The following is a 50164-nucleotide window of genomic DNA, read 5'->3' on the forward strand; positions in this document are numbered from 1 at the left end:
TATTCACTGCAAAATCTACCGATGCTGCGAACGGCAACGCCACGCAACATAGCCCAAAGCATTTTTCGCAGTTTGCTTTTAAATGATCGTTATGATTAGTCAAAATGTATACCCCCTGTTGTCTTTTGACTATTTCATAATATTCTAACTGCATGAAATAATCAATTTAAAAATAAATGAGCATCTTTCATTTCAAATCACAACTTTATCATTCGATTTCCTTTCAATTGAAAAAGACAGTTTCTACCCAATGAATTATAATTAAATTATAAAAATTCAAACTAAAAGGAGAATTACTATGGCACTACAAATGAAAACAAACTGTCAAATTTGCAATCAATCTCTCGAGCAAGATTCTGAAGCATACATTTGCGTGTATGAATGTACATTTTGCGCACCTTGTACAGAAGAAAGACATAACGTTTGTCCAAACTGCGGCGGCGAGTTAGTACGCAGACCGAAAAAGAAACAGTAAAAAGCAAAGCGATATCGCTTTGCTTTTTTAGACAGCTGAAATTATATCAACGATTTTTCAAATATATCGACGTTTCGACAAAGGATATCGACTTACTGACAAATAACGACATCTCTATACCCATTCAGCTTCAACATAACTTAAACATTTAAAAATTTAACACAAACAGGCTCTGGCACAACAACATCAGATTGTAAAAGAGTTAACTTACCTGTAGATTCATTTCTTGAAAATAACACAAGATTATGTGACTTTTCATTTGTAGCAACAAGGAACTTTTCAGTAGGATCTAATACAAAGTCTCTTGGCCAATTTCCTTCTGTAGATGTATGTTCAACAAGTGTAAGCTGGCCTGAGTTTTGATCCACGCTGAAAACAGCGATACTATTATGACCGCGATTGCCTGCATATACAAAACTGCCATCAGAAGAAATATGAATCGCACTTCCTTGATTATTTTCATCAAATGCTTCAGGAATGGTAGAAATATACTGTAATTCTGTAAAGGATCCTTCTGCCGGATTATATGTTAACACAATAACCTCTGAACTAATCTCCGTCATCACATACGCATATTTTCCATTCGGATGAAAAGTAATATGTCTCGGACCACTTCCTGGATTTACAGATAAGCTATTCACTTCTGTTAATGCACTATCTTTTATTTCATATGTAATTAATTTATCAATTCCTAAATCAACACCTATCACATATTTTTCATCAGGAGTATATCCCGCGTAATGTGCATGTGGTTTTTCTTGTCTTTCTTTATTCGGACCTGAACCTTCATGTGCCATAATAGATGTGGCAGGATTTACAGTTCCATCTTCTTCATTTACTTCAAAAGACTCAATCGTTCCTTTATGGTAATTTGCTGTAACTACTGTATGATTTCCACTATCAACGCTCACATGACAAGGAGAAGCCCCTTCTACTACTTGTCTGTTTTCTGCCTTTAGCTCTCCAGTTTTACTATCGAGCGAGTAAGCAGCTACACCACCAGATTCGCCTTCCTTAACAACAGAATAGAGATATTCATTATTTCGATTAATCGTTACATATGTAGGGTTATCAAGCTTGGCCGCAAGTGTTACATTACTAATTTTCTTTGCTTCCGTATTTAAAGTAAACGTATATATTCCTTCGCTATTTTCTTTCGTGTACGTTCCAACATATCCAATAAACTCTTTGTTATCTTTCATTTTCATAACCCTCTCTCCCTATATTGTTCATCATACTTCTTAAAATATTTTATGTTGAAAGAGTATCCTAAAAAATTGGAGTACCTCTTTATACGTTACCATATTTCCCTGCTAAATAGCCTTTAAACCCACTTTTTTTGATACGCTGCTATACTTTCATATTCTTCTTCCAATTGACGGGACAGACGAATATAGATTGGTGTTAAATCTTTATATTTTTCCACACTTTCCATGTTTGGCTCATGATAAAAATTTGCACCTACCATTTCAGAAACTACATGTAACGTATCAACTTCACCTAAACTATATAAACCGAGGATCGCAGCTCCTAAGCAAGAACTTTCAAAACTTTCGGGAACATATACGTCTTGATGAAAAATATCCGCCATCATCTGTCTCCAAAGTTCCGACCTTGCAAAACCGCCTGTCGCTTGAATTTTTTTCGGTTCGCCAATTAGTTCTTTTAAAGCGAGAAGAACCGTATATAAGTTATAAATTACCCCTTCTAAAACAGCACGAATAAGATGTTCTTTCTTATGATGTAATCCGAGTCCAAAGAAAGATCCTCGCGCATTAGCATTCCATAAAGGAGCTCTTTCCCCCGCTAAATACGGATGAAATAATAAACCGTCAGATCCAGGATTCACTTTTGCTGCTATTTCAGTAAGAACTTCATATGGATCTTTCCCTAAACGCTTCGCAAGTTCAATCTCTGAAGTGCCTAATTGATCACGAGCCCACCTAAAAATCATACCACCGTTATTAACTGGTCCACCGATTACCCAATGGTCTTCAGTTAAGGCATAACAAAAAATTCTACCTTTTGGATCTGTTACAGGACGATTTGTTACAGCACGTATCGCACCACTTGTACCAATTGTAACAGCCACAACCCCAGGATCTATTGCATTTACACCTAAATTTGATAGTACTCCATCACTCGCTCCTACTACAAAAGGTGTAGAAACAAGTACATTCATCTCTTTTGCAAGTTCTTCATCTAATCCTATTAAGCTGTGCGTCGTTGGAACAAGTTTAGAAAGCTTTTCATCAGAAATCCCTGCAACACGAAGAGCTTCCACATCCCATTTTAAAGATTTCAAATTAAACATTCCTGTTGCTGATGCTATTGAATAATCAATTACATATTCCTTATATAACTTATAAAAAACATACTCTTTGATCGAAATAAATTTATAACTTTTTGCGAATAATTCTGCCTGCTCATTCTGTAGCCAAACTAATTTCGAAAGTGGTGACATCGGATGGATTGGTGTGCCAGTACGAAGATAAATTTCATGACCATTCATATCATTCTTTATTTTTTCTGCCCAGCTTGCGCTTCTATTATCTGCCCAAGTAATACATCTCGTTAATGGATTTCCCTTTTCATCTACAGCAATGACACTATGCATTGCCGAACTAAAAGAGACGCAAAGAATATCATTCGGCTGTACACTACTTGATTGTACAGTTTCTTTAATCGTATTTATTACCGCATGCAAAATTTCTTCTGGGTCTTGTTCTGCTGTTTCCGGCGTGGGAGAATATAAAGGATATTCAATTCCATGACTTGCAATAACAGATCCATCAATCGAAAACAGAACTGATTTTGTACTAGTTGTCCCAATATCTACACCAATCATATATTTTGAACTCACCATTTCTTCCTCCTAACAAAAAATCGCTACAGCTATCTTTGTAAATCCAAATAAAAACATCCTTATTTTAAACAAACATATCGAGTAGTAAAACTCCTCCAAAAGCAATAAATGAAAGTAATGTTTCTAATACTGTCCATGTTTTAAATGTTTCTTTCACTGTTAACCCTAGGTATTCCTTTACCATCCAAAAACCAGCATCGTTTACGTGTGAAAACATGAGTGCTCCTGCACCCGTTGCAATGACGAGTAATTCTAAATTCACACCTGTCGTATTTTCAACGATTGGCGAAACGATACCCGCTGCTGTTGTTAAAGCAACTGTCGCTGATCCTGTCGCAATTCGAATTAATCCAGCTACCATAAATGCTAGTACAATTGGAGATAGAGCTAAATGCTCAGACATTTGAGCAATAGCATTACCTACGCCACTATCGATAAGAATTTGCTTAAATCCACCACCAGCACCAATAATCGCAACAATAGAACCGATTGGTAATAAGCTATCTTCTGTTATCTTCTTAATAGCTTTTTTATCGATACCTTGACGAGATCCAAGAAAATAGAACGCTACAAAACATGCAATCAAAAGCGCGATTATAGGACTACCGATTAATGTGACAATCTTCATCAAAGTAGTAGAAAGGGGCACATAAGGAGCTGCTGCTGCTAAAACCATTAACATAACAGGTAACAATATAACTAAAAATGAAACTCCTGTTCCTGGTAATTTTGTTGATTTTGTCTTTACACGAATTAATTCCGGCTCATTTTCAGGGACTACACGTTTGTGAATCCATTTAGCAAATATAGGGCCTGCAATAATAGCTGCAAAAAATGTAATAATGAGTGAATAAAGAAGTACCTTCCCAAGATTCGCTTTATAAATACCAATTGCAACGATTGCCCCTGGATGCGGAGGAACAAGGCCGTGTACGACAGATAACCCAGCAATCGCTGGTAACGCAATCAATAGAATATTTTGTTTTGTTGTTTTATGAATAGAAATTACTAACGGCAATAATATTAAAATACCTACTTCAAAAAACACTGGAATTCCAATAATAAAACCTGCAATTAACATCGCCCATGGTAAGTTTTTTATTCCAAAGGATTTAATAAAGAACTCTGCCACCTGCATTCCAGCACCTGACTCTGCCATCATTTCCCCTAGAATTGTACCTAATACTAAAATACCTACTAAATGCCCGAGAACACTTCCGACTCCCGTTTCATATGCACTCACTATTTTATCCATTGGCATTCCAGACATAATTGCTAAAAACAAACTTGCAATCGTTAAACTAATAAACGCATGCCATCTCCACCACGATACCCCTAAAATAACAATTACAATTGATAATAATGTAATCATTAAAAGGTACATATTCATATTCAATTCCACCCCTTTATGTAAACCCTTTCAAAATTACTATGCAATTAAGAGAACTTATATAGTTCTTTCTGGAGTAAGAGATATTTTCACATCATAATGATTGATATAAAAAGAATCTCCCTTATCAGAGATACACATTAACTACTCTCTCTGATAAGGGGATTTCTCTTTCATAATTATAATGTTATTGTGATACATGCTTCATGCGAGCAAATTTTCCTTCTTCAAAAGTGAATGGCACTTTCTTCTCTTGCTGTTTTCACGTAGTAGGACTACAAACTCGGGATCCAGTTTAAACGATGAAGTTACTTAAGATCTGTCCTCTCATGAAAAGCAATTTTCGGAAAGCCTCCTTCACTTTCATATATTATAATTTAGGTGCTTTCGCCCAATCTGCAGCGAACTTTTCAATACCTTGATCTGTTAATGGATGCATAGCAAGTTGTTCAATCACTTTATAAGGAATTGTTGCAATGTGAGCACCTGCCAACGCTACACGAGTTACATGATCTGGGTGTCTGACAGAAGCCGCAATAATTTGTGTATCTAATTGATGAACATCGAACAATTCAGCAATTTTAGCCACTAATAATACGCCATCTTCAGAAATATCATCTAAGCGTCCTAAAAATGGAGAAACGTACGTTGCACCTGCTCGAGCAGCTAAAAGAGCTTGGTTAACTGTGAAGATAAGTGTAACGTTCGTTTTCACACCTTTTTCAGTAAGGTAGCGACAAGCTTCTAATCCTGCTAGCGTCATCGGAAGTTTTATTGTAACTTTTTCATCGCCGCCGTTAATTTTAATCAGTTCTTCTGCTTGAGCGATCATCTCTTCTGCTGTAACAGCATCTGGCGTTACTTCTGCCGAAACAGATTCAACTTTAGGTACTGCCTGACAAATTTCTGCAATACGGTCTTCAAACTTAATGCCCTCTTTTGCTACTAAAGACGGGTTCGTTGTAACACCAGCTAAAACTCCCAGTTTATATGCTTTTTTTATGTCCTCAAGATTTGCAGTATCAATAAAAAACTTCATGATTTATTCCCTCCATTTTTTAAACGTCAATGAGTTAAGTTTTTAAGATGTTTATTTCTTTTCTACAGCATGTCCGCCAAATTCATTGCGCAGAGCTGCTACAACTTTCCCTGTAAATGTATCATTGTCTAATGAGCGGTAGCGCATTAATAACGACATTGCGATAACAGGAGTTGCTGTTTGAAGGTCTAATGCTGTTTCTACTGTCCATTTTCCTTCACCAGAAGAATGCATAACACCCTTAATTTCATCCAGTTTTGCATCTTTAGAAAATGCATTTTCAGTTAATTCCATTAACCATGAACGGATTACTGAACCGTTGTTCCATACTTTTGATACTTTTTCATAATCGTAGTCAAATTCACTTTTCTCTAGGATCTCAAATCCTTCACCAATAGCAGCCATCATACCGTATTCAATTCCGTTATGAACCATTTTTAAGAAGTGACCACTACCAGCTTTTCCAGCATATAAGAATCCATTTTCTACAGCTGTATCACGGAAGATAGGTTCAACGATGTCCCAAGCTTCTTGATCTCCTCCGATCATGTAACAAGCACCATTACGAGCGCCTTCCATTCCGCCCGAAGTTCCTGCATCCATAAAGTGAATACCATCTTTCTTTAGTTGCTCATATCGGCGAATAGACTCTTTATAATGTGAATTACCCGCTTCAATTAAAATATCTCCTTTTGATAACAGCGGTGTAACCTCTTCAATAACAGAATCAACAACAGCATGTGGTACCATAACCCAAAGAATTCTTGGTGATTGTAATGACTGAACAAGTTCATTTAAACTAGATGTACCTGTAGCCCCGTACTCTTTCATTTCTTCCACTGCACTTGCATTTAAATCAAATGCTACTACTTCATGTTTATGATCCATTAAATTTTTCCCTAAATTTAATCCCATTTTACCTAAACCAATTAATCCTACTTGCATAATATAATTCCTCCTCAAATCATCTTTTATTAAAAATCCATATCACTACACTCTGGAATACCTTTCAGCACTGATAAGTTGATCTGTACAGAAAGGTATTCACAGTCATAGCTTAAGAATTCAATACATTTTTTGTAATTCGAACAACATTTTCTGTCGTAAACCCAAATAGATTCATGACTTCAGCCCCAGTTCCTGAAGCTCCAAATGTTTCAATCGATAATATTTTTCCTTCTTGTCCTACATAACGTTCCCAACCGAGAGATACACCCATCTCAAGAGATACTCGTTTCGTTACAGAAGACGGAAGAACGGATTCTTTATATTCTTTCAATTGGTGATCGAATAGCTCCCAGCTTGGCATTGCAACGATACGAACAGAGACATTGTCTTCTTCTAGTTTCGCTTTTGCACTAGCAGCTAAGGATACTTCAGAACCTGTTGCAATTAAAATTACATCCGGATTTTCATTTGTTTGCGTTAATACATAAGCTCCTTTAGAAAGATTCTCTATGTTCGCTTTCGTTTCATTAAACACCGGTAAATTTTGACGGCTAAGTACTAAAACGACTGGACCATCCGTTTGCTGTAAAGCATAAGCCCAAGCATTCGCTGTTTCATTTGCATCTGATGGACGGATAACTGTTAAACCAGGAATTGCCCGAAGAGCTGCCAATTGTTCAATTGGTTCATGCGTTGGACCATCTTCTCCTACAGCGATCGAATCATGTGTAAATACGTAAGTAACAGGTAACTTTTGCAATGCAGCAAGTCGAATGGATGGACGAAGATAATCGTTAAATACAAAGAATGTACTTACGAACGGTTTTACTCCTCCATGAAGAGCCAGTCCATTCGCTGCCGCGCCCATTGCATGTTCACGTACACCGAAGTATATATTTCGGCCAGCATACGAGTCTACCGCATACACTGCTTCACCTTTTATATCTGTCATCGTAGAATGCGAAAGATCTGCACTTCCACCGAAAATAGAAGGAATCGATTTCACATAATGATTAATAGCTTCTCCACTTGCAACGCGAGTTGAAATCGTTTTATCAGTATCGAAGGATAGAATGTCTTTCGCTTCGATTAAAACCTCACCTGTAATCGCTTTTTCTAATTCATCTGCTAGTGCAGGGTTCGACTCTCTGTATAAGTTGAATTGCTCATTCCATTCGTTCTCTTTTTCAGTACCTTTTTGTTTCAGTTCATTAAAATGAGCTGTTACTTCTTCCGGCACAAAGAAGTCTTCCTCATAATGCCAACCATACACTTGTTTTGTCGCTGTCGCTTCTTCTACTCCAAGCGGGTTACCATGTGCTTTGTTCGTTCCAGCAACTTTTGGACTTCCGTAACCTATAACGGTTCTAATTTCTATAAGAGTAGGTTGGTCCGTATTGTCTTTCGCTAATTGAATAGCTTTTGTAATAGCATCAACATCATTTCCATCCTCAACTCTTACATATTGCCAATGTGCAGATTCTACCCTTTTCTGAATATCTTCAGAGAAAGCAATATTTAATTCACCATCAAGTGAAATTTCATTTGAATCATACAGCACAATTAACTTGCCAAGTTTCATATGCCCCGCCATTGACATCGCTTCATAAGCGACACCCTCCATTAAATCACCGTCTCCAACTAAAGCGTACGTATTATGATCTATAATAGAGTGACCATCCTTATTAAACTTCGCTGCTAAATGTGCTTCTGCCATCGCCATCCCGACAGCATTGGCAATTCCTTGTCCTAACGGGCCTGTAGTCGCTTCAACTCCAGAAGTATGACCAAACTCAGGATGTCCTGGTGTTTTACTATTTAACTTTCTGAAGCTTTTCAAGTCATCAATTGAAACGTCATATCCAGTTAAATGAAGTAAGCTATATAGTAGGCTCGATCCATGTCCCGCCGATAAAACGAATCGATCACGGTTAAACCATTTCGGATGATTAGGATTGTGATTTAAATGATTCGCCCATAATGCATAAGCCATCGGTGCTGCTCCCATCGGAAGACCTGGATGACCTGAATTTGCCGCATTAATAGCATCAATCGATAACGTACGAAGTGTATTCACTGCTAATTGATTTATGTTTTGTGTCATAGTAATCGTCCCCCTACATGCTTTCATGAAAGAAAGTACTTATTTTTCCGTTTCTTGATCTAACCACCATTTAAATCCACTTTCTTGCAATAATTTATTAGATGCATCTGGACCATATGAACCCGACTCATATTCATGAAGTGGCAATAAGTTTTCCTCGAATGCTTCAAGAATTGGTTGTACCCATTCCCATGACAATTCAACTTCTCTCCAATGTGCAAAGAATGTAGCGTCTCCACTCACAGCATCATGAATGAGTCTTTCATACGCTTCAGGTACTCCCACATCCGCTTGCTCACAAGTAAAGTTAATACGCATCGGTTCAATTTCTCCATTTTTCAATGGATTTTTACTATTTAACTGTAATGAAACATTCTCACCTGGGCTAATTTCAATTATTAATAAGTTAGGTGCTGCATTTGGATTACTATCTTGATATTGCTGTTTTAACGTATTTTTAAATTCAATTACAATACGAGTGGACTTTTCTTTCATCCGTTTACCTGTTCGTATATAAAATGGAACGCCAGTCCAAAATGGATTATCGATCCATAAACGAGCAGCAACAAATGTGTCTATGTTAGAAGAAGGATTTACTCCTGGCTCCTCTTTATATGCTACAACTTGCCCGCCTTTTATCTCTCCTGAAGAGTACTGTCCGCGAATGATATCGTTTTGAACGTCTTCTTTTTTCACTTTACGAAGCGTCTCCATTACCTTTCGCTTTTCCTCTCGAATTTCACATGCATTAACCTTTTCCGGCAGATTCATAGCAGTCATCATTAATATTTGTAACATATGATTTTGAACCATATCTCGAATGGCTCCTGCCTGGTCATAATATCCTGCCCTTTCTTCAACCCCAACTGTTTCACTAGCTGTGATTTGTACATTCGCTATATGTTCTTTATTCCAAATCGATTGGAGAACAGGATTTGCAAATTCTAATGCTTCAAGATTTTGAATCATCGGTTTACCTAAATAATGATCAATACGGTATATCTCGTCTTCTTCAAACGTTCGACTAAGCTTATCGTTAAGCTCACGCGCAGATTTAAGATCGTGCCCGAACGGTTTCTCAATCATCAGACGTTTCCATCCATCCGTTTTATCAAGTCCACTTTCCTTAATATTTAAAGCAATTGTCTCGAAAAATTCAGGTGCAACGGAAAGATAGAACATTCTATTACCTTGTATATGTAGTTCTTCTTCCCTTTCACGAACAACTTGTAATAATCTCTCATAGTCTTCCGGCTTACTCACATCTAATGGGCAATAACGAAAATTATCTAAAAAACTTTCGAGTTCTGGAGTACCTTCTTCTCTATGACGGGAAAACGTCTCTATTGATTCTTTTATTCTTTTTTGAAAATCTTCATGAGATACTTGACGTCTCCCAAGCCCGATAACGGATATTTGCTTTGGAAGCTTTTGATCTCTATATAAGTTATATAGTGCGGGGTAAATTTTGCGTTTCGCCAAGTCCCCTGTCGCTCCAAATAAAACAAAGGTCATTGATTCCAATTTCAGTCCCCCTCTTGTTGTATAATCCTGGTCAATATATTAAAAATGAATTGTACAGAAGCTCATGTTTTTATAAAAAACAAAGAGTTATCAAATTCCAATTCTTTTTATACCTTTCGCTTTCTAATTGTCCCCAATATTAATAGTGCCAATTCAAAGCATTTCTACCACAACTTACTTATTTATAGAATTTAACAAAACTTTTTATATCTGATTACTTTTAGTAATTAAATAATCTTATGTCTAGTATATTAACCACATAAATTATTATCGTCAATAAAAATGTCTTGAATTACATACGATTTATTTCGTAATACTTTTCTAATTGTATTCCTAGTTATCATTTATTTTCAAAGATAATGATCGATATAATAAATATCAGTTTCATCAAAATCTTCAATTAATTTCTCATTAAACCCGCGAGCAGACGTTACATTATGACCAAAAGGGTTCTCTATAATAAGACAGTTCAATCCTTTTGTAGCCCATAGTCCACTTTCCTTAATATTTAAAGCAATGACATCGAATACTTCTGGTATAACAGATAGGTAAAACATGCGTTTTTCCGGAATTTTCAATTCTGTTTCACGCCTCTTTACAAGACTCAACAAATCTTGATAGTCCTCTATATGCGCTGTATTTAATTGACAATAACGAAATGTGCTAATAAATTCTTCTACTCCTGATTCGTCATCAGTAGATTTTCTAGAAAATGTAGCAAGGGATTGTTCTACCTTTGTTTGAAATTCCACATCTGACATTACCCTTCTGCCAATACCGATAATCGAAATAGATTTCGGTATATTTTCATTACTAAATAGTTTATATAAAGCAGGATAAATTTTGCGTTTCGCTAAATCTCCTGTCGCTCCGAATAAAAGAAATGTCATTGAATCCATTTGTTCTCTCCCTTTTAAAACAATTGCTAGAATAGAATATATAAGCTCATCCCTTAGCACAATACTGTCTCTTAAACCTCATACCTTACCAATGTTTCTTCAATACAATTTTGCCAAGAGCACGTTCTGACTCACTTATGTGGTGTGCTTTTTTTACGCCTTCTACATGTAAAGGCAACACATGCGTTACAACAGGTTTAATCTTCCCGCTCTCAATTAATTCTGTAATAAGAGAAAGTTCATATCCGTTAGGTTCAGTAAATATATGGTCACTCTCAATATTTTTCTCTCTTGCTATTTCAGTTTGCGGAATTTCCATACCTTTCGGACCATAAATAGACGCTAACTTTCCATTTTGTGCAAGCACCTTATAACTATCCTTTAGTACATCCTCTCCTAACACATCAAAAACAATATTGTAATTATGCAGAAGTAGAGAAAAGTCTTCTGTTTTGTAATCGATGACAGTATCAGCGCCTAAATCCTTTACGAATTGTATGTTTTTCGTACTAGTCGTAGTTGCAACATGTGCACCGAAGCTTTTGGCTAGTTGAATAGCAAACGTGCCAATTCCCCCGGATCCAGCATGAATTAAAACCTTATTTCCCTTTTGAACATTAGCGAATTTCACTAAACTTTGCCAACTTGTCAAACCTACAAGAGGGATTGATGCTGCTTCTTCAAAAGATAGATTTCTCGGTTTTTTCGCGACATATTTCTCATCTACAGCCACGTACTCTGCATAAGTGCCGTTTCGTTCAATATCTGGACGACTATATACTTCATCCCCCACTTTAAATGCTGTTACGTTTGGCCCTATAGTAGCAACTACACCTGCAACATCCCATCCTAAAACGAGCGGGAAGTCATAAGAAATTACATCTTGAAGTAAACCTTCACGTATTTTCCAATCCACGGGGTTTACACCAGCTGCATATACTTCAATCAGTACATCGTTTTCTCCCAATAAGGGTGTTTGCATTTCAATCTCTTGTAGTACACTTTTATCTCCATATTGCATAAGTCCTATCGCTTTCATTCTTTCCACTCCTTTACAATGCTGGGAAATGAGGTAGTACTTCTTCTCCTAGCTCATCCAATACCTCGTCAGCTGGGCGTTGACCATCAAATAGAGCGAGGAATAAATGATTCACACCAATACTTTTATATATATCAAGTAATTCAATTAGTGCCTTACGTCCTGTACGGTAACCTAAACGTATCGGTGTAGGACGTTCATTTGGATCTTCAGATAAGTCTAAATGCATCGGTTGTATAAATGGTTTGAATACATCTGGATGATAATCCTCTACTAGTTCTCTCCATTGTCCAATTGCTGCCGCCTGATGCACTGGACTACGTGGGTAGTACATCCATCCATCACCATGTTCAGCGAACCAGTCCATATTTTGCTGACTAAAACCTGTAATAAATGTTGGAATATGTTTAGACGGTTTTGGAACTAAATTCGCTCCATTCACTTCTCCTAGTGTCGACTGGATAGACGGGAAGTTTTTATACAAAATCTCTTCCAAGTAAGCAAACGCTTCTCTAAACTTTTCACCTCGTGTTTCATGACTAACACCTAACGCCTTGAAATCGGCACGTCGGTCACCTGATGAAACGCCAAGCATAATTCTTTCTGGAAACAGTTGATCCAATGTCGCAATTTCTTTCGCTACACGCAATGGATGGCGAAGTGACAATACAGTTGCCGACGTTCCGAATGCGATTTTCTCTGTTTTACTTGCTAAATACGTTAAATAAATCATCATATCGTAAATTTGACCTGTTGCAGGATCACCAAAGTCAGGGTCTTGCAGCAAAACATCTCGAAGCCATACGCCTGTAAAACCATATTGTTCCGCTTTTTGTACCAACTCTACTTGTTTTTCCATCGTTGGTGCATGAAACTGATAATTTTCAATCGGTATGTGAACTCCTAATGTAAGTTGATCTTTCGCAAACATACGATTATATCCAAAATGATTCGCAAACTTTTCCATGTGTTTCACTCACTTTCCTTCATTCATATAAATCTATACTTTTCATATTTCTTCTCAAAATTTATAGGCAATACTGTAACACCACATTGTTGCCGATTGTAATCGTTTTAACTTTCTTTGTACTACGAGTGTTATTATAAATCGGTCATAACATGAATAACAGTACGTACTTTAAAGTGATGTAGGCACTTAAAAGTACCTATATCAAATGCCTGATTATAGTTTTAATCAATAAATCATGCTGCATAAAAATAATGCCCTTCCTTCAACAACGTCTAAAGTTGCTTCTGCAGGTGCGTTACACTATTTCACTCAAATCTCCTCAAAAAAATGATTGACTTGTAGTGAAAGGAGCACAATTACAAATAAATGTTATATTCACAATATCAGATGTTATAAAGCAAACAGGATTAAGTACAGACACAATTGGGTACTGCGAAAAAATTAACCTTCTTCCCCCAGCTACACGAAATGAGAATAATAGGCAGTATGTTCAATTTATCGATCGAATACTTTCATTAATCATTTAAATAAAACACAAGAATATACGAAATTCTCACCAGCCAAATTCAAAATATTATACTTATTTTTTGTACTTTGCTATGCTATAACCACGAACAGGAGGTAAGGACCAATGAAAGCACAAGTTATCCATTCTTTTGGAGATTCATCCGTATTTCAATTAGAAGAAGTTGCAAAACCGAAACTTTTACCAGGTCATGTTCTAATTCATGTAAAAGCAACTAGTGTAAATCCAATCGATACGAAAATGCGTAGTGGCGCTGTTTCATCAGTTGCTCCTGAATTTCCAGCTATTTTGCATGGTGATGTAGCAGGTATTGTTATAGAAGTGGGAGAAGGCGTTTCGAAATTCAAAACTGGTGATGAAGTATATGGATGTGCCGGGGGTTTTAAAGAAACTGGTGGTGCACTTGCAGAGTTTATGCTTGCTGATGCGCGATTAATTGCTCACAAACCTAAAAATGTAACAATGGAAGAAGCAGCTGCTCTACCATTAGTTGCAATTACAGCTTGGGAATCTTTATTTGATCGTGCAAACATTAAATCAGGTCAAAATGTACTCATTCATGGAGCTACTGGTGGCGTAGGACACGTAGCCATTCAACTAGCTAAATGGGCAGGTGCTAAAGTTTTTACAACTGCTTCTAAGCAGAACAAAATTGAAATAGCTCATCGTCTAGGAGCCGACATAGCTATTAATTATAAAGAAGAATCTGTTCAAGAATATGTTCAAAAACATACGGATGGCAACGGATTTGAAGTTATATTTGATACGGTAGGTGGCAAGAATCTCGATAACTCTTTTGAAGCTGCTGCAGTCAATGGAACTGTCGTAACAATTGCAGCTCGTTCAACTCATGACCTCTCTTCTTTACACGCAAAAGGACTCTCTCTGCACGTTACTTTTATGGCGTTAAAAATATTACATACAGATAAACGTGACGCTTGTGGGGAAATTTTAAATAAACTAACGCAAATAGTAGAAGAAGGAAAACTTCGCCCATTGCTAGATTCGAAAACTTTTACGTTTGATGAAGTTGCACAAGCACATGAATATTTGGAGTTGAATAAAGCAATAGGAAAAATAGTGTTGAAAAACGTTTGGTAACTAAAATCCGATAAAAATAACGATTGCTCGTTGCTAGAAAGTAACAGAGTAAATAAAACTCCTTTATTGCTAACATCATTTATCAAATTTCATGCTGCGAGCGATCATAGGAAGAATAGTAAAGTTGCATACAGGTCCATTTTATGCAACTTTATTTATTATATTTTTTAATCCCCTCTACATGTATGTTACATACATGTCCAACGGAAAAGTTATTGATATATCTGAATTACGAAAACTTCAAATTGCTGCCCCTCTTCCATAAGAACCTATATATCTAAAATTTACTGTTGAACTATCTAATCCTTGAAAACCCCAGCTGAATCCAACTATATAATTTCTTACAGTTAAAATACGAAAACAACACATATTTTGAGGACCTCAATTGCCCTCCCTTTTCTGAATAAAAAATAATATTAAATTCATTAATTTAATGTGATAGTATATATTGAACTCTTCATGAGACTATCATTCATATTACTATTTAGGAGGATTTATGAGCAATCAAAATAATAATGAAGCACCAAATAAAATGGAAATCGTAGTCATGATTTTAGGACTATTTTTACCACTCTTCCTTCCTGCTCTTCTAATGCTAGCATTAGGGAAATGGATGCCAGATGAAATTGTATATTCTGGAGTCATGTCATTATTTATTCTGTCCATTGAGTTATTCATAGTAGCTGCTATTTTCACTAAGATTTTAAGTGTTTGTGGATTACCTGAAAAGAAACTAGATGAATTAGGATTTTTAGGATTTACGATTTCAGTGGTTACATCATTCTTAGCTACTTATGTAGGATATTTTGGCATAGCTAAAGTTGGATTAACTTCGGTTCAACTATCACCTCATGGCATTTTAATTATAGCAATCGTATCCACAATTATCTTAACTATTTTATTAAAGGTTTTAGATAAATTTGATAATCAAGACGAGCTAGATAAAAATAAATAAAATTGCAAACTAAAAAGGTATGCTTCAAATGGAGCATACCTTTTTCTTAATTACTAATTTAACATGAGAGATGCCACAACGCTAAAAGCTTTCCATCCTTTACAACAAGTAAAAAAATAACAGCCAAATTTTTCTTATAGTAGAAAATCCGGCTGTTTTCATGTCGCAATTTGCTGTTTGTATATTTCCGTTTATAGATAAAATACAATTCACTTGTCTTACCATCTTTACCTTCAACAGAATATTATGTTGTTTTTAATTTATTAAAATACACTACGTACTAATCCCCCGTCTATTCGCAACGCGGAACCATTAATTGCTGAAGAAAGTGGGCTACTTAAGAAAGTGACAAGATGAGCAATTTCTTCTGGTCGAATAAGTCTTTGAATGATAGAGGTTGGTCGATTCTCTTTCATAAATCGCTTCTCAGCTTCTTCTATTGTCAATTGCTCATTAGGATAAAGACTATTTAACATAGTCTCCACTCCTTCCGTTAAAGTCGAACCAGGCATTATAGTATTAACAGTCACATTCGTTCCTGTCGTCAGCTCAGCTAAACTGCGAGAAAGTGACAGTTGCATCGTTTTAGTCGCACTATAATGAGCCATTTCTTGAGATGGCATAATGGCTGCTTCGCTAGCAATAAAGATAACTCTTCCTTCTTTTCTTTCAATCATTTTTTTTAAATACGAGCGAGTGAGTCGAACACCACTCATAATATTGACTTCAAACAATTTAAACCAATCTTCATCAGGAATATCAAAATATTCTACAGGTTCAAAAATTCCTAAGTTGTTAATAAGAATGTCTACTTCAGGGTACTTTTCAATCACATTTTGGCACCCTTGTTCTGTTCCTAAATCAGCTACTACGGGTTGAAGAATAGCATCAGGATACTGCGCTCGAATTTCTTTTATCGTTTGATTAACATTTTCTTCACGGCGTCCATTAATAAGTACAGTAGCTCCTTCCGCTACTAATGAAGTGGCAATTGCTTTTCCAATCCCTGCCGTAGATCCAGTAACCAGTGCTGTTTTTCCTTTTAATTGCATATGCATATAGATCCCTCCCAGATTCATGTGCTAGATTATTGACTTTGTTGGAATAAATAATTACGTTTATATTGTGGTTCACTTCTCTCATCTTTAACAGAAAATAAGCAGATCGACCCTTTTCTCAAAAAAGTATAAACGAAAGTTATGTAGCTATTTCACTCTGTACTGAATTAGAAATCGAATTTATCAGCATTTTGATTTACTCGATAATTCTGATTCAAATCATTTTGCATTATTCTAATGTAAAAAATCACATCAACAGCAGCGTAAAGCTAAAACCAACTAGTAAATACCATTATGATCCATATTAACTAGAAAGAAAATTACGCACTTTAAAGTTCCATAGGAACAAAAAAGTGCCCTATATACCATAATTTCTAACTTTTTATATTTACTAACGCAGTATGCTTTTCTATCATAGAAAAGAGTGTAAAATTACATATTCTTACATACAGTTTTAGGATTATTTTTATCCTAATTAACTAAAAAACTATATAATACATCTTATTGTCCAATGTTATAAGAAGTTTTATGCACTTAAGAAAGAGTAATTTAAAAACACCTTATTACTTATCCAAATTACCAATTAATGCGAGATAATAACACTTGAAGTAAAATGACATTCTAAAAAACCTTGCAGAAAAATTCTACAAGGTTTTTGTCTATGCATACAAATTAATCATTACATTAAAATAAAGTGAAACTTTAATCAGTGGGGGTTTTCTTCATCCCTCACTGATTATTAGCTGAACCAATCGGACTTTTATGGGCAGTTGATCCCCCACCTAACTTCTTTGCTTTCGCTGAATTTTGAGGTGAGGGTCTTACTGCCCATTAAAGCGGGATAAAAGGGTTTATAATTCATCACAATAGTATTAAATATAAGCTGCTTTAAAGGCTTGTTGGACAGCTTGTACTTCTAATGAGTTTTTACCATTTTCAAGAATTACTCATTATATAAGCTATCTTTATATTTATTCATATACGTTATTTTTTGTGGTTCTGATAACATATTTATTGCCATCCACACATTCTTTTTCATTTCTAATTTTTGCATTGGTATCTCTTTTAAAACAGGATTACTTATAATCGCTTCCATTTCTCTATCAATTCTTTGCATAAGATTTTCTTCTGGATTATTTTGCAAAGAAGTATTTTTCAATCCCCATTTTGTCATTATAAATTCATTTGTTTTATTCATAGGATTAATAATAGTAGCTTTACTAGTTAATCGTTTTTTTATTTCATCATGATAGATTTTAATTCTATACCCTTCTTTTAGTGGAATGGTATCTTTTACAATCGTTACGTTTGTTCCTTCCATTGCCCTCGTATAAATTTTTTCCCCTTTATCATTAAACACCTCAATTGATGCATATTTTTCACCTGCATAATAGCTATGAGGCGTTTTAGTAGTAACTGTAAAAACAGCTCGCTTTTGCTCTAAGTCTGTATTTAATTCAGCAAACTGATCATCTCCTAATCCTAGGAATTGAATCGTTTGATTTACTAACTTGCTCATTTTCATTTCGTTAACATCAATCGTTAGACTATTATCTTTTTCTTTTACATAGGCATAATACGTACTGAAATGGTACATACTATCCGTTTTCCCACCTGAAATCTCAACCGTATAGATTCCATTTGGTACGTCTTGTAATTTGATATCTGCTGTTTCAATTGTTTTTTCTTGAATAACTGTATTCCCTTCTTTTAATTTAATTTTTCCTCCTTTCAATGTATCTATTTCATTTGTATTTAAATGGATATGCAACTTCCCTTTTAGTCCAAGTGAAGCAATTTGCTGATTCGTAACTATTTCAAAATTGGAGTTTATCGGAATATCAGGGTCAACTAGAGATCTCGCTTTAGCTAATTGTGATTCAGGCACTATATAAGCTAAAGAAGTAACAGCCGGATAACCTTTCGCCCTATTAATCTCTATTTGTTTATTATTAAGTTTAAAGCCCCATCTTTCAAAAACGGCTGTAAAATCAACTTGTGCATTTTCACTATAATACTGATTCATTAAATCTGGTAAAGAATGGTCGCTTTTTTTAAAAGCAATATTGCTAGCTAGTTTTCGATAACCTTGATACATTTTTACAAAGGCTTCATCGCCAGCTTTTTGTTTCGCCATCGTTAAAAGAATAAGTTTTTGTCGTAAATCTAAGTCATCATAATTTTTATTTTCTTTCATTAGAGCATTGTATAAATTCCATTCTACCTGTTCCTTCTTCCCAAAATTAAATAACCAACCAACTTGATCTGCTTTTTTGCCGTATTTACTATATTGATATTGAACACCAAATAGATTATTAGAAACTTCTCCTGTAAATATTCCTTGATTATCAAAACCAGCTTGGTATCCATGGGCGATTTCATGTAAAGTTCCCCAACTTAGTTTATCTAACCACATCTTTGTGCTATCTGTACTATTCGCTGTCCAATTTGCGCCATAATAGGCACCGCCAGCACCGGATATATCTGCTTTTAAGAAATAACGATTTTGACTTTTTTTATTTTCAACCGTTGAGCCATCTAACCCAATAATTGAATCATACATTTTAAAAATATCTTCATAATACGCAATTAACTCATCCAACGATTGAAAATCTTTTAAAGACCTTACTAACTCTTTATCTTTTTTAGGTACAAATAATTGGAAACTCTCCCCTTGAATTAATGCATACTCTCCATCAAATTGATCCCATGTATTAAAAAATCGAGATACATTTCCCTGTTGTTTATAAATGGGAAGAGGTTTAGTAGTACTTTTATTCTCTACTTGGTACTCAAGTATGGCGCGCTCTTCACCACCATACGGAGTATCTATGAAAGGCACTAAAGGCGTATCACCTTGAATAGTAACCCATTCATTTCCTACTTGTATGGATTTTTCATTTTTTGAGTCATTAGATAATAAGCGTAATGTTAATTTGCCTTTAAAATTAGGATTCGTTTGTCTTACCTTTAATGGTGTATTTCTCTTCAAAATAAATCCTAAATCTTGTCGATCATGATATTTCCCCTTACTTATGCCCGCCTGGAATATCCAAGTAGGCTCTTCTAAACTAGTAATTTCTTTTACATTTGTTCGTTCATCAGCATGTAAGTGTATATTTCCTATGAGGAAAAACATTGTATACACGATACCTATAACAAGTAACCTTTTCATTTGTACATCTCCTTTTCTATTTTTTATATACAAAATACAATAAAATCCTCCTCCTTCTTCACTTATAACTGTGTTCAGTAAGTTACTTATCAGTGTAATTATTATAGTTACATTAACTCATGATTATCAATCATTAAATGTATGAAATTTTGCATATATGAATATTTAATGATAAACCCCAAAATATCGTAAAACGGGTTATATAATTCTTTTTCTTTAGTAGAAATAACTTTAGCCTCAAACTGCTTTAAAAGATGATCATTTTCCTTACAGATTCCATCCCTTTCTCTTATTAATTCGTTCATTCTTTTTTCATCTTTTGATAACATTATTTCCATAAAGTTCATATTAACGTGATAAAAATTAGATTCTACAATCCCAATCCACTCAATTGGTAGTAAATTATCCTCATACATATTAAAGGAAGTACTTTTCCCTCTTTCTAATCTCCAAAACCCTATTAGGGATAATACTATACATGCAATACTTGATATAGTTATTAATATGTTTAGTTTTGTACCAACCTTACTGTTTCTTAATAATTCCAATTCATTTTATATATTCTAATATATAATTTAAGTAATGTTTTTTATACTAAGAATCCAAAAATTCATGATTATGAACACATCCCATTAATTCTTTAACTTCTCATCCAAAATATCCGCAAATACTGCGGCACCAGGGGAACCCATCATTGATATATAAATTACACTTCCATACAAGACTAACTTAAAAAAATTTTTTCTTATTTCTCATTTTTCTATTTCCTCTCTATTAGAAGTACTCCCAGCACATCACACTTTAAAGAAACGGCGGTATTCCCTCATGCCCATCAAGCTAAGATAATATACGTTTAATTTCAGGTAAGATTTTTTCTTTTTCTAAATATTTAGTACAAATTTCCAAATAGTTTATATTAAATTTTTGAAAAAAATCTAATATAGTTGATTTTTATTTAATCTTGGCTTGATAGCGACGGGGCGGTACCATTAGTACTGCCCTAATACGTTACAAATTTTTTATAAAAGGTTGTAACGTCCTACGTTTTTGACCATTCTGTACAACGATAACTTTGGTTTATTGATTTCACTTGTAATCTGGTAGCCTAATCTCTGATACAATTTAATGGCAAGTTGGTTCTCTTTCTTTACTGTTAGAGAGCATTTGGCAAAGCCTTGCAGGGAAGCCTGTTCCTCAGCAAACGCAAGTAGTCTGGTACCTATCCCCAATCCTCGACTTTCGGGAAATAAGGCGATTGTTCCGATGTGAAACTCGTCATCTTCTCCCTCCTTCAAGGTAATCATGGAATAAAGCATTTTGATATTCCGAATGTTATAAACAAGAAAACCAAACTTTCGGAATGAAAGTAGCTGTTTAAAAGTGGGCCAAGCAAGACGATTTAAAACGGGGATGGGATAGCAAGTAATCATCCCTAAAGTTTTCCCGTCCATTTGAGCTTCATAAGCGTATTGATGACTAAAACGGTTGTTCCCCTGCCGCCATAGCTTACAAAATTCCCCTTCGACTGTGTTCTTCTCCTCAGATCCTGCAAGTGGAAACGCCATGTATTCCAATGCCATTATATTTAGCTGGGCGCCGACCATGGATTGTTGAACAGCCTTTACTATAGAGATTTGATTCATTTCCCAGTACTCCTTTTCGCTTTATATATTATTGATGTTAATTATCATGGATTTGTATTAGTTCACTCCCTTCTCAAATCACCCTTAGCTTTGAAACCATAATAAAATGTATTTAAAACAAGCTCTGCAGCAGATTTTTTAGCCACATTTCCTTCATGTACTTGTTCCCAAGTATGGAAAATCAGGGCATAAAGCGTATTCAAAATCCATTCGCTGCTAACCGTTTGCTGAAAGTAACCACGTTGTTGTAACAGCTCAATAACGCGTCGTATAGGTTCCCTCAGCTTCTCTTCGGCTTCACCTAATTCTTTGTTGTTAAATACAGATGCATCATGACCTAGAAAATAGATTTTGTCACCTAAAGGGATTAACACTTCAATGAGTTCTGGAATATAGTTTTCACTTCTTTCTTCATCCAGTGGGATCTGGTTTACGGTATCACTCACCAGTTGTATAGCCCGATGGCCCAAGAACAGCATCAATTTCTCTCTGCTTTCGACGTAGCGATGGAGTGTAGCAATGCCAATTCCCGCATATTCCGCAATTTCATTCATCGAAGCAGTAGGATTTTCAACAAGCAATATAGTAGCCGAATCAAGAATTGCGTTAAATCTCGCTTCCTTTAACGTTGATAAGTCTTTCTTCATCGTCAATCTCTCCCTTTTTATATATAAATTCGTCATTTTTTGATAGATAAATATATCATTTGATATTATGATAAACAATCTCAAACAAAGTGTCCAGCTGCTAAATTTAGCTTTTCCAAAAGAATTATATTACTGAAACTGATAGTACTTTGAATGTTTCATTTTTAGCATTTCATTATGTAGATGACGATGAAGAGATTAATTTTTGGATGTAATACATACAAAAGCCAAAGGAAATGGTACGAGTCGCTTTCTTAGTAGAGAAAATAATCACATTAGCTGGGTTTTTTAAGCTATTTTTCACGATGTTCCCTTGTGATATTTTTATTTTTTTCACTAATATGGTTATCCTTCTTGCTAATTTTCCCAGCATTTTTTCATTGAATCCATTTGTACTTCATTTAATTACTGAATATTTTATAATGAAGGTACTTTCTGCATAAAGTTATCGGTTTACTTTAAAATTCACTTCCGGGTATTTGGTCATCAGCCTTTTAAGGATTGAGCCGTCATCCTTCTGTTTTACATACTGGTCAAAAAATGCCAGGCTGAATTCGTTGATAACGCGATGAACTTCCTTTGGATTTTCACCTGGGCTCTGCAACAGTGGGGAGAACAAATGTAAATCAGTGAAGCTTGTATGATCTGTATGAGGAATGACCATTGACATACCACCGCCAGCTAACCCACGTTCATATCGCTCCCTCACTTTATAGGGATCTGCTTCATCAGGCTCTTCTGCACTCATGAGCAGAAATGGTTTTCCAATCCCACTTTCAGGTAAAATTTCCCCATACAAGGCGCCATCCATATTAATAGCTGCTTTGACACGAGAATCTTTTGCAAGTATTTGTGCTGCGGTAGCTCCACCGTAAGAGTGCCCAAACATTCCAATTCGTGAGGTATCAAGCCTTCCTGTAAAGAAGCCGGTCTCATCGTTTTGGTTAAGTTTCTCTATCTGATTAAGCACAAAGGTGACATCTTCCTCCCATAATTTTATGTGGCTATCCCCTTCGTCATCAGTTAAATTGAAGGGCTGTACGTAAGCAACTCGACCATCTGGAAAGACGGTAGCTGCAGTATCAAAGGTATGATCGATACTTAGAACAATATAGCCTTGACTAGCCAACTCCTCAACTTCAAACGTGTTTTGATTACGAAAACCATTAAAACCATGAGAGAAAAGTAATATGGGATAATGATTCTCTGAGTCTGAGAGCTGTAAATCCATAAACGAATGAGATTTTCCCAATTCTAAGTGGCTGAATGCAAATGTAGGAATGGACAATGTTTTTTCCAATCCCTTGGAGAGCTCATTTATGTTACGAATGTAAGGTTCTTGATCCTCCTTGCTTTTTTCAGCTGCAGGATACCAAATTTGCACCATCAGTTCGCGTCGATCAGTTGGATTTTGCGAATATGGTTCATTTCTTTGATGATCAACCCAATGATATAGCTTCGTACCGACCCTATGTGGGCCAGTTGGTTCTTCAAATGAAAATATTGGCATAAGTAAGGGTAGCACAACTGCTACAGACAAATAGATGCACAACAGCAAAGTTTTAACTATGAATATACCCCGGCTTCTAAAGCCCTTTTTTCGCCCAGCTAATAAATAGCATAAAATCAAGATAACTGGGGATGCATATGCCGGAATCATCTGCCATCTAAAACCTTCTACCAATAGCTGAACTGTAACCATTACAACAGCAACCAAAGTAGCTAATTTAGACCACTTTTTCGTTTCTCTGCCTACTAACAGTATCCAACTCAATAGACTAAAATTCACAACTATCAAAACGATTTCCCAGAAATTCATTGGCCTATCTCCTTTGAATGCATTTTACTTCTAATTAAAGAGGTAATTTTCAATCTGAGCAAAAACAGATGAAACACCTATATAGTTGCACCAATTATGCTTAATAATCGTTTCATCCACTATACTCTTTTCTTCAAATTAAAAACTTAAAATGCCCAGCTACCTTTACGGAAAATTGGCTCTACAGTTCCATCTGGTAGAATACCGTCGATGTCCATCTCACTACTGCCAATCATAAAGTCCTCATGTATTACTGAACTATTTGCACCTAACGTTTCAAGCTGATCGTTATCTAAATCCCTTCCACCCTCTAAGCAAGTTGGATAAGCTTTACCAATCGCTAAATGGTTCGAGGCATTTTCATCAAACAATGTATTAAAATATAAAATCCCCGATGCTGAAATTGGCGATAGATGTGGTACAAGTGCTACCTCACCTAAATAGCAGGCGCCTTCATCCACATTAATAAGCTCCTGTAACAAATCATGTCCTATCTGTGCTTCAGCTTTAATAATTTTTCCTTCTTCAAATGTCAGTTTAAAACCGTCGATAATATTCCCTTGATAAACTAATGGTTTTGTATTGCTTACATAGCCATTTACACCTTGTTTCATCGGTAACGTATAAACCTCTTCTGTCGGCATATTAGCCATAAAGATAGTATCATTTGGCGTTTTACCACCTCCAGTAATCCATTTATGCTGTGGAGCTAATGCAATTGTTAAATCAGTACCTGGCGCTGTATAGTGAAGCATCGCATATTTTTTATTGTTTAATAGGACCGCACGAGATTCTAAATTTGTTACATGTTCACACCATTTTTCAACCACATTTCCTTCACCGATACGAACAGCTTTAAAAATAGCCTCCCATAATGCTGGTACTTGATCCTCAGCTGCTAAATTCGGGAACACCTTCGATGCCCACTTTGATGAAGGAACTGCTACCATCGACCAAGCTATTAAATCCTTCATTACGGCGTTGCGATTGTTTCCTAGAGCAGCTCCTGATACCTTTTGATAGGTAGCTAGACGATCAGCTGAAATACCTGTAAATCTATCGGGGTCTGTAGCATCTATTATTAATAGTGCGCCATTACGTTCAATCAGCTCATCATTCATTTTAACTATCCATTCTGGGAAACGATTAAATTCTTCATCTGAGGCATGATCAAAGTAAGCATGATCCATTTCCTCATCCGAAAAATTAACATGAACACGCCCAGCCCCAGCCTTATAAGCCTCTTTCACAACTATACGGACGAAATCCAATGCATCCACTGATGTATTGACTAATAAGTATTGCCCTGGTTGAATATTGACACCAATTTTTACCGTAAGTTCTGCATATGCTTGTAATTTTTCTTCAAAAGTCATATTATTTACCTCACTTTTGTCCAATTGTTTTTGAATTCACTTCACAAACTTGCCTTCATACCATACTTTCTGAACAGGTTTTCCAGGATTTTCTCTTGTCTATTTTTTACGTTTTTCATCAAGACATGATAACAACTTAGACAGAAATATATTTCAATGAGTTTCGATGTTTTTACCAAATAATCTAATACAAGGGTATCAAGCACTACATAAAGTTATAGCGTTCTTTATTGTGAAGGCTCACTCATTTCTTCCCAATCATTTCAATGCTGCTGCACCTAAATGCTTCCCATCAATGGGGCGTTTAACAATCTCAGTCACACCTTTCTTTGTATAAAGTTATTTTTGATATATAAATCTATCATTTAATATAAATATAAATCATCCGAAATGAATTTTCAAGCAATTAAATTTATTTTTTCAAATTTTTGGTAGCAACCTATGTAAAACTGGATTCTAACAACGGCAGCGATAACGGTAAGATCTTTATGCATAAATGGATAAGAAATTACTGCTAAATATTAACGAGCCGATGTACTCTTAACTGGGTAAAAATCGGCTTTTTTATGTCAAAACTTTCTTAGCATATATTTTCGTTAAAATGTGGGCGGTACCCCATGCCCATCAAGCTAACATTTTGAAGTGCCCCCCAAAACAAAGAAATGTACAACTTCATGCGAAATTGTACATTTCTTTGCTTTGGGTGTTATAAAATTCTTAAGTTGATGGATATGTGATATTCCCTGTAATCCCCAAAAAAATGAGGAAAGACATATGACATATGTCTTTCCTCTAAAATTGTAATACTCAATATGCTCTTGGCTCTATTTAATTTTCTAATTAAATCTTTACATACTTTTCTTTATAATATTTCCTAACTCTGTCCAACTTGTAATACGCGGGATATTGAGATGTTGATTGTAAGAAGTAGTTTTTGCATACACATTTATCGGTTTTCCTATTAATGTTTCTAAGACAGCCGGCTTATCATCAAAGAAATAGTTTAATTTCATTTCTTGTATAAAGTGTATTTTTTCTTCATCCTTCATTCCATAGAAAAAGCGATCTTCATGTACCGGAAAACCTTTTTCTATTAACCATTTTTTTGTTTGCTCTCCATGCTCTTTAGGTCGCGCCGTTATATAGTAAATTTCATGTCCTTGTCTTTCTAATTCTTGCAATGTCTCTACTGCATACGGAAACGGTGAACAAGAAGTATAATAAATCTCATCCAGCAAACTATTCCACATATGACTGCCTTCCTCCGAAGTCATGCCAAATGCTTCATGAATTTCAATTATTTTTAAAGAATGAAACACATCCAATCCTACTTTTTTGTTTAATTTTTTATTATATAAATGAAAAGCATGCTGCCTTAAATCAATTAATGTATCATCGATATCAAATCCAAACTTCACTCTTCATCGCTCCTTTCTGCAATCCATTCATCGGAAAATATAAGTAGTTTTTAATCTCCTTATTTCTCATCTTTCCGATATTCTGGATAGCCAATAAATCTATAATCTTTTCCAACCTGGGTAAATGATATATCCTTAAATTCAATTGCATCTTGCATTTTAGTAATACCAGTCCCCTCTACAAAGCTAGGGGCCAATCTCCCCCCAATAATTTTAGGGGCGAAATATAAAATAAGTTTATCCATCAATTTATTTTCAATAAACGAAGCATTTACCTCTCCACCACCTTCAATGAGCAGGGAGGAAACTCCTTTTCGCCCTAAAACATCAAGCATCTCATATAAGTTTATATGCTTTTCTCCGCTAGTAACAAATACTTTGACTCCTGCATTTTCTAATGCTTTCTTTTTTTCCGCTGCATGATTACTTGTTGTAAATATCCAGGTAGGGGCTTCCCTATCTGTAACAACGTTAGCTTCCATTGGTATGCGTAATGTTGAGTCCAAAATTACTCGAATTGGATTTCTTCCATTTGGAATACGCGTTGTCAATGATGGATTATCCTTTTGTACAGTATTCGCTCCTACTAAAATAGCTGCATTTTCGTTTCGTATTTGGTGTACTTCCTGTCTTGCCTCTGTAGATGTGATCCACTTACTATCCGATAAAGAAGTAGCAATTTTCCCATCTAATGTAACTCCTGATTTAATCGTTACAAATGGGCGCTTTGTCATAATATATTTATTAAAGACTTCATTCATCTTTTTAGATTCTTCTTCACATACTCCTACAAGCACTTCAATACCAGCATCTTGCAGAATTTTAATTCCACTTCCAGAAACAAGTGGATTTGGATCAAGTGTAGCAACTACTACCTTCTTAATTCCTGCTTGTACAATTGCTTCTGCACAAGGTCCTGTTCTTCCATGATGAGAACAAGGTTCAAGAGTTACATAGATTGTACCACCACGGGCTTGCTCTCCCGCCATACGTATCGCATGTATTTCGGCATGTGGTTCACCAGCCTTCATATGTGCTCCGATCCCTACAATTCGATTATCATTTACAATTACAGATCCAACCAGTGGATTTGGAGTGGTTTGTCCCTTCATAGCCTTGGCATTTTCTAGTGCTAGCTTCATATACAATTCATGCTCAAGCATGTAAGTGTCCCCCTTCAAAATGTCCAGAACGCTGAATCTTCGTTTGCAAATATTTCTCATTAAACTCTGAGACATCCCCCCATAACGGTTCACGACTCGTAACATTTAATCCAGCTTTTTGTAACGCTTCTAATTTTTTCGGATTATTTGTAATAAGTTTTACAGGTTTTGAGCGTAGTGCTTTTAATACTTCAATTGTATCATCATAGTTTCGAACATCATCTTCAAAACCTAAGTTTAGATTAGCTTCTACTGTATCTAATCCATTTTCTTGCAAGAGGTACGTCATCGCTTTACTAAACAAGCCAATCCCTCTTCCTTCATGATTCGCTAAGTAAAATAAAGCGCCTGAACCATGTTCTGTAATCATTTGTAAAGACTGCTTTAATTGGAATCCACAATCACAACGTTTACTACCAAAGATATCACCCGTGTGACAAATACTATGCATACGAATTAGGGCATCTTCAGAATTCTCAAAATCACCATATACAAGCACACTAGATTGCTGCATATCAGCTAAATTAATAGATGAAAGTTTTTCAATAATTCCTTCTACACTATTTGTAACCTCACTACATTGTAACCAAGAATACCATTGGAAAACTTTAGTCTCCCCATATAAATTAATTGGCAATTTGATAGGACCTACTAAATATATATCCTTTCCATCTTGATGTATAAATTGAATTTTATCTTCTAACATATGAATTGTATCTGTTGTAACCATTTGGTACCTCCTAGTATAGAGAATCTCTAAAAAATTCTCTTCCATTGTTATATTTTTTATTGTTTAACTTACACAACGTAAGTGTTTTTACAGATGATATTCTTTTTTCTCTCAGCTTATATGCAATATGTATTATTACAACTTTGGCCATTTAAAGAAAAGAGTTTCAGTTACATAAAACAACTTAGTTACTTTATGTAAGTTAGTATATATTCGTAATTAATTTACGTCAAGTAATTAATTATAAAAACATTTGTTACTAATAGTAAGATGTTATATAATTTATTTTAGGAGGTGAAGGAAAATGAATGATTCTACATTATGCCCTCGCTTTGAAAAAGGAATGAAATTTTTTAGCCAACGATGGACAGCACTAATTATTTACCAACTTTTTTCTGGATCTCAGCGCTTTTGTACGCTTGAATCTTCTCTTCCTGTTAGCGGAAGATTACTTTCAGAAAGATTGAAAGAATTAGAACTAGAAGGAATTGTCGAACGTAAAGTCTTTCCTGAGACACCAGTTCGTATAGAATATTCTTTAACTCAAAAAGGATTTGCTTTGGAAGCTATTATTCGCGGAATAGAAGAATGGTCACAGGAATGGATAGAACTTGAGGAATAGCATAAAAGCTTTTTCGTATATATTTTTAAGTAATCAAATTACAGATACCTATGATTAAAACGCTAGGTTTTCAAGCATTTATGAAAACCTAGCGTTTTTTAATGAATAAAATTAAAGAAATAAAAAAAGGTGATCAAAACGATCACCTTTTTCCTTTAAAGATTAAAATAGTGTTTTTAACACCTTTTATTCATACATACTCGATTAATAAAAAGAACGAATAAACTTTTTTGTAACTAAACAGTTTTATTTTCACAATACAATTAGCTTCCCCCGTTATTTACGGACAGTAAGACCAATACTAATTAAAGTTTTACTTTATTACTTATGAAATTTCACACGCTCTTCAAGTGGTTGGAATTCTTTTTCTCCTGGTGCAGCCGTTGGATTACCAAATGGCATTTGTGCAATTAGTTTCCAATTAGCAGGAACGTTCCATTCCGCTTTCACTTCATCATCAATTAATGGATTATAATGTTGTAAAGATGCCCCTAATCCCTCTGCTTCTAATCCTGTCCACACGACTAATTGGTGCATACCTGATGCTTGGTGTGACCAAATTGGGAAGTTTTCAGCATATGCAGCAAATTTTTCTTGAAGCGATTTAACGATAGCCTCATCTTCAAAGAATAGTACTGTTCCATAACCAGCTTTAAAAGAATCCATTTTTTGTTGCGTTCCTGAGAAATCTCCATCTCCAACTACTTTTCTTAATGTTTCAGTTGTAATATCCCATAATTTATTATGAGCTTCACCAAATAATACAACTAATCGCGCAGTTTGAGAATTGAAAGCTGATGGAGTATATTTCACAGCAAACTCCACGATTTCTTTAATTTTTTCATCCGATACTTGTACCTCTTTGTTAATTCCATAGTAAGTACGTCTTTCTTTCAGTGCAGTATAGAAATCTTTTGTCATAATTCATTTCCTCCTAAGTTTTAATATTCTTCAAAATGATACATTGCGAAGATAATATGAGTTGAAATGAGTTCATTTTTGAACCATTGAACTCCCTAACACCAATTGCTAGTCATTCTGAATCTAAACACACTGCTTCCTTCAGTTTCCCTAAAAAAATCCTTATAACATCATTCATAAAATCTAATCATCATTCGGTACTATTTTACCCATTCTCTATTCATGTATCCTGCTTGTTTCATATTTACACAAATATGAAAATAACCTTAAATTGATGGTCAAAAAAGCCAGGCAGCATGAATAACGCATTACCTGGCTTTTTTCATTTTTAATTTAAATTCAACTAAACATTACCAATGAATAGTAGTAAAGACTATATCCGTTACTTATTTAATGATTAACATCTCATAAGGATGTTGTTCCGTAAATCTATTCTCCCAAGGAATCTCTAATGATGTCCAATTTGAACCGCTATCTACCGACTGATAAACACCTTTATTACTAAATAAATAGAACGTTCCATCACTTGTTGCCTTTAATACTGGTATGATTGTGCCTTTGGGAGTTGGTAAACCTGCATTCATTTCTGCCCAAGGCTGATCTTTTTCTTTCTTATAAATATATGATTCACAATTTCCATTATTGTAATCATGTGCTACGTGTGGATTTGACGATGTTGCGATAATAATATTTTCTGGATTATTTGGGTTAACTGCCATTTGATATGCGTAATGATGCTTTAGCCCACTACACATATAGTTCCAAGTCTTACCTCCATCATTACTCTCCGCATACTCTTGACCTGGTTCTTTCAAGAATGAATCACCTAACACCCCGTATAAACGATTTGGGGCATTGCGATGTGATTTAAGCACGTGAAAGTTCCCCTCTTTTTCCTCAGTCCATGTCATACCGCCATCTACACTTTTAATTAATCCCCCAACTTCAATAGTCGTATAAATAGTTTCTGGATTATTAGCATCAATTTCAATGTGTTTTACATGATGCGTATATGTTCGTTGAGGAAAGAACCATGATGAATACGATGGTATTTGTCGATAATCCGTTAGCAGTTCAAAACTGTCTCCTCCATTTTTAGATACAAACATTGCGCTCGGTTCAATTCCTACATATACAATCCCGTTACCGTCATCCCCCTTCGCTGGAGATACAGCAACCGCTGTAATAGCTCTCATATGAATAGCATCGGCTGGGAACACTTCACCAAACGAAGGTAACGTACCAATCGCTTCCCATGAACTTCCTCCATCTTTGCTTCTCCATAATCCCCTATCAAAAGTACCACAATACATTCTTTCTGGGTCGTATGGATCAGAAGCTAAAGCAACTGGATTCGCACCTACAAACTGCGATTGGACGCTCCATGTTGAATCTTTTTTTTCTGCAATTACAAGTTCTCTATCAAACGCTACTATGAATTTTTCCATAACTAAAATCTCCTCTTTTCATAATATATCTACTGTATTATTTAAATTTTTTCCGTTACAAGTTATGAGATGAAACTTATATGCTATAGCATATAAATGATAAATTTTATAAGGAATATGTGATTAATAACTTGCATTATATCATTTGTTAACTTCACATCAGTATGATAAACAAGATGTCCTGTTAACTCATATAAGTCCATATGCCACCTCCAAATAAATCGCAATTTACATGCTATAGCATACATAATATAGAATGCATTATTTTATGTCAAACTTTAATACTGTTAATCAGTTCTTTAGATCGCCTAAAGTAATTTAAAAGTCATAATATAAACAGAAACACTTTATTGAATAGAAAATAAAAAAAAGAGTGCAACTTTCGCACTCTTTTTACTCATTTTTATTAGAAATCGAAGTTATCAGGATCTGGACCAACGCGGTGATTTTGGTTTAATGCATCGATTTTTTCCATATCTTCTTTCGTTAACTCAAAGTTAAATACATCAGCGTTTGCAATGATGCGGTGTTCTTTCGTTGATTTTGGAATTGTAATAACTCCATTTTGAAGATCCCAACGTAAAATAACTTGCGCTGTTGTTTTACCGTGTTTCTCAGCAATTTCTTGTAATGTTTCGTTATCTAATAATTGTCCTTGCATTAATGGTGACCATGCTTCCATTTGAATACCTTGTTCTTTACAGAAAGCTTGTAATTCTTTTTGTGTCAAACGAGGGTGGTATTCTACTTGGTTAATCATTGGCTTAATTTCTGCATCTTTTATTACATCTTGCAGATGATGGATTTGGAAATTACTTACGCCAATTGCACGTACACGCTTTTCTTTATAAAGTGTTTCTAACGCTCTCCACGTATCTTTATATTTCCCTTCTACAGGCCAATGAACAAGATATAAATCTAAATAATCTAGTTTTAATTTTTTTAAACTCTCTTCATACGCAGCAATTGTTTCTTCGTATCCTTGGTCTGCATTCCATACTTTTGAAGTGATAAACAATTCTTCTCTTGAAATTCCAGTTGCTTCAATACCTGCACGGATTCCCTCACCTACAGCTGCTTCATTTCCATAAATCGCCGCTGTATCGATACTACGGTACCCTGCTTTAATTGCTGATTTAATTGCTTCTACAAGTTCTGGTCCTTCTTCTACTTTAAATACACCTAAACCGAACCAAGGCATTTCTACACCGTTATGCAATTTTGTTGTACTTTGTAAGTTTTTCATTTTATTTTCTCTCCTTTTATTTTACTTGATCTCGTTTTTCTAATGCCATACTCCACGCTGTTAAAATAACAGCACCTACTACCATAATGCCGCCTACCCAAGCAGTATGAATTAACCCTAACGAGTTCGTTACAATACCGCCTAAATAAGCACCAAGAGCAATCCCAGCATTAAACGCTGCAATATTAATTGCCGATGCAACATCGACAGCACTCGGTACAAATCGTTCAGCTAACATTACGACATATACTTGTAACCCTGGAACATTCATAAATGCGAATAGCCCCATTAAAATAATTGTGATTAACCCAGCTACCTTAAATGGTGCCGTAAATGTTAAAACAAATAATATAATCGCTTGAATAAAGAACATGTAGAATAGCGCTCGAATTGGATTATGATTGGATAATTTTCCGCCAATCACATTCCCTATCGCAATGGCAATTCCATACACTAATAAAATGATAGTAACCGTATTTGCTTTAAATCCTGTTACCTCTTGTAATAACGGAGATAAATACGTAAATGTTACGAATGTTCCCCCATATCCTAATGCAGTAATAATGAAAACTAGTAACAGTCTTCCATTCGTAATCAGTTTAAATTGATCGCGGAATGATACAGACGCACCTTTTTTCATATTAGATGGAATGAGAATACTATTTGCAATTAAGGCGATAATTCCAATTACTACAATTGCTAAAAATGATGTTCTCCAGCCAAATTGTTGACCAATAAATGTTCCAATTGGTGCCCCTGTAATAGTCGCAACTGTTACGCCAGTAAACATAATCGCAATCGCGCTAGCCCGTTTATTTTCTGGGACAAGTGCCGCAGCAATTGTTGAACCAATTGACATAAACACACCATGCGAAAGTGCAGAAACAATTCGCGCAATAAGTAATACAGTGAAGCTTGTTGCTACCGCTGCGATTCCGTTACCAATAATAAAAATAATCATAATCCACATTAATAACGTTTTTCGTGACATATTAGCTGTTAATGACGTTAATACTGGAGCCCCAAACGCTACGCCTAACGCATATAAAGAAACTGTTAAACCAGCTGTTGTAACCGACACATGTAAATCTTCAGAAATAGATGGTAATAAACCGACACTAACAAATTCAGTTGTCCCAATCCCGAACGCACTAATTGCTAGCGCTAATAACGCAAATATACTTCTTCGATTCGTCTGAACTTCTGAAGACGATGCTGTATATGAATTCAATTGAGTTTCCCCTCTCCCCTATAATTCCTATCATAATAGTGCGATAAAAAGGCCCTTTTATCTTCTAAAAAATATATTTAATCTCTACAAACGCTATTATGAATGGTTTCATTCTCTTTTTAAAGAACGCACTTTAAAGTACTATAGGTACTTTTTAGTACCGTACGTCTCACTTTTCTCTTGCATGTACTATTATGAAATACATGTAACATAATGAATAGTACGTACTTTAAAGTGCTGTAGGTACTAAAAAGTAACATAGTTAATTACTAGTACCATAAAGCTTGTTTCTCTCTCACATGTGCTATTATGAATGATATTTAACATAATAAAAAGTACGTACTTTAAAGTACTATAGGTACTAAAAAGTAACATTTATATAACCTAATTTATTTTGCTCAAAAATTGAAATCTACATTCCATGAAAAAGACTTTCAAATGAAGAAATACACTTTCCCGTAGAGGCAACTTTAGAGAACATTACTTAAACATATAAAGGATCATGTTCATTACCACAGACAAATAATAAAAAGGCAAAAACGAACAGAAATGTGTTCATTTTTGCCTTTTTTATTTAATGATTAAAATGTACGACTTTTGGAAAGGAAATCTGCATTAGCTCCTGTTATACCACTTTGTCCCCAGTTCCCTGGAATCATTTCACGAATAAGAATTAGCACTTTATCCAAAGGTGCATGAGTATATTTAGATGTTACTTGTGTAAGTTCGTTTACCCACTTATCCTTTGTCTCTTGATCAAATGTATTCCATATATCAATCTGAATAATAGCCATTCCATTAACGTTACGACCTGGTGTATCGTAAGACTCTTTTGTCTCCCAATCGGACACCCTACTTTTCTCAGCAAAGGTAGCATCACTTGCTACAGCCCCAGCTTTACCCCAATTTTCTTTCTCAAGTTCCGTTATCAACACTTGAATTTTGTCAGGGACAATTTTTAATAGTTTTATTGTAAGTTCCGTTACATTATAAATAAATTCCTTCTTTTCTTCTGTTGACATGGTTGGCCAAGTATTTAGCTCGATTAATGGCATAGTATTGCCCCCTAAAATTAATTATCTATTGACTAGTTACAACTATTAGTTCAAATGATTTTTAACTGCTCTTACTACCAATTCGTGATCTTCTTCTGGTGGTAATCCTGAAACTGTTATCATTCCAATAACCCCTACGTTTTTTATCCTGATAGGAAAGCATCCACCAAACGCAGCATATTCCGAAGTATCTAAAAGATATTTTTCATTATATGAAATTCCAGTTATTTCACTTTGTATCTGCATATAATACGAGCTACAATCATGCAGGGAAACGACTCGTTTTTTACGCTCAATCCATTTCGTATTTTCCGCATTTGTCCCTGTCATCTTGAAATGAAATAATTGCACACCATTTTTCGTTATATCAACAGCAATCAATTTCCCCTCTCGCTTTGCTGTTTCAACGATAAATAAACCTAGTTGCAAGGCATCTTCATTTGTAAAAGAGGAAAATTGAAGCGTTTCCTCCTCTTTTAAAATTTGTTTACTTATTTCATTCAAATTTGAAGTACTCATATCTTTAACCTCCATAATTGTTTTATGCCACACCGACATTTTTTCGAAATTATTAGGCCATATAGTACAACCTTTCAATCAATCTGATTCCAAATAAACTGCTGTAACATCGTTGGTAACTAGTAGTACCGTAAAGCTTGTTTTCTTCTTACTGGTGCTATTATGAATGATATTCAAAGTTATAAAAAGTACGCACTTTAAAGTGCTATAGGTACTTTAAAGTACTTTTCTACTTATCCTCCTCTTACAGAGACTATTATGAAATATATTTAACTTATTAAAAATGTATGTACTAAAGAATAATATTTTTAATAACAAACTTTTTTTGCGCAATGGCTATATTTCAAATTCATCAAAGTTTTTTTATCAAGACAAACGAAAAATAAAAAACCTAGCCGATACTAGATTCTTTTCTGATCAAAAAACACTCTTATATTTCTCGTGTCTCGTTACAAAAGACTTAGAATAGAACTTCTACTAAAGGCTCATTTTAATTACAGTAAAAGATTGATGAAACGAATACATTACACCACCTAAAAATAGGAGGCAACAAAAATGAGTGAAAAAACAGCAGGCTTCTCTCAAGTAAATCACGTTGGGATTACTGTAAGTAATTTAGAAAAATCTATCGTTTTTTATGAAGCATTAACGGGTAAGAAAGTATCAAACATCGATGAAATTGGCGGGAAAAGAATGGCGCAAACCCAAGGACTTGAAGATACTCGTATTAAATATGCCAACCTTCACTTAGACAATTTGAACATCGACATTTTAGAATATGTTCTTCCTAAATCAGATAAAGCCTCTTACTCAAATGATCAAATTAGTGCGATGCATCTTTGTTTTGAAGTAGAAGATATTGATGCAGCTGTGGAACGTCTAAAAGCAATTGGGATCGCACCAGATGGCGAGCCGATTGTCTTCCAGGAAGAAGATGGATTGAAATCTGGATTTGGTACAGGCGTTGCCTACTTCCGTGATCCAGATGGTACTAATTTAGAGCTTATTGCTCCAAAAGGTCCATTTAGACGTGATTAATTTAAATATATTAATACCAAAAAAACCACCTCTTATAAAGGTGGCTTTTTGTTGCTAATGGTGAAGATTAATATTGAGGTCTGACTGACACCTATTCCTTTTCCATATCTTTCATCATAGCATCGAAAGAATAGTCTTATAGCCATTTCAAATATTTCGGCAGCACTATATCGCTAGCAAGCTAAACTTTCATGGTACTCCCACAAAAAAATCTGCTGAATCATAACCAAAAAGTTCATTTTATCATTTCGAGGTAATTCGAAATTCTTAAGTTGTTGGGCACGGGGTACAGCTGAAAAACAGTGTATATTCATTAACTTCAAACTAATTTTGATGTAACAAAATTGTATTTATACCTTTTTAACAAATTCAGATTTTAATTTCATAGCTCCAAAACCATCAATTTTACAATCAATATCATGATCTCCATCAACTAATCGGATACTCTTTACTTTTGTACCAATTTTTACAACTGATGAAGTTCCTTTTACTTTAAGATCTTTAATTACTGTTACAGAATCACCATCGTTTAAAATATTTCCATTTGCATCTTTAATTACCTTTGTATCTTCACTATTTTCAGCTTCTAATTCTAAAGTCCACTCATGAGCACATTCTGGACAAACAAAAAGATTCCCATCTTCGTAAGTGTATTCTGAATTACATTTTGGACAATTTGGTAAACTAGACATATTTTTATTTCCTCCACTCGTTTTCGTGTATTCTATTAAATAAATATTATTTTTAATTTCCGTTTTTCGTTTAAATGTACGGAAGATATTCTCTTCTTGCTGTTTGATACTTATTTGTTGAATGTATAAAAAAACTACTTGTTCACACCTTGTAAAAAATCTTCTCCACATTCTCCAAAGTAACCTTTTTAATATTCTAATGCATTTTCTTTATTCTTTCTTGTATTCATTTCCTGAGAAAGCCCGGTACATTCATGAAAAGCGAAATGCTTACACTCTATACATTTTTTTACATTCAAATGTCTTAAAGCACAATCAATGGCTTCTCCTGTATGATCAAAGAAGTTTTCTTCCCCAATCTCAGCATACAATCCGTTCTTATCTAGAGCTACTTTTAGCTCTGATTGAATTCCTGAAATAAGAAGTACGCCACCTTGTTTTTGGAAATGCTGAACAATATTCCTAAAGTACGATTCTCCTGTCGTATCAATAAAAGGAACTTTTCCCATACGTAAAATTAAAACTTTAGGTTTATAATGAATAGTTGCTAAAATATTTTGTTCAAATGTTTGAGCAGCCCCAAAGAATAATGGCCCTTCTATTGTATAAATACTAATTTGTGGGCAGTCATGAGATTTATTTACCACATGCGGTAACAATTTTTCATTCTTTTTTGTATGATCAGGAAGCACTTTAGATATAACAAGCATATTACTCATACGTTTTGTAAACAAAATAACAGCTAAAATAAGACCGATCTCCACGGCTGTTGTTAAACTAGTAAATACAGTAAGTAAAAATGTTACTAGTAATACAAGGGAATCTCCTGTCTTCATTTTGAGTATGTGATAAAAATGTTTTTGTTCGCTCATATTCCAAGCTACCACCATTAAAATGGGAGCCATACTGGCAAGAGGAATATGTGAAGCATATGGTGCTAACAGTAGAAGTGTAAATAACACAAATCCCCCATGAATAATACCCGACATCGGAGATACAGCCCCACTCTTAATATTAGTCGCTGTACGAGCAATTGCTCCAGTCGCTGGAATCCCGCCAAATAACGGGGTAACAATATTGGCAATCCCCTGACCGACAAGCTCTTTGTTACTGTTATGTTTACTATTTGTCATACCATCTGCTACAACAGCGGATAAAAGAGATTCGATCCCGCCAAGCATCGCAATAACAAATGCAGGACCAATTAACTGTTCTATACGTTCTAGTGTGATTTCTGGTATATTAAACTGCGGAAGTGTATTTGGAATCGTACCATATGCTGTACCGATAGTAGGTACATGATCCGAGAAAAATACAGTTGCAATTATAGTTGAAACAACAACTCCTACTAATGAACCTGGCACTTTCGGCAAAATCTTTGGTGTTGTGACTATAACGAAAAAACAAATCAAAGCAGTTATAACACTATAGAAATTGGTAGTATTAATATGAGTGAAGAGTTCCTTCAGATTCGCTAAAAATTCCTCATGCTTTTTTATACCTGTTAAACCTAAAAAACTAGCAATTTGTCCCGTAAAGATAATAACAGCAATACCTGACGTAAAACCAATTGTTACAGGACGTGGAATAAACTTAATTAAAGAGCCTAGCTTGAAGATTCCCATAAGACATAAAATAATTCCAGCTAACAAACCCGCGAGTAGTAAATTTTCGTATCCATAGGTAATTACAACTCCTAAAAGAATCGGAACAAAAGCACCTGTAGGTCCTCCAATTTGATACTTCGAACCACCAAACAGTGAAATGAGTATCCCAGCAATACAAGTTGTATAAATCCCATACTCCGGCTTAACGCCAGAAGCTATAGCAAAAGACATAGCAAGTGGAATCGCAACAACTCCAACAATCATTCCTGAAAGAAGATCCTTTTGAAAATGCCCTAATGAATATCCTTCAAACCTTCCCGTAAATAAACCTCTCATTACAAACCCTTCTTTTCTATTTTTAATCAATCTGGATTACAAATGCATTTCTCGTTCCTTATACATGAAATCTTCATGTTTACAAAAGCTTAATATTCACTATACGTTTTGCTTAAATGGCACTCTAATTTACTTATATCGCCACCTTCTTGTACATAGGATTCCAATCTTCTCGCTAGCTGTTCTCCATCTCGGCTATCTAGCTTCTTGGTATCAATAAACGATGTAATCTTTACCGTATCTGGAGTAATATCTCTACGAAACATTTGTCCTGGAATTTCACTCCAAAAACGCTTCCAATCTTCTAGTAATCCTATTTGATCAAATAAAAAACCTTGAATCCCACACAACCAAGCTGTACAAGCTGTATTTCTTTGTTGACATCCAACTCCATCTTGTAAATGCTGGCATGAAAAACAACAAGAATTCCCACTGTTAATACAAACTTTACAAACGTGATAAGCTCCTGATAAGCGAAATATTTCAATCCCATGTTGGATGATGTCCACTTTCTTTACTTCAATACTCAACCTATCCCTCCTTGCCTATCAGTTCACCTTCTGCTTCATCTAGCTCTTCTAACATTGAAATCGTATCGATTAAATGATTGTTAAAAATCTTCCGTGCAACAACCAATAAATCCACAATGATAGGATCTCGTAAAGAATATAAAACTCTTTTCCCATCTTTCCTACCAACAACAATATTTTTCGAGCGTAGTACACTTAATTGCTGAGAAACAGCTGATCCTTCCTTATTTAAAATAGCTTGAATTTCATTTACGCTTTTTTCACCTTCTGACAATAATTCTAAAATACCTATTCGCAAAGGATGTGCTAATGCTTTAAAGAAATCTGCTTTAAATTGTTGCATTTCGTTTCCCATTGAAATCCCTCCGTTACTTTTCCTCAATTTTCAAAAGTATCATATACATCTTCAAATGTTTGAATATGTATATGATACTTTTAAAACCTCGAATTTTCAATACAAATTTTACAATATTAAATAAGTATCAAATAGAGATACTATTCAAATTCAGGTTCAAAATTTATTATCCAAAATAAAAGCGCCTAACATATTAGGGATATATAATACGTTAGGCGCTTGATATTTAAAATTTCTCAATTTAGGTCTTAATTATATTGGATGAGTATATAACCAAAACGCTAGATGACTAATATGAATAAACTTATTTGTAAAATTAATTCATTAGAATATTTTAAGAGCAAGTTTTGAAAAAAACTATTCAAAACTTGCTCCTTCTTTTCTCAGATCCAACTATTTTGATACTAAAACCAACAGTAGTGAATTAGAATAATGACTTAATACTTGCTAAAACAGTAAGGACACCTACAATAATAACAAATACGTTGCTCATTTTCCCTTTGTATTTAGCTAGTACCGCTACTTTATTGATTGCATACATCGGTAATAAACATAAGATAGCAGCAACTAATGGACCGCTAAGTGAATCAATAATTCCAAGAATACTTGGATTTGCATAAGCAACATACCAGCATGTTAATACGACAAAAGTAAGGATTATTGTCTTAATTGTTTTTTCTTCTATATCTTTTCCACGTGTTTTACCAAACTTCATAATCACGTCACGCATTACCTCATATGCTCCGATATAGTGGCCAAGGAAAGACTTTGTAATAGCCACAAAAGCAATGATAGGAGCTGCAATCGTGATTACAGGCGAATTAAGCTCATTAGCAAGATATGAAAGGATTGATAAGTTCTGCTCTTTTGCCATTTTTAAATCCTCTGGAGTCAAGCTTAATGTACTACTCCAAACGAAGAACATAACTACAGCGAATGTCATGATATAACAAACTTTTTGTATTTGCGCACATTTAGCATCAGTAGCTTCTATTCCATACGTAGCTCTCTGTTTCACAACAAATGATGAAATCATAGGTGAATGATTAAATGAGAATACGATGATTGGTAGAATCAACAGTATCGTTCCAAAATATCCTGTTCCTGTTGAAGCATTAGAAACAGCTGAAAAGCTAAGCATTGACGTATTCCACTGTGGAATTAAAGATATTGCGATAAAAAGTAGAGAAGCTATGAAAGGATACACTAGCATACTCATGATCTTTACAGTAATATCTTGACCAAAATTCAGTATAGCGATAAGACCAAGAACTAATACAAGTGATAAAATAGCCCTTGGAGGCTCTGGCATGTGCAATTGATGCACGATAAAACTACTTGCAGTATTTGTAAGCGCAACCGAATACATTAGTACGATTGTATAAATTGAACCGAAATATACGATGTTAAAAATGATACTTGCTTTATTTCCGAAATACTCTCTAATTGTACCTGTGATCCCCTCATCAGCAGAATTAGAAGCGTATATCATTTTAGCAAGTGCCCTATGTGAGTAATACATAACTGGATATGCAAGCAATGTAATTAGTAGTAATGATAATAAACCACCTGAACCTGCATTAATCGGTAAAAAGAGCACCCCTGCTCCAATTGCAGTTCCAAATAGGCTCAATGCCCATGTAGTATCCTGCTTATGCCACTTTTTCGGATCTGCATATTGCTCATTTTTTAGTGCGATATTTTCAGCTTGAACTTCTATTTTCTTTGCAGTATTCCCGTTCATATAATAACTCCCCCTTGTATCCTATTCTTGCGTATCTCTTTATAGCTAACGAACATTCCCCTTTTTTGGAAAATAAATTCCTTACAAGTTGCCCCACATTGTATGTCCTTCATCATAATGAATCCAAATTGAAACATTCGCTAGTTAGCGTCCTAACATAAATGTTAGCGTTCACAAAAAAGTTTACTCGTACTATCCGCTCTTTATATAAAGACCGCTTAAGAGAACAATATTGAATAGACTTCATAAATACGTTGCAACATTTCTAATAACAGTGTGTTACTTTAATGGTTTCTCTTACTTACTTGTAACAGTAATTTCAGCTAAACCGGCCTCTCTTCATTTATGAGGCATTTCTTTCTCAATTCTACACATCACTTTCATAACTTCGGCAGCATTTATGGTATTGATTACACAAGCCACTGAAGCACTTTACATACATTTCGCCTCTAATCACACGCCTTTCTTTCTATTAATCGCATTTTTTATATTTTCTCCAGAGATCATAAAATTTCTCTCGACGCCCTCATTATAACGTGTATATTTATAAAATTAATATTTTTATATTTTCAGAAATATTTAATGGATATAATTTTACATGGATAATAATTTACAGTTAGCATGTAACCCTTGTTCCTATCGCTTATAACGGAATTAATCAGCAAAATACACAGAAAAATATTGTTTATTCAAGCTACTCATTTTAAAAATATTTATATTCTTCTTTATCTAAAAATTTTATTTTGATTTAAAAAAGATATTTTAATAAATAATTAACGTGGTTAAAAAGAAATTTCTTTTTAAATGCATAAACCAATTTTTAGGATATATATTATCAATATTGCATTCATATACATTTTTAGGAAAATACATATTTTAACTTGATGGCAATAAGAGAACCGCTAACATTTCGCAAAAATCTTCGCTAAACGAAAAAATAAAATAAGCTGCCCATATGGACAGCTTATTTACATCATTATCATTATTAGGAGTGAGCAAACAAATCACTTCAATGTCATCTTAATTTTAATTTTTTCAACTCTTCTTCAGGGATATTTCTATGTTTGTATTGAATGGGTTTTATTTCATTTCCTTTTATACGAAAAGTAATTGTGTCCTCTCCATAAGGCGGATTGTGTGCCCCTTCAAAAGTTTGAATTTGCACAGTTACATAGAAAATATAATTTGCTTCGTCTTTTGTTATTTCAACAATTTCTTCAGAACCTCGGTACCAAAGCTTCGGTTCCTTATAATATTTTTCAACTTCTTTGCTTATTGGTTCTAATAAAAGATTAATTACTACTTCTTTTAATTTTTTTTTTGGTACAGGTATTCTGTTAATCCTTTTTCTATTTACATTTATAATTTTCCAAAAACCACTTTTCTGTTCAACAGTATAAAGAACATTCATACCATCCTCTTTCCAAAGATGAAAATAACCTTTATTCCCCTTAATATATAGTACTGGCTCATCAATCCATTCACCTTCTGTTTGAACTATACCTAAAAACAGTTGAGTAAGTGGCGTTACCTTATAACCTATTTGATTAAAGTCACCAAACAAATAAAGTTCATAACCAGTTAAATCTATGTCAAAATATTCGTTGATTTCATTTTCACTTTTTCCAATTGCTTGAGCAGAAATACAGGGTAATAAAAAACTCAGAAGACATATGATGCTAATTATTTTTATTTTCATACCATCAATCACCTCTTTTATTAAAATGCAACAAAAGAGATGAGATTATTGCACGATTCAACCTATTAAAAGCGAATAATATAATCGTTAAAATCCTTCATTAACTAGCTCTTTTATCGAGTTTAATTTTGCAGAAAGCTCAATAAACCATTCTTCATCCCCTGTTAATAATGCAAGGTCTATAAGATAAAGGATTTGCTCCTTATTTATTACCTTTGATTCAGGGAGTTTGTTAACGTGTTTACTAAAGAGTAAAATCGCTTCGTTCATAGTGTACTTGTCGTCACGTTTCACAATACTAACTGTAACTATATCTTCCACTTCATCAAGTGATACAATGTAACCAACTATGAATTCACCCTCATTTGATATTCCACGAACCCAATCTCCCACTTTTAAAACATGATTATTATTTGACATCATACCTTTTCACCTTCTTAGAAATATTTTTTGTAACGATAAAAAAGATATAAAAACTAACTTGAACTGCAATATTTTTCATTACAGTTATTTTTTAAGAACTCACGGCTACATAATAATTAAGCCGCTTAACGTTCTTGATTAATAAGGTCAACAACTTCTTTCATTGTATAATTCTTTAAATATTCACCTAGATGTTCTTCCGCACCTAAGAAAATAGCAAAAAGAACTTTCCGCATGTTCGAACCTACAATACACTGATCATTTGATTCTGGACACTTCGGTTGCAATGCACCTTCAGAGGTTATTTGATACATATTCCAAAGATTAATTTCACTTAAATCACGGGCAAAAATAAAACCTCCACCAGTTCCCTCTTTTGACTGTATAAACTTATGTTTTTTTAACAAACTTAGCACTTTGCGAATACGTACTGGGTGAACACCTGCGCTTTCTGAAATATCATTACTTGTTGACATCCGGTCTGGCTGTAAAGCTAAATACGTTAAACTGTGAATGGCCAAGGTAAAGTCGCTGTTCATTGTTGTCCTCCTACGATAAAAAATATGATTTCTCGCTTAGTAACATACTGTAGCCATAAATATTACAGATAGGTTAGTCAAACGTTAAAATATATAAGAAGCATGCTTAGCATGAAAAAATAAATCCCTTTATATTCTATCAGAACTCCCCTATATCTCCTAACTTCATTTAGCTTTTTAAGTTGCAAATAAATTTAAACTGTCCACTGTTTCTTAACTTGTTCTTCTGCCAATTGTTTAATTTTTGTCCAAATCGTATCTTTACTCACAATAACATTTGTGTGATAATTTCTATCTTTATAATTAACTGTAACACATACTTCAATCACTTCTGTCTCCTCCTTTCAAAATATTACTTATTAATTAGCCAATTTTTGCAGTTCAATATTTAAGAATGTTCGAACGCTACGTGGTAAAAATTTACGAATTTCTTCATCATTAAAACCAATCTGTAATCTTTTCTCGTCCAGCATAATTGGGCGACGCAACATTAGCGGATGCTCAATTATTAATTTATAAAATTCATTCAGCGAAAGCTCATCTATATTTATATTTAAGTCTTGAAAAGTTTTGGATCTAGTTGAAATTATTTCAGTAGCACCCTCTTCAGTTAAACGAAGAATGGATTTAAGTTCATCCACTGTCATAGAATTGGATACGATATTTTTTTCAGTATAATCAATTTGATTCTCCTCCAGCCATGCTTTCGCTTTTCGGCATGAACTACAGCTTGCTGTTGTATATAGAACCACCATATTTCACTCACTCCTTTAATGTTCTTTATGAAACGTACATTTTAAATATCGGTTATTGAAATGTATTAAAAAAAATTACAGTTCAGAATCAAATACACGTAATATTATTTATTCGGCAATGTTTCGTTTATTTCTACTATTCGTTTCTTTTCATGTTTCTTTTATAAAATTATTGAAACTACATTTTACAGATGATGACAACTCACTTCTAAAAATCTTACTGTAATTTTAAACCTTACAGTTCTATTAATCAACTGTTAAGTCTTGGATTAATTTTAGTAACACAACAAATTGTTCTCATGTAAAATTCCCCATAGCATGATGGCTCCTTCAAAGCACATTTCACTCATTTCTTGCTTACAAGTGCTATTATGGATTATATTCAGCCTAATAAAAAGTACGTACTTTAAAGTATTATAGGTACTAAAAAGTAACATATGCATTTTCAAGTGCCATTCTGCTTATTTCTCTCTTACATCGGTTATTATGGACGTTATTTCGCACAATAAATAGTACGCACTTTAAAGTGTTATAGGCACTAAAAAGAAATAATTTTAGTATTACAACGTATGTAGGTCCAAAACTGTAATCTAAATTCAGCAAAAGAGTTTTTTTATGAAAACATATAATATTCCTGTAGAAGCGACTTTAGAAGTTATTGGCGGAAAGTGGAAAGTTGTTATCCTTTGCCATTTAAAGAAAGGAACAAAAAGAACGAGCGAATTAAAACGTTTAATGCCTGGTATTACTCAAAAAATGTTAACACAACAATTACGTGAACTCGAAGAAGACGATGTAATCCAAAGAAAAGTGTATGACCAAGTACCACCGAAAGTAGAGTATTCTTTAACGGATTACGGTTCATCTTTAGGAGCCATACTCGATTCCCTGTGCACTTGGGGAGAAGTTCATCTTGAAAAAAACGGGAATACGTCCATGCTTATTACAGCTGATGAATAGTAACTGTTCCTACTATATTGAAAACAAAAAATAGGTTGAGGCAATACATGCCCCAACCTATTTTTTATGCCTCTTTATAATTTTTTGCGGTAATGACTGTTTCGAATTCAAAGGTTTCCGGTAGATGATCCGCATAAGAATATTCAAAAGTTCGTCCATCCGTTAAGTAGGCCACTTGTTCAACTCTCATTAGGAAATCTTGATTTGTTAAGTTCATAAACTGCTTTTCTTGATCATCTGGGCGAACCCCTTTGACCCTAACAACGGATGTTCCCACTTCAAGTCCAAGTTTATTTTGAATGTGCGAATAGATCGACTCCTCTAAAACGGAAGCTTCAACACCTGGGATGACCGAAATAGGCATCCATGTATGCTCCATAATCGTTGGGATACTGTGAATGATGCGGAGACGGATGATTTTATATACAAAATCACCGACTGTAACACCCAATTTTTCAGCAACTATTTCATCAGCACCTACAATCGTAAACTCGATAATTTTACTTTCTACCTCACTGCCGTAAACAGCTTTCGTACCTGTTAAAGTTTGAATCATTCGTGCCTTTTCCTGTTGACGCCAATCTTGAACGACTGTTCCACTTCCGCGCCGGCGGATAATGTAGCCGTCTCTAACTAGCAAATCTAGCGCCTTTTTAATAGTAAGAACTGAAACGCCAAATTCTTCAGCAAGGACAGGACTACTTGGGATTTTTTCATTAATTTTATATTCAGCGTCTAAAATTTGCTGTTTAATTTTTTGGTAAATGCCGAGGTATTTTACTTGTGTTGATCCGCTTGCCATTTCCCTACCTCCTTTTATGCTTACCTACCTTCTATTCATTCAAATTTAAATCCTCAAATTTGTAAACTGAAGGTGATGGCGCAGCAAATCCGTTTTCCAAGATTTCAATATTCGTTACCGCTTCTTCGTCTTTCACAAGTTTTGGCGCACCATTTACGATTGTTTCATACGCTGCATCATAGAAACGACCGTAATCACCAAGCGGCGTTTTAATTTGTTTTTCAATCCAATCACCGTTTGCATTGCGATATTTAGCAATTCCATAGTACATCGGCGAATCTTCACCAAATCCTGCACTCTCAGGCATAATACCCGCTTTCAGATCATTTTCCTGCTGATCTTCACCGTATTTAATAAACGATCCATTTGTTCCATGAACGATAAAGCGTGGATAATCTTTCGCTACAACATGATTCGTTTTCAGTTTGATTTTCAGCTGATTTCCGTAATGTAGACCAACATCGAAATAATTATCAACCGCACCTTCCACTTCATTATTACGAATATCGTATGTTACCGTATCTGGGCGGCCAAATAATGAAATCATGCGGTCCATCGTATGAATACCTAAACTGTAGAATGAACCTTCTTCTTTTGGAGCTTCATGAGAGATTGAACCAGGACGGAAATAATCAATATGTGATTCAACCTCAACAATATCACCAAGGAATCCTTGTTCCACAACTTGCTTCACAGCTAAGAAATCACCATCAAAACGACGGTTTTGATAAGGCATAACTACTACACCTTTCTCTCGTCCTAAAGCTAATAATTCTTTCGCATGTTCTACTGTATCGCAAAATGGTTTTTCAACGATAACCGATTTCCCAGCAAGTATAACTTGTTTCGCCAATTCATAGTGCGTATGTGCTGGCGTACAGATTGTCACTACTTGAATTTCTTTGTCATTCAACAATTCGTCCAAATCAGTAGTGAAACAAACACCTTTACTCTTATATGGAGCCGCTAACTCTTCACTAATTTGGCGGCCAAAAATCGTTTTTACTTTTATATTTTTACGTGTATTTACATAAGGTAAATGATAGCGGTTAGCTGATTTTCCAAATCCAATAAAGCCCATTGTTAATGTCATATTCTTCAACTTCCTTGCTCATAAATTTTCGATTCTATTTTTATTATATATTTTTATTATCAAAAGTATATAGTTTTAATTTTAAATATATATAATAAAGTAAAAAAGTCGGGATACAAATCATTTCGATTTTCATCCCGACTTTTTTACTTTAAGTTATGGATCTATACATTTAAACATTGCTTAAGAGCTATTAGATCACACTCTTATTCATACATATAAGAACGAGTCATCGGAATTGTATCGTTAATACCTTTTGTAAATACAAATTGATGTAAATCAATATTACCTGTAAAGAACGAAGCTGCACATGCATTTAAATATAAGCGCCACATACGAATGAATCGCTCATCTTTCGTTTTGCGAACTTCCTCCAGTACGTTTTCAAAATTTCGAGCCCAATGTTGTAATGTTTTCCCGTAATGTCTACGTAAGCTTTCCACATCAACAATGAAAAATTGTTCATTTGTCATGTTCGTAATTAATTCGTTAACAGCAGGAACATATCCGCCAGGGAATATATACTTTTCAATCCAACCATTCGTAGCACCACCATTAGCCGGAGAAGTAATACAATGAAGAAGAGAAATTCCGCCATCGTTTAGTAGTTCATTCACTGTCTCAAAGTATTGCGTAATGTTGTCTTTTCCTACATGTTCAATCATACCTACACTAACAATTTTATCAAATTTACGATTCTTAATATCGCGGTAATCAAGTAAGGATACTTCAACTAAATCTGTAAGTCCTTCTTGTTTAATTCGCTCGGAAGTTTTTGCATATTGTTCCTCACTTAACGTTACTCCCATCGCTTTCACACCGTACTGCTTAGCGGCAGCTGTAATGAGCTCACCCCAACCACAACCAATGTCTAATAACGTATCACCTTTTTGAAGGTTCAACTTTTTCAAAATATGATTCACTTTATTATGCTGAGCTGTCGTTAAAGAATCTTGCTCATTTTGGAAATATGCACAAGAATACGTCATCGTTTCATCAAGCCATAATTTATAGAAATCGTTCCCAATATCATAATGATGAGCAATATCATCTTTATTTTTTTGTTTTGAGAAATTCCATTTACTTTTAAAATATTGCAACTTACTATCCCCTAAAAAGCTATCCTGCCTTTTATAAATAGATTGAATTGCTTTTTCAAGGTTACCCTCTATTTCAATGTCCCCATTCATATATGCTTCACCGAATGCAATAGAAGGATCCTTAGCAAGCTCTTTTTTTGAAAGCGGCTTATGGAATGTTACATGAAATTGAGGTTCCCCTTCTCCATATTGGATTGTTTCTCCATTCCAAAGTGTAATTTGAACCGGATCTGAAAAAAGATTTTTGAGTATTTTTTTATAAAAAAGTTCTTCAACCATATAGACATCTCCTACTAAAAAATTGAACAAAAAACTATACTAGTTAATAAGTTTTTTTGAACATAGCTTAAAACCGTTATGACTTCTTGCTACGAGTGTCATTATAAAACGGTTATATTATGAAGCATAGTACGTACTTTAAAGTGATGAAGGCACTTTTAAGTTCCTATTAAAACCTTAATCAATCATTCATCATAGCGAAAACAGCTGCTGATATGGTATAGACCCTTACTTTTCACCATAGTAACTTTCTAACGTTTTATACTGAAAAAACACCACCTCGTCTGAAGTGAACCCCGAAAACG

The 50164-nt window shown here is 34.6% G+C and carries 46 protein-coding genes and 1 pseudogene (1 of these 47 running past the window's edge); 7 read left to right on the forward strand and 40 right to left on the reverse strand.

The genetic code is table 11. The annotated features are described in order from the left end of the window. Positions 1–103 carry the 5' end (the start) of a pentapeptide repeat-containing protein gene (locus tag DN394_RS15030; protein WP_149293926.1) on the reverse strand. The gene continues 719 nt to the left of window position 1, outside the view, so 103 of the gene's 822 nt are visible here — the first part of the coding sequence; its start codon is at positions 101–103; its stop codon lies beyond the left edge, outside the window. Between the two features lie 195 nt (positions 104–298). Between DN394_RS15030 and DN394_RS15035 the strand changes: the two genes are divergently transcribed. Continuing rightward, entirely contained in the window at positions 299–475 is a 177-nt protein-coding gene (locus DN394_RS15035) for a DUF1272 domain-containing protein (protein ID WP_001207878.1), read from the forward strand. 140 nt (positions 476–615) lie between these two features. On the opposite strand, the gene DN394_RS15040 is transcribed toward DN394_RS15035, so the two are convergent. The 10 genes from DN394_RS15040 to DN394_RS15085 form a co-directional block, all read right to left on the reverse strand. Further along, positions 616–1683 (reverse strand): lactonase family protein, encoded by a 1068-nt coding sequence (locus DN394_RS15040; protein WP_434087822.1) that lies wholly within the window; start codon positions 1681–1683, stop codon positions 616–618. Positions 1684–1799: 116 nt separating this feature from the next. Continuing rightward, positions 1800–3341: a gluconokinase gene (gene gntK / locus DN394_RS15045; RefSeq protein WP_149293927.1), complete on the reverse strand. Its 1542-nt coding sequence runs from the start codon at positions 3339–3341 to the stop codon at positions 1800–1802. Positions 3342–3405: 64 nt separating this feature from the next. Next, positions 3406–4731: a gluconate permease GntP gene (gene gntP, locus DN394_RS15050; RefSeq protein ID WP_149293928.1), complete on the reverse strand. Its 1326-nt coding sequence runs from the start codon at positions 4729–4731 to the stop codon at positions 3406–3408. Positions 4732–5101: 370 nt separating this feature from the next. Beyond that, positions 5102–5770, reverse strand: coding sequence for a fructose-6-phosphate aldolase (fsa, locus tag DN394_RS15055; RefSeq protein WP_087981295.1), 669 nt, complete (start codon positions 5768–5770; stop codon positions 5102–5104). A 51-nt stretch (positions 5771–5821) separates the two neighbouring features. Beyond that, complete coding sequence (gnd, locus tag DN394_RS15060) at positions 5822–6715, reverse strand: phosphogluconate dehydrogenase (NAD(+)-dependent, decarboxylating) (RefSeq protein WP_098705098.1); 894 nt, start codon at positions 6713–6715, stop codon at positions 5822–5824. 112 nt (positions 6716–6827) lie between these two features. Continuing rightward, on the reverse strand, positions 6828–8822 hold the full coding sequence (gene tkt, locus DN394_RS15065) for a transketolase (protein WP_098705099.1): 1995 nt from the start codon (positions 8820–8822) through the stop codon (positions 6828–6830). A 39-nt stretch (positions 8823–8861) separates the two neighbouring features. After that, on the reverse strand, positions 8862–10346 hold the full coding sequence (gene zwf / locus DN394_RS15070) for a glucose-6-phosphate dehydrogenase (protein ID WP_098705100.1): 1485 nt from the start codon (positions 10344–10346) through the stop codon (positions 8862–8864). A 350-nt stretch (positions 10347–10696) separates the two neighbouring features. Then, on the reverse strand, positions 10697–11245 hold the full coding sequence (locus DN394_RS15075; RefSeq protein ID WP_098705116.1) for a glucose-6-phosphate dehydrogenase: 549 nt from the start codon (positions 11243–11245) through the stop codon (positions 10697–10699). Positions 11246–11330: 85 nt separating this feature from the next. Then, complete coding sequence (locus DN394_RS15080) at positions 11331–12284, reverse strand: NADP-dependent oxidoreductase (RefSeq protein WP_149293929.1); 954 nt, start codon at positions 12282–12284, stop codon at positions 11331–11333. A 13-nt stretch (positions 12285–12297) separates the two neighbouring features. Continuing rightward, on the reverse strand, positions 12298–13251 hold the full coding sequence (locus tag DN394_RS15085; RefSeq protein WP_149293942.1) for an LLM class oxidoreductase: 954 nt from the start codon (positions 13249–13251) through the stop codon (positions 12298–12300). Positions 13252–13595: 344 nt separating this feature from the next. Here DN394_RS15085 and DN394_RS29425 point away from each other — a divergent pair, with 344 nt between their 5' ends. From DN394_RS29425 to DN394_RS15100, 3 genes are all read left to right on the forward strand, one after another. Beyond that, positions 13596–13781 (forward strand): MerR family DNA-binding transcriptional regulator, encoded by a 186-nt coding sequence (locus tag DN394_RS29425; RefSeq protein ID WP_241775789.1) that lies wholly within the window; start codon positions 13596–13598, stop codon positions 13779–13781. Positions 13782–13885: 104 nt separating this feature from the next. Further along, entirely contained in the window at positions 13886–14881 is a 996-nt protein-coding gene (locus tag DN394_RS15095; protein WP_098705102.1) for a zinc-dependent alcohol dehydrogenase family protein, read from the forward strand. Between the two features lie 496 nt (positions 14882–15377). Continuing rightward, on the forward strand, positions 15378–15836 hold the full coding sequence (locus DN394_RS15100; protein ID WP_149293930.1) for an epimerase: 459 nt from the start codon (positions 15378–15380) through the stop codon (positions 15834–15836). Positions 15837–16099: 263 nt separating this feature from the next. Here DN394_RS15100 and DN394_RS15105 read toward each other — a convergent pair whose 3' ends face one another. The 10 genes and pseudogenes from DN394_RS15105 to DN394_RS15155 all read right to left on the reverse strand — a co-directional run bounded on the left by DN394_RS15105 (position 16100) and on the right by DN394_RS15155 (position 28865). Continuing rightward, positions 16100–16894 (reverse strand): SDR family NAD(P)-dependent oxidoreductase, encoded by a 795-nt coding sequence (locus tag DN394_RS15105; RefSeq protein ID WP_088667206.1) that lies wholly within the window; start codon positions 16892–16894, stop codon positions 16100–16102. Between the two features lie 943 nt (positions 16895–17837). Beyond that, positions 17838–20069, reverse strand: coding sequence for a putative mucin/carbohydrate-binding domain-containing protein (locus tag DN394_RS15110; protein WP_098705117.1), 2232 nt, complete (start codon positions 20067–20069; stop codon positions 17838–17840). A gap of 185 nt (positions 20070–20254) precedes the next feature. Then, positions 20255–20617, reverse strand: a pseudogene (locus DN394_RS15115) (MCP four helix bundle domain-containing protein); the annotation flags it as partial. A 471-nt stretch (positions 20618–21088) separates the two neighbouring features. After that, positions 21089–21712, reverse strand: a complete 624-nt coding sequence (locus tag DN394_RS15120) for a GNAT family N-acetyltransferase (RefSeq protein WP_149293931.1) — start codon at positions 21710–21712, stop codon at positions 21089–21091. Positions 21713–21774: 62 nt separating this feature from the next. Further along, a complete protein-coding gene (locus DN394_RS15125; RefSeq protein WP_098705105.1) occupies positions 21775–22359 on the reverse strand; it encodes a TetR/AcrR family transcriptional regulator in 585 nt (194 codons plus the stop codon). 445 nt (positions 22360–22804) lie between these two features. Further along, positions 22805–24178 carry an alpha/beta hydrolase family protein gene (locus DN394_RS15135; RefSeq protein WP_149293933.1) on the reverse strand — a complete coding sequence of 458 codons (1374 nt, stop codon included), beginning with the start codon at positions 24176–24178 and terminating at the stop codon, positions 22805–22807. A gap of 146 nt (positions 24179–24324) precedes the next feature. Next, positions 24325–25554: an aminopeptidase gene (locus DN394_RS15140; RefSeq protein ID WP_098705108.1), complete on the reverse strand. Its 1230-nt coding sequence runs from the start codon at positions 25552–25554 to the stop codon at positions 24325–24327. Positions 25555–26402: 848 nt separating this feature from the next. Further along, positions 26403–26972: a 5' nucleotidase, NT5C type gene (locus DN394_RS15145; RefSeq protein ID WP_098705109.1), complete on the reverse strand. Its 570-nt coding sequence runs from the start codon at positions 26970–26972 to the stop codon at positions 26403–26405. 59 nt (positions 26973–27031) lie between these two features. Next, positions 27032–28135 (reverse strand): bifunctional diaminohydroxyphosphoribosylaminopyrimidine deaminase/5-amino-6-(5-phosphoribosylamino)uracil reductase RibD, encoded by a 1104-nt coding sequence (ribD, locus tag DN394_RS15150; RefSeq protein WP_098705110.1) that lies wholly within the window; start codon positions 28133–28135, stop codon positions 27032–27034. Beyond that, a complete protein-coding gene (locus DN394_RS15155; RefSeq protein WP_000258865.1) occupies positions 28128–28865 on the reverse strand; it encodes a GTP cyclohydrolase II in 738 nt (245 codons plus the stop codon). The genes ribD and DN394_RS15155 overlap by 8 nt, the downstream gene beginning before the upstream one ends. Before the next feature lie 304 nt (positions 28866–29169). Between DN394_RS15155 and DN394_RS15160 the strand changes: the two genes are divergently transcribed. After that, a complete protein-coding gene (locus tag DN394_RS15160) occupies positions 29170–29487 on the forward strand; it encodes a winged helix-turn-helix transcriptional regulator (RefSeq protein ID WP_001000104.1) in 318 nt (105 codons plus the stop codon). A 321-nt stretch (positions 29488–29808) separates the two neighbouring features. Here DN394_RS15160 and DN394_RS15165 read toward each other — a convergent pair whose 3' ends face one another. The 6 genes from DN394_RS15165 to DN394_RS15190 all read right to left on the reverse strand — a co-directional run bounded on the left by DN394_RS15165 (position 29809) and on the right by DN394_RS15190 (position 35946). Continuing rightward, positions 29809–30408 carry a nitroreductase family protein gene (locus tag DN394_RS15165; protein WP_149293934.1) on the reverse strand — a complete coding sequence of 200 codons (600 nt, stop codon included), beginning with the start codon at positions 30406–30408 and terminating at the stop codon, positions 29809–29811. Positions 30409–30794: 386 nt separating this feature from the next. Next, positions 30795–31856 (reverse strand): WD40/YVTN/BNR-like repeat-containing protein, encoded by a 1062-nt coding sequence (locus tag DN394_RS15170; protein ID WP_149293935.1) that lies wholly within the window; start codon positions 31854–31856, stop codon positions 30795–30797. 406 nt (positions 31857–32262) lie between these two features. After that, positions 32263–33102: an aldo/keto reductase gene (locus tag DN394_RS15175; RefSeq protein ID WP_149293936.1), complete on the reverse strand. Its 840-nt coding sequence runs from the start codon at positions 33100–33102 to the stop codon at positions 32263–32265. Positions 33103–33118: 16 nt separating this feature from the next. Continuing rightward, positions 33119–34333 carry an MFS transporter gene (locus tag DN394_RS15180; RefSeq protein WP_098705705.1) on the reverse strand — a complete coding sequence of 405 codons (1215 nt, stop codon included), beginning with the start codon at positions 34331–34333 and terminating at the stop codon, positions 33119–33121. Between the two features lie 581 nt (positions 34334–34914). Next, complete coding sequence (locus tag DN394_RS15185; protein WP_098705706.1) at positions 34915–35388, reverse strand: tautomerase family protein; 474 nt, start codon at positions 35386–35388, stop codon at positions 34915–34917. Between the two features lie 45 nt (positions 35389–35433). Then, positions 35434–35946, reverse strand: a complete 513-nt coding sequence (locus DN394_RS15190) for a heme-degrading domain-containing protein (RefSeq protein ID WP_098705707.1) — start codon at positions 35944–35946, stop codon at positions 35434–35436. Between the two features lie 516 nt (positions 35947–36462). Here DN394_RS15190 and DN394_RS15195 point away from each other — a divergent pair. Further along, positions 36463–36945 carry a VOC family protein gene (locus DN394_RS15195; RefSeq protein WP_098705708.1) on the forward strand — a complete coding sequence of 161 codons (483 nt, stop codon included), beginning with the start codon at positions 36463–36465 and terminating at the stop codon, positions 36943–36945. A gap of 350 nt (positions 36946–37295) precedes the next feature. Here the strand turns inward: DN394_RS15195 and DN394_RS15200 are convergent, their stop codons facing one another. From DN394_RS15200 to spxA, 10 genes are all read right to left on the reverse strand, one after another. Further along, positions 37296–37637, reverse strand: coding sequence for a zinc ribbon domain-containing protein YjdM (locus tag DN394_RS15200; RefSeq protein ID WP_016123063.1), 342 nt, complete (start codon positions 37635–37637; stop codon positions 37296–37298). Positions 37638–37825: 188 nt separating this feature from the next. Then, a complete protein-coding gene (locus DN394_RS15205; protein WP_098705709.1) occupies positions 37826–39580 on the reverse strand; it encodes a SulP family inorganic anion transporter in 1755 nt (584 codons plus the stop codon). An 89-nt stretch (positions 39581–39669) separates the two neighbouring features. After that, on the reverse strand, positions 39670–40110 hold the full coding sequence (locus DN394_RS15210; protein ID WP_000021469.1) for a hypothetical protein: 441 nt from the start codon (positions 40108–40110) through the stop codon (positions 39670–39672). Position 40111: 1 nt separating this feature from the next. After that, a complete protein-coding gene (locus DN394_RS15215) occupies positions 40112–40465 on the reverse strand; it encodes an ArsR/SmtB family transcription factor (protein ID WP_000526185.1) in 354 nt (117 codons plus the stop codon). Positions 40466–40889: 424 nt separating this feature from the next. Further along, positions 40890–42209, reverse strand: a complete 1320-nt coding sequence (locus DN394_RS15220) for an aromatic amino acid transport family protein (protein WP_097918129.1) — start codon at positions 42207–42209, stop codon at positions 40890–40892. Positions 42210–43224: 1015 nt separating this feature from the next. Continuing rightward, positions 43225–43908: a DUF3888 domain-containing protein gene (locus DN394_RS15225; protein ID WP_149293937.1), complete on the reverse strand. Its 684-nt coding sequence runs from the start codon at positions 43906–43908 to the stop codon at positions 43225–43227. Positions 43909–43995: 87 nt separating this feature from the next. After that, positions 43996–44331, reverse strand: a complete 336-nt coding sequence (locus DN394_RS15230; protein WP_002008152.1) for an IDEAL domain-containing protein — start codon at positions 44329–44331, stop codon at positions 43996–43998. 125 nt (positions 44332–44456) lie between these two features. Further along, positions 44457–44870 carry an Rrf2-family transcriptional regulator SaiR gene (saiR, locus tag DN394_RS15235; RefSeq protein WP_087981320.1) on the reverse strand — a complete coding sequence of 138 codons (414 nt, stop codon included), beginning with the start codon at positions 44868–44870 and terminating at the stop codon, positions 44457–44459. 194 nt (positions 44871–45064) lie between these two features. Beyond that, entirely contained in the window at positions 45065–45199 is a 135-nt protein-coding gene (locus tag DN394_RS15240) for a BA3454 family stress response protein (protein ID WP_000573513.1), read from the reverse strand. 30 nt (positions 45200–45229) lie between these two features. Continuing rightward, positions 45230–45625, reverse strand: coding sequence for a transcriptional regulator SpxA (gene spxA / locus DN394_RS15245; RefSeq protein WP_088097117.1), 396 nt, complete (start codon positions 45623–45625; stop codon positions 45230–45232). A 615-nt stretch (positions 45626–46240) separates the two neighbouring features. Here spxA and DN394_RS15250 point away from each other — a divergent pair. Continuing rightward, entirely contained in the window at positions 46241–46585 is a 345-nt protein-coding gene (locus DN394_RS15250) for a winged helix-turn-helix transcriptional regulator (RefSeq protein ID WP_000860825.1), read from the forward strand. 64 nt (positions 46586–46649) lie between these two features. Here DN394_RS15250 and DN394_RS15255 read toward each other — a convergent pair whose 3' ends face one another. The 3 genes from DN394_RS15255 to DN394_RS15265 all read right to left on the reverse strand — a co-directional run bounded on the left by DN394_RS15255 (position 46650) and on the right by DN394_RS15265 (position 49859). Then, the gene (locus DN394_RS15255; protein WP_149293938.1) at positions 46650–47387 is read right to left on the reverse strand and encodes a GntR family transcriptional regulator; all 738 of its coding nucleotides are present in this window, start codon (positions 47385–47387) and stop codon (positions 46650–46652) included. Between the two features lie 31 nt (positions 47388–47418). Beyond that, a complete protein-coding gene (locus DN394_RS15260) occupies positions 47419–48480 on the reverse strand; it encodes an oxidoreductase (RefSeq protein WP_149293939.1) in 1062 nt (353 codons plus the stop codon). Positions 48481–48686: 206 nt separating this feature from the next. Beyond that, positions 48687–49859 carry a cyclopropane-fatty-acyl-phospholipid synthase gene (locus DN394_RS15265; RefSeq protein ID WP_098705710.1) on the reverse strand — a complete coding sequence of 391 codons (1173 nt, stop codon included), beginning with the start codon at positions 49857–49859 and terminating at the stop codon, positions 48687–48689. Between the last annotated feature and the right edge of the window lie 305 nt (positions 49860–50164).

The sequence above is a fragment of the Bacillus sp. BB081 genome, assembly GCF_008368895.1.
GTDB lineage: Bacteria > Bacillota > Bacilli > Bacillales > Bacillaceae_G > Bacillus_A > Bacillus_A wiedmannii.

Coding starts and splice junctions, on each gene's coding strand:
- DN394_RS15075 (WP_098705116.1), bottom strand. CDS start 11,245: ATGGATTCAATGACATTTCTTTTATTCGGAGCGACAGGAGATTTAGCG.
- DN394_RS15185 (WP_098705706.1), bottom strand. CDS start 35,388: ATGCCATTAATCGAGCTAAATACTTGGCCAACCATGTCAACAGAAGAA.
- DN394_RS15170 (WP_149293935.1), bottom strand. CDS start 31,856: ATGGAAAAATTCATAGTAGCGTTTGATAGAGAACTTGTAATTGCAGAA.
- DN394_RS15120 (WP_149293931.1), bottom strand. CDS start 21,712: ATGAATCAAATCTCTATAGTAAAGGCTGTTCAACAATCCATGGTCGGC.
- DN394_RS15195 (WP_098705708.1), top strand. CDS start 36,463: ATGAGTGAAAAAACAGCAGGCTTCTCTCAAGTAAATCACGTTGGGATT.
- DN394_RS15100 (WP_149293930.1), top strand. CDS start 15,378: ATGAGCAATCAAAATAATAATGAAGCACCAAATAAAATGGAAATCGTA.
- tkt (WP_098705099.1), bottom strand. CDS start 8,822: ATGACACAAAACATAAATCAATTAGCAGTGAATACACTTCGTACGTTA.
- DN394_RS15255 (WP_149293938.1), bottom strand. CDS start 47,387: ATGGCAAGCGGATCAACACAAGTAAAATACCTCGGCATTTACCAAAAA.
- DN394_RS15085 (WP_149293942.1), bottom strand. CDS start 13,251: ATGGAAAAGTTTGCGAATCATTTTGGATATAATCGTATGTTTGCGAAA.
- DN394_RS15250 (WP_000860825.1), top strand. CDS start 46,241: ATGAAAACATATAATATTCCTGTAGAAGCGACTTTAGAAGTTATTGGC.
- DN394_RS15165 (WP_149293934.1), bottom strand. CDS start 30,408: ATGACAAAAGATTTCTATACTGCACTGAAAGAAAGACGTACTTACTAT.
- DN394_RS15205 (WP_098705709.1), bottom strand. CDS start 39,580: ATGAGAGGTTTATTTACGGGAAGGTTTGAAGGATATTCATTAGGGCAT.
- DN394_RS15125 (WP_098705105.1), bottom strand. CDS start 22,359: ATGAAGAAAGACTTATCAACGTTAAAGGAAGCGAGATTTAACGCAATT.
- DN394_RS15260 (WP_149293939.1), bottom strand. CDS start 48,480: ATGACATTAACAATGGGCTTTATTGGATTTGGAAAATCAGCTAACCGC.
- DN394_RS15155 (WP_000258865.1), bottom strand. CDS start 28,865: ATGGTTACAACAGATACAATTCATATGTTAGAAGATAAAATTCAATTT.
- DN394_RS15135 (WP_149293933.1), bottom strand. CDS start 24,178: ATGAATTTCTGGGAAATCGTTTTGATAGTTGTGAATTTTAGTCTATTG.
- DN394_RS15040 (WP_434087822.1), bottom strand. CDS start 1,683: ATGAAAATGAAAGATAACAAAGAGTTTATTGGATATGTTGGAACGTAC.
- DN394_RS15190 (WP_098705707.1), bottom strand. CDS start 35,946: ATGTCGGTGTGGCATAAAACAATTATGGAGGTTAAAGATATGAGTACT.
- DN394_RS15035 (WP_001207878.1), top strand. CDS start 299: ATGGCACTACAAATGAAAACAAACTGTCAAATTTGCAATCAATCTCTC.
- saiR (WP_087981320.1), bottom strand. CDS start 44,870: ATGAACAGCGACTTTACCTTGGCCATTCACAGTTTAACGTATTTAGCT.
- gntK (WP_149293927.1), bottom strand. CDS start 3,341: ATGGTGAGTTCAAAATATATGATTGGTGTAGATATTGGGACAACTAGT.
- spxA (WP_088097117.1), bottom strand. CDS start 45,625: ATGGTGGTTCTATATACAACAGCAAGCTGTAGTTCATGCCGAAAAGCG.
- DN394_RS15095 (WP_098705102.1), top strand. CDS start 13,886: ATGAAAGCACAAGTTATCCATTCTTTTGGAGATTCATCCGTATTTCAA.
- fsa (WP_087981295.1), bottom strand. CDS start 5,770: ATGAAGTTTTTTATTGATACTGCAAATCTTGAGGACATAAAAAAAGCA.
- DN394_RS15265 (WP_098705710.1), bottom strand. CDS start 49,859: ATGGTTGAAGAACTTTTTTATAAAAAAATACTCAAAAATCTTTTTTCA.
- DN394_RS15215 (WP_000526185.1), bottom strand. CDS start 40,465: ATGGGAAACGAAATGCAACAATTTAAAGCAGATTTCTTTAAAGCATTA.
- ribD (WP_098705110.1), bottom strand. CDS start 28,135: ATGCTTGAGCATGAATTGTATATGAAGCTAGCACTAGAAAATGCCAAG.
- DN394_RS15220 (WP_097918129.1), bottom strand. CDS start 42,209: ATGAACGGGAATACTGCAAAGAAAATAGAAGTTCAAGCTGAAAATATC.
- DN394_RS15110 (WP_098705117.1), bottom strand. CDS start 20,069: ATGAAAAGGTTACTTGTTATAGGTATCGTGTATACAATGTTTTTCCTC.
- gntP (WP_149293928.1), bottom strand. CDS start 4,731: ATGAATATGTACCTTTTAATGATTACATTATTATCAATTGTAATTGTT.
- DN394_RS15230 (WP_002008152.1), bottom strand. CDS start 44,331: ATGATGTCAAATAATAATCATGTTTTAAAAGTGGGAGATTGGGTTCGT.
- DN394_RS15140 (WP_098705108.1), bottom strand. CDS start 25,554: ATGACTTTTGAAGAAAAATTACAAGCATATGCAGAACTTACGGTAAAA.
- DN394_RS15080 (WP_149293929.1), bottom strand. CDS start 12,284: ATGAAAGCGATAGGACTTATGCAATATGGAGATAAAAGTGTACTACAA.
- DN394_RS15160 (WP_001000104.1), top strand. CDS start 29,170: ATGAATGATTCTACATTATGCCCTCGCTTTGAAAAAGGAATGAAATTT.
- DN394_RS15105 (WP_088667206.1), bottom strand. CDS start 16,894: ATGCATATGCAATTAAAAGGAAAAACAGCACTGGTTACTGGATCTACG.
- DN394_RS15175 (WP_149293936.1), bottom strand. CDS start 33,102: ATGAAAAACTTACAAAGTACAACAAAATTGCATAACGGTGTAGAAATG.
- gnd (WP_098705098.1), bottom strand. CDS start 6,715: ATGCAAGTAGGATTAATTGGTTTAGGTAAAATGGGATTAAATTTAGGG.
- DN394_RS15225 (WP_149293937.1), bottom strand. CDS start 43,908: ATGAAAATAAAAATAATTAGCATCATATGTCTTCTGAGTTTTTTATTA.
- DN394_RS15200 (WP_016123063.1), bottom strand. CDS start 37,637: ATGTCTAGTTTACCAAATTGTCCAAAATGTAATTCAGAATACACTTAC.